Genomic DNA, 55,753 nt, shown 5'->3' on the forward strand with positions numbered 1-55,753 from the left:
TAAGAGACAGGCCCTACACGGGCCAGCCCTACTTCTGCAGCGAGTACGGCGGCATCTGGTGGAACCCGGAGGAGGCCGCGCGGCCGTGATCGCAGGAGAGTGGAGCACATGCCCGGACCTGACTTCCGCACCTCGTTCGAGCCCGGTGACCCTGCCCCGCTGCCGTCCGCGCGCCGGGCGCCACTGGTCGCCCGCGTGGGCGACGGCCCGGCGTCGGGCGCCACGCTCAAGCCGCGCGCAGGGTTCACGGGTCTGCACGCCCTGGGCTTCGCGGGCCTCAAGGACGGGCCCGGGCCCGCGACGCACGTGCTGTTCCGGGACCTGGGGATCGAGGTGGGGCCGCGCACGCGGCTGAGCTACGTCGTGCTGCCCGACCTGCGTGGCGACCTGCGGTACCCGTCCACCTACGTGGCTCTGGACCTGGCGTTCACCGACGGCACGTACCTCTCCGACCTGCCGGCCGTCGACGCCCACGGCACGGGCGCCACGGCGCGCGCCCAGGGCGAGGGCAAGATCCTCTACGCCGACCAGTGGAACTCCGTGCGGATCGACGTCGGTGCCGTCGCCGCGGGCCGCACGGTCGACGCCGTCCTGCTGCGCTGCGACCCGCCCGACGACCTGGCGGACGCCGGGTTCTCCGGCTGGCTCGACGACGTCGCCCTGGTCGCGGAGCCCACGGGCCCGCCCGGGCCCGATCTCGTCGACCTCGTCGACACCCGCCGCGGCACGATGTCGAGCGGCCAGTTCTCCCGGGGCAACAACGCGCCCGCGACCGCCGTGCCGAACGGGTTCACGCTCTGGGTGCCGATGACCGACGCCGGGTCGCGGCGCTGGCTGTACGAGTACCACCGGGCCAACGACCCGCAGAACCGTCCCGTGCTCCAGGGGTTCGGCGTCTCGCACCAGCCCAGCCCGTGGATGGGCGACCGCAACCAGCTCGTCGTGCAGCCGGCGACCGGCCCGGGCACCCCGACGGGCGACCTCGCCGCGCGCGGCCTGCCGTTCGACCACGCGGACGAGACCGCCCGCCCCGACCTGTACGCCGTGACCTTCGCGGACGGCACCACGCTCGCCGCCACGCCCACCGACCATGGCGGCCTGCTGCGGTTCGGCTTTCTGGCCGGCACACCAGGGGGCGCGGGGCACGTGCTGCTCGACACGGTGACTACGGCCGCCGGGGAGGCCCGCCTCACCGTGGACCTCGACGGCACGGTGACGGGATGGATCGACGACGGCAGCCCGCTGTCGGTGGGCCGCTCCCGCATGTTCGTGGCCGGCAGTTTCGACCGGGCGCCCGTCGCCGTCGGCGCCGCCCACGGCGACCGGCAGCACGCCCGGTTCGCGACGTTCGACACGGCGGGCGACGGGGGGAGCGCCGTCGTCGAGCTCCGCCTCGCGACGTCGTACCTGAGCCTCGACCAGGCGCGCCGCGCCCTGGACCAGGAGCTCTCGGGGCGGTCGTTCGACGACGTCCAGCAGACGGCGCGGGCGCTCTGGCACGAGCGGCTCGGCGTCGTCGAGGTGGCCGGCGCGACCGAGGACCAGCGCGTCACGCTGTACTCCAACCTCTACCGGCTCAACCTGTACCCGAGCTCGCAGACCGAGAACGCCGGCACCGCCGAGCATCCGCGGTACCGGTACGCGAGCCCGACCGCGCAGCCCGTCGGCGAGAGCACCGACACCGAGACGGGCGCGGCCGTCGTCGACGGACGCATGGTGGTCAACCACGGGTTCTGGGACACCTACCGCACGGCCTGGCCTGCCTACGCGCTGCTCTACCCCCGCCTCACCGCGGAGCTCGCGGACGGGTTCGTGCAGCAGTTCCGCGACGGCGGCTGGATCTCTCGCTGGTCGTCCCCGGGCTACGCCGACCTCATGACCGGCACCAGCTCCGACGTCGCGTTCGCCGACGCCTACCTCAAGGGCGCGCTGCCGACGGGCGTCGCACTCGACGCCTACGACGCCGCGCTGAAGAACGCGACCGTCGCACCCCCGCACGCCGCCGTCGGCCGGAAGGGGCTGGAGACGTCGGCCTTCCTCGGCTTCACGCCCGCGACCACTCATGAGTCGGTGTCCTGGGGGCTGGAGGGCTGCCTCAACGACTTCGGCATCGGCGGGATGGCGGCGGCGCTCGCGGACGACCCGGCGACTCCCGACGCACGCCGCGCCGACCTGCGCGAGGAGTCGGCCTACCTGCTGGACCGGGCCACCCAGTACGGCGGCCTCTTCGACCCGGAGGTCCGGTTCTTCCGCGCGCGGGGCGCGGACGGCGCGTTCACCCCCGCCGCCCACCGTTTCGACCCGGATGACTGGGGCGGGCCGTTCACCGAGACGAACGCCTGGAACTTCGCCTTCCACGCGCCGCACGACCCGCGAGGGCTCGCGAACCTCTACGGCGGCCCCGGCGGCCTGGAGGCGCGGCTCGACGAGTTCTTCGCCCGCCCCGAGGACGGCACCCACGTGGGCGGGTACGGCCAGGTCATCCACGAGATGACCGAGGCCCGCGACGTGCGCCTCGGCATGTGGGGCGTGAGCAACCAGCCGTCCCACCACGTGCCGTGGCTCTACACCGCGGTGGGCGCTCCGTGGAAAGCGCAGCGGATCCTTCGCGAGGCAATGCGCCGCCTCTTCGTGGGCAGCGAGATCGGCCAGGGCTACCCCGGCGACGAGGACAACGGCGAGATGTCCGCGTGGTGGCTCTTCGCCGCGCTCGGCCTCTACCCGCTGCAGGTCGGCTCGCCGCGGTACGCCGTCGGGTCGCCGCTGTTCGAGCAGGTCACCGTGCACCGGCCCGACGGAGACCTCGTGGTCCGGGCCGTCCGGAACTCCGTCGAGAACGTCTACGTGCAGGCCCTCGCCGTCGACGGCGAGCCCCGCGACGCGGCCTGGCTCGCACACGAGGACCTGGTCGGCGGCGCCACGATCGAGCTCGTCATGGGCCCCGAGCCGTCGGCCTGGGGTACCGGGCCGGGCGCCGTGCCGCCGTCGCTGACCCGCGGCGACACCCCGCCCGCCCCGCTGGTGGACGTGACCGGGGTCGGCACGGTCGTCGTCGACGACGGCGGCGTGCCCGCCGACGGGGCGGTCCTGGCCGACGACACCTCGGCGACCGTGCTGACGTTCGCCACCCGCACGCCCGTCGTCACGTGGACGGCGGACCACGGTCGGCCGGTCGTCGCGCGGTACACGCTCACCTCGGGCGACGGGGCCGCGCCGTCCGCCTGGCGCCTCGAGGGGACTGCCGACGCGGGCAGCGGCGATGGTGCGACCTGGACCGTGCTCGACGAGCGGTCGGGCGAGGCGTTCCGCTGGGCGCGGCAGACGCGGCCGTTCGGCGTCGCCCGCCCAGGTCGGTTCGCGCGCCTGCGGCTGGTCGTCACGGAGACGGCCGGCGACGGGCCGCTCACGCTCGCCCAGCTCGAGCTGCTCGCTTGAACGACGACGCCCCCGGACCGGCACGGAGCCGGCCCGGGGGCGTCGTCAGCGGGTCCCGTCAGCGGGACACCGTCACTGCGCCCTGACGGTCTCCTGCACGTACGCGAACCACTGGGACGCGAACTGATCCGCGTCGAGGTTGCCGTACTGCATCTCCTCGGACAGGCGCGCCATCTCGACCTCGATCTCGCCGTAGCCCTCGACCGGGACGGGGGCGGGCTCGGTGACGTCGTCGGCGTGGGTGTCCTCGTAGTCGAGCAGGCGGGAGTCGGGCGACCCGTCCTCGATCTTCATCGCGTCCTTCTGGGCGTCGGTGGCAGGCACCCCCTTGCTGGTGCCGAAGATCTCGCCCACCTGCGGGTCGTTCGTCATGAAGTCGATGAACGCGGCAGCCGCGTCGGGGTGGGACGAGTTGGCGGACGCCGAGAGCATCACGCCGGAGTGCCAGTACATCTTCTTGCCGTCGTCACCCGTGGGGATGGGCATGAGCTCGAGGTCCTCGCTGCCGAGCTCGGCGGTGTAGTTGGGCATCAGCGTGTCCCAGTTCGCCTCGGCCACGACCTCGGCGGAGTTCAGGCCCGTCTTCGGCTCGAGCTGGGCCGCACGCTTCGCCGGGAAGAAGGCCTGGGACTCGCGCAGGGGGGCCCACAGATCGGTCCAGGCCTGCACGTCCTCCTGGGTGAACGCGATCTGGCCGTCGTCGGTGAAGGGCGCCTTGCCCTGCTGCACCAGCCACTGCAGGAACCACGGGTTGTTCCCCGTCATGTCGCCCACGGGGTACACCTGCGGGTCGTGCTTCGCGCCCGCCTCGGCGACGTCCGCGAACCACTGGACCAGGTCGTCCCAGGTGTAGCCCTCGGCGGGGGGCTCCATGCCCAGCTCCTTGAGGAGCTTCGCGTTGTAGATGATCGACTGGGTGTTGAGGCTGACGGGGACGGCGTAGGTCTTGCCCTCGATCTGACCCGATGCGAGCGCGGTGTCGTCCACGCCGCCGGTGTCGAGGTTGACGCCCACCTGGCCGTCGAGCTCGGCGAGCTGGCCCGTGGCGCCGTACTGCCGCACGTAGCCCGCGTCCATCTGGACGACGTCGGGCAGGGCGCTGCCCGCCGCCTCGGTGGAGCGTGCCGTCCAGTAGTCGTCCCAGGACTGGAACTGCGTCTGGATGGTGATGTTCGGGTGCTTCTCCTCGAAGGCGTCGATCGCCTTCTCGTACCTCGCGGCCCGGTCGTCGTTGCCCCACCACGCGAAGGACAGCGTGATGTCCTCGTCCGTGGAGACCTTGGCGGCCGGGCCGGCGTCGGCCCCGCCGTTCCCACAGGCGGCGGTCAGGCCGACCGTGACGGCGATGGCGGCGACGGCGCCGGAGAGTCGTGCGAGCTTCATGGGGGGTTCCTCCGTCCCGCAGCACTGCGGGGGTCGGGCCTGGGCGGTCGTGCCCGCCGCGGCTGGTCGGTGTGTGATGGGTGGTGCAGGCGCGCGGGCGTCAGCCCTTGAGGCCTTGGGTGGCGACGCCGTCGACGATGTAGCGCTGGAAGAGGATGAAGAAGATCATCACGGGCAGCAGGGCCAGGACGGCCATGGCCATCTGGGCGCCGTAGTCGGACACCGAGGTCTGGTCGACGTACAGGCGTAGCGCGATGGGCAGGGGGTACAGGTCGGGCTTCTTGAGGTAGAGCAGCGGGCCGAGGAAGTCGTTCCAGGACCAGATGAACGCGAAGATCGAGCTGGTGATGATCGCGGGGCGCATCAGGGGCAGCATGATCGATCCGAAGATGCGCCCGTGGCCGGCGCCGTCGATGCGGGCGGCCTCGTCGAGCTCGCGGGGCAGGTTGCGCATGAACTGGACCATGAGGAACACGAAGAACGCTTCCCCGGCGAGGAACTTCGGCGCGAGCAGGGGGATGAACGTGTTCACCATGCCGAGCTCGTTGAACATGATGTATTGCGGGATGATCACGACGTGGAACGGCAGCAGCAGCGTGCCGATCATGATCGCGAAGAAGATGCCCCGGCCGGGGAAGTCGATCCGCGCGAACGCGTACGCGGCCACGGTCGAGGACAGGATCACCCCGACCACGGACGCGACGGCGAGGATCATGGAGTTGCCGAAGAAGGTCCAGAACCCGACCCCGCCGATCCCGGACAACGCCGTGGCGAAGTTGGACAGCGACAGGTTGTCCGACCACAGGCTGATGTTCCCGATGATCTCGTTGCTGGGCTTGAACGAGCTCATGAGCATCCACGCGGCCGGGTAGAGCACCACGATCGTGCACACGACCATGAAGGCGTGGAACCCGACCGACCGGGCACCCTTACGCCGCTTGGCCGCCTGACGCAGCGAGGTATCCACCACACGCGTCTCGCGCACGGGTGCGGGCTGGGAGAGGGTCGGGGCGCTCATCGGTTGTCTCCGGAGTAGTGGACCCAGGCGTTCGAGGTCTTGAACAAGATCGCGGTGATCACGCCGACCACGACGACCAGGACCCAGGCCATGGCCGAGGCGTACCCCATGTCGAACTGCGCGAAGCCCTTGATGTACAGGTACAGCGTGTAGAACAGGGTCGAGTCCGCCGGACCGCCCGTGCCGCCGGAGATGATGAACGCCGACCCGAACACCTGGAACGCGCCGATGGTCTCCAGCAGCAGGTTGAAGAACAGCACCGGGGACAGCATCGGGATCGTGATCCGCCAGAACTTGCGGACCGGGCCCGCACCATCCACCGCGGCCGCCTCGTACAGCTCGGCCGGGATCTGCTTCAGGCCCGCGAGGAAGATGACCATCGGGGCGCCGAACGTCCACACCGCGAGCAGCACGAACATCGGCATCGTCTTGGACGGGTCACCCACCCACCCCCCGGCCGGCAGCCCGAACAGCTGCTGGATCCGGTCCACGATGCCGTCATCGATGAACATCGCCTTCCACACGATCGCGATCGACACGCTCGCGCCGATCAGGCTCGGGGCGTAGAAGATCGACCGGTACGCGCCCTGACCCCGGTGCTTCATGTTCAGCACCATCGCCACCAACAGAGCGGCAGCGAGCTTGATCGGCGTGCCGACCAGCACATAGATCGCGGTCACCTTCGCCGACGTCCAGAACCTGGGGTCTTCGAACAACTTCACGAAGTTGTCGATCCCGACCCACGACGGCGGCCGGAACAAGTCATAGTCCGTGAACGCCAGATACAACGACGCCACCATCGGGAACGCCGTCAGCACCACGAAACCCACCAACCACGGCGACAAGAACGCGAACCCCGCACCCGCCTCACGACGGCGGGCTCGGGCGCTTCGTGGGTTGCTGGCACGGGTGGGTGCGGCGGAGGGGGCCGCCGGAGCCATCTCACCGGTCACTGTCACGTGGTCCGTCTTTCTGAGTCGTCGTCGACACAGCGTCTGCTGACACGTCATGGTCGAGCGTTGGTGCAACGTTGCGATCTAACGTTGGATCACGATGAACTACCGCGGCACCTCTCGTCAAGAGGTGGCGCGCCGTTTTCGTCGGACCCGGTCCGGGACCGACGGCGAGGAGGACGAGTGGGCGACGACGGTACGACGAGCACGGGGAGCCCGGCCGCCACGACGGCGAAGCCGCCGGGGGTCAAGGATGTTGCAGCGGCCGCCGGGGTGTCGTGGAAGACGGTCTCGAACGTCGTGAACGGCACGGGCCGGGTCGGCGCGGCGACCCGCGGACGGGTCGAACAGGTCATCGCCGACCTCGGCTACAGGCCCAACCTCGCGGGCCGCCAGCTGCGCCAGGGACGCACCGGGATCCTCGCGCTGGCGGTGCCGCAGATCGACTCGCCCTACTTCTCGACCCTCGCCCACGAGACGATCGAGGTGGCGGCGGCGCGGGGCTACCGGGTGCTGATCGACGAGACCCGCGGGGCCCCGGAGGCGGAGCGCCTCGTGGCGCGCGGCTTCGACGTGCGTCTCATCGACGGCATCGTGTTCAGCCCGCTCGACCTCAGTCTCGGCGACGTCGACGAGCTGCGCGGCAGCACGCCGATGGTGCTGCTCGGCGAGCGGCCCTGGCACCCCGGCGGAGCCCTGACCACGGACCATGTGAGCATCGACAACGTCGCCGCCGCTCGCGAGGCCACGCGCCACCTGCTCGGTACCGGGCGTCGCCGGCTCGCCTTCCTGGGCGCGGAACCCGAGGTGCCGGAGCGGTCCGGGGCTCCCCGCCAGCGCGGGTTCGTCGAGGAGCTGCGCGCGGCCGGGCTCGAGGTGCGGCCTCCCTGGCTGCTCCCGGTGGCGGACTACAGCCGGCGGTCCGGAGCGCGCGCCGTCGAGGAGGTGCTGCCCCGTGCGGGCGAGATCGACGGCCTCGTGTGCGGCAACGACCTGCTCGCGCTCGGGGCGATGCACGTGCTCCGCACGAACGGTGTCCGGGTGCCGGAGGACGTCGGCGTGGTGGGCTGGGACAACACCGAGGACGGCCGCTACGCGAACCCGGGCCTCACGACGATCGCGCCGGACGTGCGAGGGGTCGCGGAGGCCGCCGTCGGCCGCCTGGTGGCGCAGGTGGAGCGCACCGGAGGAGCGCCCGAGGACGTCGTCGTGCCTCATCGGTTGCTCGTTCGCGAGAGCTCCCGTCGGCAGGACTGAGGGCGTCCCGGCGAAGGCCGTGGTGGTACAACGTTGCGCTTTTGGACCCACGAAGGTTGAATCAGCCCCGGACCATCGACCAGCCGACCGCGACGGAGCAGCCGCCATGGCAGACCACCTCACTCACCTCGACCCGCCCTCCGCCCCCGTGGGCGCCGCCGTGCCGCGACCGGAGTACCCGCGCCCGCAGGTGGTGCGCGAGCGCTGGCTGAACCTCAACGGCACGTGGCAGTTCGAGCTGGACCGCGGCGACTCGGGGCTCGAGCGCGGTCTGCGCGACCGGGAGCTCACCGGCACCATCACCGTGCCGTTCGCCCCGGAGTCGGAGCTGTCCGGGATCGGGGACACGGACTTCCTGGAGGCGGTCTGGTACCGCCGCGAGGTGACGGTCCCGGCCGAGTGGGCGGCCGTCGCCGGCGACGACACCCACGTGCTGCTGCACTTCGGCGCCGTCGACCACGACACCACCGTGTGGGTGGACGGCACCGAGGTGGTGCGCCACCGCGGAGGGTTCTCGCCCTTCACCGCCGACCTGCACGGCGTGGCGGCGCCCGGCGACACCGTGACCGTCGTCGTGCGGGCCCGCGACCCCCGCGACGCCCGGCAGGCCCGCGGCAAGCAGGCCACCTGGTACGCGAACACCCACTGCCAGTACACGCGCACCACGGGCATCTGGCAGACGGTGTGGCTGGAGCCCGTCCCGGGCGCCCACCTGCGCCGCCCGCGCGTCACGCCGCACGTGGCGAGCAGCGCGTTCGACGTCGTCCTGCCGCTGACGGCGAACCGCCCCGGCCACACCGTCACCGCGACGCTCACCGACGCGGACGGCGTCGTGGCCACCGAGACGGCGCGCGCCGACGTCGACCTCGCGCCGGCGCTGCGTGTCGTCGTTCCCGAGGGTCGCGTGCGGCTCTGGGGCCCGGGGGACCCGCACCTGTACGGCCTGCGGGTGGAGCTGCGCGACGGTGACGGCGCGATCGTCGACGCCGTGGAGTCCTACGCCGGCCTGCGGTCCGTCGCGATCGACGGCCAGGCCGTGAAGATCAACGGCCGTGCCGTGTTCCAACGCCTCGTGCTCGACCAGGGGTACTGGCCCGAGTCGCTCATGACGGCGCCGTCCGACGCCGCGCTCGTGCGCGACATCGAGCTCGGCCTCGAGGCCGGGTTCAACGGCGCGCGCCTGCACCAGAAGGTCTTCGAGGAGCGGTTCCTGTTCCACGCCGACCGCCTCGGCTACCTCGTGTGGGGCGAGTTCGGCGACTGGGGCGTGAGCGGGCAGGGCACCGTCGGCCACAACCAGCAGCCCACGGCGTCGTTCACCACCCAGTGGCTCGAGGTGCTGGAGCGCGACCACTCGCACCCGTCGATCATCGGCTGGTGCCCGCTCAACGAGACGCACCAGGACCTGCACGACCGGATGACCGTGCTCGACGACGTCACCCGCGGCATGTTCCTCGCCACCAAGCTCGCGGACCCCTCGCGGCCCGTCATCGACGCCAGCGGGTACGCGCACCGGGTGCTCGAGACCGACGTCTGGGACTCCCACAGCTACGAGCAGGACCCGGAGCGGTTCGCGCGCCAGATGGCCGGGCTGGCGGACGGCGCGCCGTACGAGAACCGGCGCGAGGACGCGGCGATGTCCGTGCCGTACCGGGGGCAGCCCTACTTCGTCTCCGAGTACGGCGGCATCTGGTGGAACCCGGAGGCGGCGGCCGCCGCGGCGGGGAACGACACCGCCGAGTCGTGGGGCTACGGCCAGCGCGTCGCGGACGAGGAGGAGTTCCACGCCCGGTTCCGCGGCCTCACCGAGGTGCTGCTCGGCGACCCGCTGATGTTCGGTTACTGCTACACCCAGCTCACCGACGTGTTCCAGGAGCAGAACGGCGTGTACCGCTTCGACCGGTCCGAGAAGCTCGACGTCGCCCGCGTCCGCGAGGTGCAGCAGCAGGTCGCCGCCGTCGAGGAGGCGGACCGCGCGGCGGTCTGACGCACGGACCGTCCCCGACGACGGCCCGGGCTACTTGTCCCAGGCCGTCGTCGGCGGCAGGCCGCGGGCCGCGCGCTCGGCGTTGAGGAGCTCCTCGACGAGCGCCCGCTTGCCGGCGGTGTACTCCCGCCCGTCGGTGAGCTCCGCCGCCAGGCGGGTCTTGAGCTCGCCGTACCGGCGCCGCGCCGTCGCGTCGTGGAGCAGCCTGTCGCGGAACAGCCGTTGGGGGCACGTCTCCCAGACGTCGTGGGCGAAGACGTGCAGGATGTGGGTGCGCGCGCCGTCGTGCTCGCGCACGTACACGCCGTGGTTCCTCGGCCCGTGCGCGATCCGACCGTAGGCGAGCGGCGCGACGTCCGGCCCCAGTCCGAACGGGTCGACGTCGGGAGCCGCGCGCGCGGCGAGGTCGAGGATCGGCTTGGCCACCAGTCCCGGCACCGCGGTGCTGCCGATGTGCTCGACCGTCGTCACCCGGTCGTCCAGGGCCGCCCGGAGTCGCGCGGCCTCGGCACGGAACTCGTCGGCGAACTCCGGGCGGTGGGCGGCGAGGGTGATCATCGTGCCGACTCTAGAGCGGTCCAATTCGGTGGAGAAGGCGTCCAGGGTGTGCGAGGTTCCTCGTGCGACGACCGTCGCCGCAGGACATCGGCACCTCGAGGGAGAGACATGACGAGCAGGTTCACCGAGCTGACCGTCGACTGCCACGACCCGGAACGGCTCGCGGCGTTCTGGTGCGCCGTCCTGGACTTCACGGTGCTCGACCGGAGCGACGACACGGTCGAGATCGCCTCCTGGGAGCCGACCGTCGAGGACATCCAGGCCCGTCAGATGCCGCCGACGATCGTGTTCACCCGGGTGCCGGAGGGCAAGAGCGTGAAGAACCGCCTCCACCTGGACGTGAGCCCGGTCGACCGCAGCACCGCCGACGAGGTGGCCCGGCTGCTCGACCTCGGCGCCACCCGGGCGGACGTCGGCCAGGGCGCCGACCGGACCTGGGTGGTCATGGCCGACCCCGAGGGCAACGAGTTCGACGTCCTGCGCACCCTCGCGCCCTCCGACTCCTGACCGACGAGAGGACTGCCGTCGCGATGCCGCCCGTCCTGCCCGATCCCACGGTGCTCCACCCGATGCCCGAGCACCCGCGCGTCGTCCTGCTCAAGCCGCTCGTGGCCTCGCCGCTGATCGAGGTCGGGGACTTCTCCTACTACGACGACCCCGACGACCCGACGGCGTTCGAGACCCGCAACGTGCTCTACCACTACGGCCCCGAGCGGCTCGTGATCGGCCGGTACTGCGCGCTGGGCACCGGCACCCGGTTCATCATGAACGGCGCCAACCACCGCATGGACGGCCCCTCCACGTTCCCGTTCCCCACGATGGGGGGCGCGTGGGCGGAGCACTTCGACCTCATCACCGGCCTGCCCGGACGCGGGGACACGGTGGTGGGCCACGACGTCTGGTTCGGCCACAGGGCCACGGTCATGCCCGGTGTCCGCATCGGTCACGGCGCGATCGTCGCGGCCGGTGCCGTGGTCACCCGGGACGTGCCCGACTACGGGATCGTCGGCGGCAACCCCGCCCGGCTGCTGAGGACCCGGTACGACGCCGACGACGTCGCGCGGCTCCTCGCCGTGGCGTGGTGGGACTGGCCGGTGGAGCACGTCACCAGGCACGTGCGGACGATCATGTCGGGCACGGTCTCCGAGCTCGAGGCGGCGGCGCCGGCGGCCTAGCCCAGCGCCGACAGCCCGAAGGCGGTCGCGAAGCCGAGCACGGTGACGAGCCCGGTGACCGGGCCGCCGAACTCGGTGGCTTCGGGGATCATCGTGTCGACCAGCATGGTGAGCAGCGCGCCGGCGGCGAAGGCCTGCACGACGGCGATGGTCACCGGGTCGGCGGTGCCCAGCGCCGCGTAGCCGACGCCCGCGGCGACCGCGGAGACCAGGGTGGTGCCGCCCCACAGCAGCGCCAGCCGGGCGGTGGACGTGCCCGCCTGGCGCAGCCCGACGGTGGCGGACATCGCCTCGGGCAGGTTGGAGATGAACACGGCGGCGAGGACCGCGACGCTCACCCCGCCACCCCCGACCAGGGTCGAGCCCAGCACCACCGACTCGGGGATGCCGTCCAGCACGGTGCCCAGCGCGATCGCGCCGCCCGACCCCTCCGACTGCGCGCCCGTGGACCGCTTGCGGTCCCGTCCTCCGCGCCGGTCGATGAGCAGGTCGCCGACGAAGAACGTCAGCGCACCGGCGGCCAGCCCCGCGAGCAGCACCCAGCCGCTCGCCGCCCGCGAGGCGTCCTCGACCAGGTCGTACGCGACGGCGCTGATGAGCACGCCCGCGCCGAACGCCATGATGAGGCCCGTGAGCCGCCGGCTCGGCGTCCGCCACAGCACGAGGGCGGCGCCGATCAGCAGCGACGAGCTGCCCAGCAGGCCCCACCAGAACCCGGTCATGCGGACATTGGACCAGGTGGCACGGTCGGCCGCCCGTCCACCCGACCGAGCCCTCGGGTGCGTCGCGCGGCCGGTGCTGCGAGCATCGCCGGATGGACCTGAAGGAGCTCGTGCGACCGGAGCCCACGTCGATGCCTCGCCGGATCGGGAGGGTCGCGCTCGGCGTGGCGCTCGCCGGGGCCGGCATCACCCACCTCACGGTCGCCCGCGAGGAGTTCCGGGCCCAGGTCCCCGCCTGGTTCCCGGTCGACGAGGACGTCACCGTCCTCGCGTCCGGGGCCGTGGAGATCGTGCTGGGCGGGTCGCTCGTGGCGCTCGCCCGGTGGAAGGTCGCGGTGGGACTGGTCGTCGCAGCCTTCTTCGTCGTGATCTTCCCCGGGAACGTCGGCCAGTGGCTCGAACGGAAGGACGGGTTCGGCCTCGACACCGACGCCAAGCGGTTCGCCCGGCTGTTCTTCCAGCCGGCTCTCGTCGCGCTCGCGCTCTGGTCGACGGGGGCGTTCGCCGCCCTACGCCGCGCCGCCCGCCGCTGACCGGTGGCCCGTGACCACCGGGCACGTCGCGAGGTGGTCGTCCACGAGCCCGCAGGCCTGCATGGCCGCGTACGCCGTCGTCGGGCCGAAGAAGCGGAACCCCTCCTTCTTGAGGGTCTTGGCCATGGCCTTCGACTCGTCGGTCATGGCGGGCACCGTCTGCCAGGACGCGAGTCGTGCCACGCGCGGCTCCGGCGCGAACGACCAGAACAGCTCGTCGAGCGTGCGGCCGTCGTCGTGCAGGGCGAGCACGGCGCGGGCGTTGCCGATCGTGGCCTCGATCTTCTGCCGGTTGCGGATGATCCGGGCGTCGCCGAGCAGGCGCTCGACGTCGTCGGGGGTGAGGGCCGCGACCTTCTCCGGCTCGAACCCGGCGAACACCTCCCGGAACGCGGGGCGCTTGCGCAGCACGGTGATCCACGACAGGCCGGACTGGAAGCCCTCCAGCGCGATCCGCTCCAGCAGCGCGGCCTCGCCGTGCACGGGCACGCCCCACTCGGTGTCGTGGTACGCCTCGTACAGGGGGTCGCCGTCGCCGAAGCACCGGGCGGCGGGGGTGGTCGTCGTCATGCCCCCAGCCTGCCCGGTGCTCCCGACACCCGGCCGCGGTCGTCCACAGGCCCGCGTGGTCCGTTCAGCCCTTCACCGACCCGGACATCAGTCCGCCCATGAAGTACCGGCCCAGCAGCACGTACACGAGCAGCGTGGGCAGCGAGGCGAACAGCGCGCCCGCCATGGAGACGCCGTAGTCCTGCAGCAGCGCGCCGTTGGCGAGGTTGTTCAGCGCGAGGGTCACGGGCCCGTTCTGGCTGGACGAGAAGAACACGGCGAACAGGAAGTCGTTCCACGCCGACGTGAACTGCCAGATGAGCACGACGACGAAGCTCGGCACGGAGATCGGCAGCACGATCCACGCGTACGTGCGCAGCATGCCCGCGCCGTCGACGCGCGCCGCCTCGATCAGCTCCTGCGGCACGGTCATGTAGTAGTTGCGGAAGATCAGCGTCGTGATGGGGATGCCGTAGACGACGTGCAGCAGGATCAGCGCCGGGACGCCGCTCGGTACGCCCAGCCCGAGCACCAGCTGGTTCAGCGGGATCATCACCGCCTGGTACGGGATGAACATGCCGAACAGGATCAGCGTGAACACGAGGTCGGCGCCGGGGAACCGCCACCGCGACAGCACGAACCCGTTGAGCGACCCGAGGAAGGCCGAGATCAGCGCGGCCGGCACGACCATCTGCACCGTGCGCGCGATGGCGGGCGAGAGCGTGGACCACGCCGTCTCCCAGTTGGCCGTGGTCCACACCTGCGGCAGGTTCCACGCCCGGGTCGGGGCGGCGTCGCCCGGGCCCTTGAAGCTGGTCACGAGCAGCACGTACACCGGCACCAGCACCACGAGCACGAAGAGCAGCAGCACCAGGTAGCGCAGCGTGCGGCCCACGGTGAAGCGGCCCCGCGGCGCGGCACGGCGGCCGAGGTCGATGGGGCGTCCGGCCTCCTCGACGACGGCGGTCATCGCTTGTCCTGCCGGTGGGTGTGGACCAGGTACGGCACGATGACGATCGCCACGATGACCAGCAGGATCGTGCCGACGGCGGCCGCGTTGGCGTAGTCGAATGCCGACTTGAACACGTACATGTCCACGGCGGGCACCTTGGTCTGGTAGTTCGCCGGCTTGGAGATCGACATGATGAGGTCGAACGCCTTGAGCGACATGTGGCCGATGATGATGAGCGCCGACAGCGCGATGGGCGACAGCTGCGGGAACAGCACGTGCCGGTACAGCTTCCACTCGCTCGCGCCGTCCACCCGGGCGGCCTCGCGCAGCTCGACGGGGATGCCGCGGAAGCCCGCGAGGAACAGCGCCATCACGTACCCCGAGAGCTGCCAGATCGCGGGGATCGCGATGGCGACGATGCCCACGGACACGTTGTTCCACCAGTTGTTCTGCAGCGCGTCCAGCCCGATCATCTGGAACAGCCGGTTGAGGCCCGACGCCTGCTCGCCCTGGTTGGAGTTGAGCAGCCACCGCCACACCACGCCCGACGCGATGAACGAGACCGCCATGGGGAACAGGTAGATCGACCGGAAGAACCCCTCGCCCCGCAGCGGCTTGTCGAGCAGCCAGGCCCACAGGAAGCCGATGATCATCGTGCCCACCAGGAACACCACGGTGTAGAGCACGAGGTTCGTCAGCGAGTGCTGGAACTCGTCGCTGGCCAGCAGGTCGAGGTAGTTGCGCAGCCCGACGCCCGTCGTCGGCGCCTGGCCCGTCGCCTGGGCGGCGGTGTGGTTGTCGGTCGCGGACTGGCGCGCGTTCGCCACGATGAGGCCGTAGACGAACACCCCGACCAGGACGAGGGAGGGCAGCAGCAGGAGCAGGGGCGCGCCGGCGCGGCGGACCACCCGGCGCACCCCCGTCCGCCTGCGCGTGGCGGCGGGCATCGCGCCTCAGCCGGCGACCGCGGCGGCCAGCTCCGACTGGAACGTCGCCAGGTCCGACGCCCCCGAGGTGAACTTGCTCGTGGCGTCCGTGATGGCCGTCGAGATCGCCACCGGGACGGCGGCACCGTGCGCCAACGAGGACACGATGGTGTCGCTCTTGAACGCCTCCGCGGCGGACTGCTGGTACTCGCCGAAGGTCGACATGTCGATGTCGGTGCGGGCCGGGATGGAGCCCTTGGCCTTGTTGAACGCCTCCTGCCCCTCGGCCGACCCCACCGTCTCGAGCCACGCCTTGGCCCCGCCGGGGTGCGGGGCGCCCACCGGCAGCGTGAACGAGTCGGCGAGGAAGTCGAAGACGCCGTCCGTGCCCGGCACGGCGTACGCCGAGTAGTCGGTGCCGAGCTCCTGCTTCTGCTCCACGTACGACGCCTCAGCCCAGTCGCCCATCACGGTGAACCCGGCCTTGCCGTCGATGACGAGCTGCTGCGACTCCGGCCAGTCGAGGCCGTCCCGGTCGGTGTTCGTGTAGCCCATGAGCGTCTCGAAGTCCTCCAGCGCCGCCTTGACCTCGGGGCCGCTCCAGTCGGTGGAGCCGTCCCACAGGCCGGAGTAGCCTTCGGCACCCAGGTCGGACAGCAGCACCGTCTCGAGGAGCTGCACCTGCGTCCACGCCTGCGCGATCGCGAGCGGCGTGACGCCCGCGTCCTTCAGCTTGGCCAGGTCGTCCATCCACGACGAGAGGTCGGGGTAGGTGGCGTCCGGGTCGAGACCGGCGTCGGTGAGCACCTGCCGGTTGGTCCACACCACGTTGGCGCGGTGGATGTTCGACGGGATCGAGTAGATCTCGCCGTCGTCGGCCTTCAGCCGGTCCACGAGGTCGGGCGGGAAGGCGTCGGTCAGCCCGAACTCGTCGTAGAGGTCGGAGACGGGCTCGATCTGCGCGGCGTCGATGTAGTCCTGCAGCTCCGCGCCCGCGTGGGCCTGGAAGGTGTCCGGCGGGTCCTGCGCCTGCAGGCGGGTCTGCAGCAGGTCCTTCGCCTGCGACCCTGCGCCACCGGCCACGGCCCCGTTGACGAACGTCACGTCCGGGTGCTGTTCGTCGAACACCTTGACCAGCGCGTCCAGGCCGGCCTTCTCCGACCCGGCGGCCCACCAGGTGAAGACCTCCACCTCGTCCGCGCCGCCGCTGCCGCTGCCGCCGCTCTCCGGTTCACCGCCGTTGCTGCCGCACGCGGCCAACGCCAACGCCGCCACGGCCGCGACCGCGGCGACCGCCGACGTCCTGGGAGCTCCTCGCATGTGCCTCACCCCTACGCCCTCGGGCCGGTGGGGGGTCGGTGCGCGCGGCACCGGCCTGGCGCGTCCTTGCGCCCCGGTCTCGCTCTCATCGCACGACCGGCGCGGTCACGGTGTCAAGGCACCCGGGGAACCTTCGCCCGAATCGTGACCGGAAGTCACCCGTGGGACATCGTCGTCGACGTACCGAAGAAGAGGGAGGAGACCGCAGCCCCGGAACGCCGGGCTCGGGTGAACTCCGGGACGCTAGGCTCCCGGGCCGTGACCTCAGAGCTGACGATCCACACCGCCGGCGACGCCGCCGCCCCCACGGTCGTGGTGCTGCACGGCCTCACCGACGCGGGCGACAACTTCCCCGACCTGGTGCACCGCTGGCAGCAGGACTGGCGCATCGTCGCGCCGAGCATGCGCGGCCACGGCACGTCGCCACGGTTCCGCGACGACGAGCTGGGCGGCACGGCCGAGCTGATGCTCGCCGACGTGCTCGCCGTCCTCGACGACCAGCCGGAGCCCGTCGTGCTGCTGGGGCACTCGATGGGCGGCGCGCTCGCGCTGCGCGCGGCGGTCGCCCGGCCGGCGGCGGTGCGCGCGCTGGTGCTCGAGGACCCGCCGCGTGCGGACGGCGGCCCCAGCCCGGCCGAGCACGCCGCCGGGTTCCTCGCGTTCGTCGAGGGCGTGAGCGCGCGTGTCGCGCAGGGCGAGCTCGACGCGCTCGTCACGGAGAGCGCGTGGAGCCCGCCCGAGGCCCGGGCCTGGGCGCGATGCAAGCCGCAGGTCCAGCGCGACTACCTGCGCCGGGGGCTGCACCTCGGTCGCGAGAGCTGGGCCGACCTCGTGTCCCGGCTGACGGTGCCGACCCTGCTGGTCCTGCCCGACCGGGACAGCGTCGGCCCGGCGCCCGACGAGCCCGGCCCGACCAACCCGCTGCTGCGCACCGTCGTCGTCGCCGACGCCGGCCACTGCGTGCGCCGCGACCAGCCCGACGCCTACTTCGAGGCGGTCGAGGGCTTCCTGGCCTCCGCCCTCTCCTGACGGTTCCGGCGCCGGTTCCGGCGCTCATCCCCGCGACAGCACCAGCGCGGCGCTGTGCCCGCCGAAGCCGAAGGCGTCGACGAGCGCGTGCCGCGCCGTCGTCGTCCGGGGCGCTGTGACGACGTCGAGGTCGACGGCCGGGTCGGGGTCGTCGAGGTTGATGGTCGGCGGCACGACGCCGTCGCGCAGCGCCAGCAGCGCGACCAGCGCGCCCAGGGCGCCGGACGCCCCGAGCAGGTGACCCGTGGACGCCTTCGTGGCGGTCACGGCGGGCGGGCTGCCGAGCGCGGCGCGCAGGGCCGCGGCCTCGTTGACGTCGCCCATCGGCGTGGACGTCGCGTGCGCGTGCACCAGCCCGACGTCGCCCGGTTCCAGGCCGGCGTCGCGCAGCGCGAGCGTGATGGTCCGGGCCTGGTTGGCCGGGTCGCCGCCGACGATGTCGAACGCGTCGGAGGTGAGGGACGCGCCGTCCACGGCCCCCAGGACCGTCGCGCCCCGCGCGCGGGCGTGCTCCTCGGCCTCGAGCACCACGAGCACGGCTCCCTCGCCCATGACGAAGCCGTCGCGGTGGACGTCGAACGGGCGCGAGGCGCGCAGCGGCTCGTCGTTGCGCGTCGACAGGGCGCGGACCCGGCCGAACCCGGTGAGGGACAGCGGCACGATGCTGGCCTCCGCCCCGCCGCACACGACGACGTCCGCCGCCCCCGAGCGGATCAGGTCGCGGCCCTGGGCGATCGCCTCCACCCCCGCGGCGCACGCGCTCACCGGGGCGCGGGCCCCGGCCTTGGCCCGCAGGTCGAGGGAGAGGTAGGCGGCCGGGCCGTTCGCCATCGCCATCGTGATGGTGTGCGGGGACACGCGGCGGTAGCCGGCCGTCCCGAGGACGTCCTGCATGGCGACGGTCGTCGCGATGCCGCCGTGCGCGGTGCCGACGGCCACGGCGACCCGGGTGGGGTCCACGTCCGGCGACCCCGCCGACGCCCAGGCCTCCCGGCCCGCGACCAGCGTCAGCTGCTCCACCCGGTCGCGCGCGCGGCGCTCGGGCACGCTCAGCCCGGCGGCGAAGGAGTCGTCCGCCCGCGCGGCGATGCGCACCGGCAGCGTGCCGGCCCACTCCTCCGTGATCGCGCCGGCACCGTTCGCACCGGCCCGCAGGGCCGCCCACGTCTCCTCGACCGTGCCGCCGACGGGCGTGACCGCCCCCGCTCCCGTGACCACCGTTCGTCGCACCCGCATGCACCTCGTCAGTCCGGTTGCCCCCTGCACCCGCACCGTGCGAGACCTTGTTGCGCGCAACTCTGCCCTGCCCGCCCGCGCGTCGCCCATGCAGGTCAGGCCTCGGCGCGGTTCCATGAGGGGACTGAAGGACGGCCAGGCCCGCGCGACGAGGCGAGGGGCACGGACGAACCGTGCGAGAGCACGATCCACGCGAGAGCACGATCCACTGCAGGATCCAGGAGGTCGCGATGAGTCAGACGATCGACCAGGCGGGCGGCGGGGCGGGCGGCACCGCCCCCGAACCGGGCCTCAAGCGGGTGATGGGGCGCAAGCTCCTGCTGCTCTTCATCGTCGGGGACATCCTCGGCACCGGCGTCTACGCCCTCACCGGGCAGGTCGCCGGCGAGGTGGGCGGCGCGGCCTGGGCGCCGTTCCTCATCGCGTTCCTGGTGGCGACCCTCACCGCGTTCTCGTACCTGGAGCTGGTCACCAAGTACCCCCAGGCCGCCGGCGCCGCGCTATACACGCACAAGGCGTTCGGCATCCACTTCGTCACGTTCATCATCGCGTTCATGGTGATGTGCTCCGGCATCACGTCGGCGTCGACGGCGTCGAACGCGTTCGCGGGCTTCCTCAACGACGGCTTCGGGCTCGGCCTCGAGCCCGGCGGCTCCGGGCTGCTGCTCATCGCGCTCGGGTTCATGACCCTCGTCGCGCTGGTGAACTTCCGCGGCGTCGGCGAGAGCGTCAAGGCGAACGTGGTGCTCACCCTCGTGGAGCTGTCCGGCCTGCTCATGGTCATCTTCGTCGGAATGTGGGGCATGACCCAGGGGCGGGCGGACTTCTCCCGCGTGGTCGTCTTCGAGAGCGCCGACGACAAGAGCGTCTTCCTCGCCGTGACGGCGGCGACGACGCTCGCGTTCTTCGCGATGGTGGGCTTCGAGGACTCCGTGAACATGGCCGAGGAGTGCCGCGACCCCGTGAAGGACTTTCCGCGCACCATGCTCACGGGCCTGTCCATCACGGGGCTCATCTACGTGCTCGTCGCGATCACCGCGGTCGCGCTGGTGCCGGTGGGCGACCTGGCCGACGACTCGAAGGGCTCCGCCCTCACCCAGGTGGTGGCCGCCGGGGCTCCGGGCCTGCCGTTCGACACGATCTTCCCGTTCATCGGCATGTTCGCCGTCGCGAACTCCGCGCTGATCAACATGCTCATGGCGTCCCGCCTGCTGTACGGGCTGGCGCACCAGGGCGTGCTGCCGCGCAGCTTCGGCAGGGTGCACCGCACCCGCAAGACGCCGTGGGTGTCGATCATCGTCACCACGCTCATCTCGTTCGGGCTCATCATCTACGTGGTCCGTGCCAGCGCGACCGAGGCCGGCTCGGACGCGATCAGCCTGCTGGGCGGCACGACGTCGCTGCTGCTGCTCACCGTGTTCGCGGTGGTGAACGTGGCGCTGCTGGTGCTGCGCCGCAAGCCCGTGCAGCACGAGCACTTCCGCACCAAGACGTGGATCGCGCTGCTCGGCGCCGTCACCTGTGCCTTCCTCGCGGGTCCGTGGGCGCGCAACGAGGAGCAGCAGGAGCAGTACGTCATCGCCGGCGGGCTGCTCGCCGTCGGCATCGTGCTGTCGTTCGTCACCTGGCTGTACAACCGCACCGTGCGGCACGAGCCCACCGAGTTCGAGCACGTCGAGGAGCTCGACGAGGACCGGCCGCAGGCGGGCTACCCGAAGCGCTGACGGGCGCGTCCGGCGGTCGGCCGACTCAAGGAGTCACCCGGCCGTCGACGCCGTGCTCGGCCAGCAGGTCGACGAGCGCAGGGATGCCGTCGTCGACCGTCCAGCACACCGCCGCGAGACCGGCCGTGCGGGCGCCCTCGACGTTCGCCGGCCGGTCGTCGACGAACAGGATCGACGCGGGGTCCGCGCCGATCCGGCGTGCCGCCTCGACGAAGAACGCCGGGTCCGGCTTCGCGACGCCCAGGTCGTGGGAGTAGCAACTGACGTCGAACAGGTCGTCGTAGCCGAGCGTCCCGCGCAGGTAGGCCGCCCGGTGGCGGTCCTGGTTGGTGCCCAGGTGGATGCCGTAGCCGTTGCGCCGCAGGGCGTCGACGACCGCGAACGTCTGCGGCGCCGTCTCGACGCGGCACCAGACGTCGGCGAACACCTGCTCGACCGGCGCGGTCACGCCCTGCTCCGTGAGCACCTCGGCCAGCAGGAGCAGCAGGTCGCCCTCGCCTGCGAGCGTCGGCCGCTCGGCCTTCCACGCCCGGTGCACGACGTCGCGTGCACGCTCCCCGGCGTGCGGCTCCATCAGCGCGTACCACCCGCCGGGTACGACCTGCAGCACGTCGTCGGCGTCGAACAGCACGTGCCGGATCGGCGACTCCGCGACGGCGCGCAGCGACCCCGGGCTGGTGGACGCCTGCACGAGGCCGTCGGGCAGCGGCGTCGGGTCGTGACGGACGTACGGCACGACGCCGACCTGGAGCTCGTCCTCGTACACGCGCGTGCCCGGGTCGGCGCTGCGCACGACGTCGACCGCGACGCCGTGCGCAGCCAGGATCGCGCACAGCCGGTCCACGCCGTCCTGCACGGCAACCGGGAGCGGGGTGCGGAACCATGTCACCGCGCCGACCGTGTTGCCGTCGGCGTAGAAGTCCGGGTTCTGCAGGTGCTCGAGGAACCAGTCGTGGAGGTCGAGATGCTCCGCCACCTCCCCGTCGGTGAGCACGCCCGCACGACGGAGATGGTCGACGGCCACGAAGATCCCGACCTCGACACCCAGTCGGCCGCGGTAGGTCGCCTGGACACGGACGAAGGTCTCGGGGGTGCCCTCCGGGGTGCTCACGGACGGCTCGTGGCAGGTCGCGGGCGGGCGGCGCACGCGCATTGCGGCAGACGCGCGTCGCCGCGCCCGTGCACCGAACCTCAGGCGTCGCCTCAGGACCAGGGCTCTGGTGCTTCGGCCTCAGGCGGGGCGGCATCAGGGCGCACGGGTGCGCCGGGTCGGGGTGCACTGGGTCCCGGTGTCGAGGGACCGGATCCGTCGGGGCCGGTGGGTTCCGCCGGAGGGTCGTGGTGCTCCCGCCCGGTCGGCGAGGTCCAAGTGAGGGTGCCGTCCGGGCCGAGCACGCCATGCCACGTCGACTGATGCTTGATCACGTGATGGTGCCGGCACAGATGTGCCAGGTTGTTCGCGACCGTGCGCCCGCCGTCGGACCATGCGACCACGTGGTCGACGTCGCACCGCGCCGCTGCGCGGGTGCAGCCCGGGAACCGGCAGACGCCGTCGCGCGCCCGGAGGAAGTCGCACAGCGCCGCGGGGACCGTGTACGTGCGGGGGTCGATGGTGAGCACGCTGCCGTTCACCGGGTCGACGAGCAGCCGGCGCAGCGACGGCGCCCCGGCCGTGAGCGTCGAGGCGGTCGCCGCGTCCACCGGCCCGTGGCCGTCGAGGTCGCCCGCCGCGTCCGAGCCGCCCAGCAGCGAGAGCACCGGCACCGTCACTCGCACGGTCGGCGTGATGCTGCGGGCGATCTCGGCGAGGTCCGGCACGGAGCCCTGGCCCTCGGCGCCGTCGTCGGTGCCGTCGTCGGTGCCCGTGAGGAGCAGGTCGGCGACCGCGTCCGCGCGAAGCTGCGCGAGCGTGCGGGGGTCTCCGGCCTCCTGCGCCCGTCGTCCCGCGACGGTGAGGCGGTCGTGGGCGGCGTGGGCCGCGTGCGCAGGCAGGAGAGCGGTGAGCCAGGCCATGCCGTCGGCACCGGGGTCGACGTAGACGGCTCGCGACTCCACGGCCCGGCGATGCCGCTCGACGAACGGCTCGGGGTGGGCGAGGTCTCGTGCGCGACGCAGGTGCCGGCGCAGCTGCGGCACGGTGCAGGCCGTGGCGCGGGGCAGCACGGCGGCCTCGACCAGGGCGCGTGCTTCCGTGGTCGGGAGCTCTGCCAGCGTGTCCGCGATCGCGGTGGCGTGGGCCAGCGAGAGGCGGCCTTGCCGGAGCCCGTCGAGGGTGGCGTGCCCCGCCTCTCCGGCGCGCACCGCCAGGGTGTGCGCCGTGTCGACGAGGTGGGCGGCCGCCTGTTCGGTGAGGCGCAGCGCCGTCGCGAGGTCGGCCGTGAAGGCGCGCCGGGCGAGGTCGCGGCGCCGTCCTGCACCGGCGCGGCCCAGCTCCACGTCGTCGTGCACGAGCAGCGCCGACTCGGCGCGCTCTGCGGCGATCCCGGCCCGCGCCACGGCGGCGAGCCTGCGTGCCTCGAGCGCGTCGACCTGCCGCTGGAGCTCCACGACCTCGTCGATGGCCGTCGATACGATCGCGAGCGACGGCGCCGCCGGGGACGGGTCGGGGAAGCCGGGCACGGTCTCGAACACATGTTCGAACCTACCGCTCGCGAGGTGCCGCCACAAGGCTGTGGACGACCGCCTGTGGACAACCGTTCGCGCAGGTCAGGCGGTCGCGAGCGCCTGTTCGAAGGCCGCCAGCACGGGCGCGTTGAAGAGCACGAAGCGGACCTCGTCGATCGCGGCCGGGTTGGCGTCGTCCCACGCGCGGACGGCGTCGAGCGCGGCCCGCGCGACGTCGTCGGGCGACCAGCCGTACACGCCGGCGCCGACGGCGGGGAACGCGACGGTCCGGGCGCGGAGGTCGGCCGCGACGTCCAGCGACCGCGTGAAGCAGGAGGCGAGCAGCGCGGGGTCGGTCTGGCCGGCGTGCCGGTTCGGGCCGACCGTGTGGATCACCCACGCGGCGGGCAGGTCGAAGCCGGGCGTCGCGACGGCGTCGCCCACCGGCAGGCCGTCGGGCAGCGTGCTGCGGCGCAGCTCGCGGCACGCCTCCAGCAGGCGCGGGCCCGCGGCGGCGTGGATGGCGCCGTCGACCCCGCCGCCGCCCAGCAGCGACGAGTTCGCGGCGTTGACGATCGAGTCCGTGGCGACGGTCGTGAGGTCGCCGCGTTCGAGGGTGAGCTCCACGGCTCCTCCTGGTGGGTCGGGAACGGGTCCGGCGTCAGGCCGTGCGCAGGGCCTTGTCCTCGTCGGGCATGAGGATCCACAGCACGATGTAGGCGAGCACCTGCGGGCCGGGGATGAGGATCGACGCGACGGAGAGCACGCGGACGAGGCCGCGGCTCCAGCCGAGGTAGTCGGCGAGGCCGGCGCAGACGCCGCCGAGCACGCGGCCGTGCTTCGGTCGGAACAGCTTGCGCCTCGGTGCCGGGGAGGGCTGGACGTAGGGGGTCGAGGTCGGTGTGGTCATGCTTCGACGGTACGAGCGGCGGGCCGGGCTCGGTATCGGGTGGTCCCCCGGTTCGACCCTGAGCGGCCCTGAGCCTGCCTCAGATGGCGCGCGAGCCGAGCTCGCGGGCCGTCTCCGCGAGCGCGCGGATCTCCGCGTTCTCCCGCTCGCGCAACCAGACGAGCACCCACTCGGTGTCGGGGACGTCGACGAGAGGGACGTAGACGACCCCGGGGTGCGAGTAGTAGCGCGTCACGTGCGCGTTGAGCGGTGTGACGGCGTCGCCCGACGCCACCGCGGTCAGGGCCTCGTGGAACGTGCGCACGGCCGGGCCGCGGAGCACCGCCCGGCCGGCGGGCGTCCTGCGGGGGACCATGGCCTCCTCCCAGTACCCGGGCACCGCGGGGCCGAGGTCGAGCACCGTGTGGTCCCCGAGCACCTCGACCGGCACACCCTCCTCGGCCGCGAGGGGGTGGTTCGAGGCGACGGCGAGGACGCGCCCCTCGGTGAGCACCCGAGGGCCCACGACGACATCGGGCTCGCGCACGGGGGCCCATGTCACCTGGGCGTCGGACGCGCCGTCGCGCAACCCCCCGAACGGGTCGGAGAAATGGAACTCGCGCCGCTCGACCGCGCATCCCGGGTGGCGACGCGTGAACGCGTCGACCAGGGGGCGCAGCTCGTGGCCGATGATGCCCATCGAGGCGAGCCGCAGCGTCCCTTCGGGCCGCGTGTCGGCGCGGCTCGCCGCCGCGATGCCGGACTGGATGAGCTCGTAGCCCTGGCGCAGGTCGTCCCGCAGGCGGGCGCCGACCGGGGTCAGCTCGACGCGCCGGCTGGTGCGCGTGAAGAGGGTTGTGCCCATGCGCCGCTCCTGGCGGCTGATCGCCTGGCTCACGCGTGCCGGCGACACGTGCAGGCGTTCCGCGGTGCGCCCGAAGTGGAGCTCGTCGGCGAGCGTCAGGAAGATCTCGATGTCCTTCAGGTCCACGCGGCGGCCTCTCGTGTCGTCGTGCCACATCGTTCGTCTCCGGTGAACGATGGCGACAGGATGCGTCATTGATGCGGGTCCTGCGGAACTCGACGCTGGGAGGCATGAGACGACTCACCTACTTCGTGGCCATCTCGATCGACGGCTTCCTCTCGGGGCCAGATGACGAGGTCGACTTCTACCCTTCCTCCGACGCGTACAGCGCACGCATGATCGAGACCCTCCCGGACGTGCTGCCCAGCCATGTCCGTGGGCAGCTCGGGGTGGCCGACGAACCGAACCGCACCTTCGACACCATCGTCATGGGGCGGCGGACCTACCAGCCGGCCCTCGACATCGGGGTCACCAGCCCGTACGCCCACCTGCGCCAGTACGTGGTGTCGTCGACGCTGCCGGACCTCGACCCGGCGGTGACGGTCGTGCGCGACGACCCGGTGGAGCTCGTGCGCCGGCTCAAGGCCGAGGACTCGCCGCTCGACATCTATCTCGCGGGCGGCGGGCTCCTCGCGGGGGAGTTGCTCGGCGAGATCGACCGGCTCCTCGTCAAGCTGTACCCCGTGGTCGCGGGCGCGGGCAGGAGCGCGTTCGGCTCGTCGGGGTTCCGGCCCACGACCTACGACCTCACCGACGCCATCACCTTCGAGGGCGGCAACGCCGTGCTCACCTACGACCGTGCCTGAGCGCGCTCCGGCCCGGCCGGCCCAGCCCCGGAGGCGAGCGGCGCCGGTCCTCCCGGCGCGCGCGGTCCGCCCGCGCCGGCTCCTGCGGCCGCGCTGTCGACGTCGCGCGCCGCGCCGGCGCCGCGCCGATGTCACGACGTGCGCCGAGCCGACGGACGCGCGGCCTCAGTCCGTGACCGCCGCGGCGACGCGCCGCTGGGACGCCCGGGCGAACTGGGGCCAGCGGTCCCAGTAGTACGGCAGGGCGATGATGCCCTGCACCAGCACCCACCCGCGCCCGCGCTCCCAGGCGCCGTCGTCCAGGTCGCCGCCGGGACCGGCGCCGGCCGCCTCGCGGAACGCGTCACGGTCGCGGCCGGCGAACAGCCACCACGCGGGCGGCAGGTCCGCCGCCGGGTCGCCGACCCCGAGCGCGCCCCAGTCGATGACGGCGGTGAGCCGTCCGCCGTCGGCGAGCAGGTTGCCTGGCATGAGGTCGCCGTGCAGCCACGCGCCGGGCACGGGGGCGGACGCGGCCTCCAGCGCGCGGTCCCACGCCTTGAGGACGGCGGGACCGTCGACGCGGTCGCCGGCCTCGGCGGCGGCGCGGCGGACGTCGTCGTCCAGGCGGGCGAGCGGGACGCCGCGGCCGGTGCCCTCCTTGACGGGCCCGTCCGTGGGGTCGACGGCGCGCAGCGCGGTGACGAAGGCGCCGAGGTCGGCGGCGGCGCGGGCGGGGTCCAGGTTCGGGACGGCGTCCGGGTCGAGCGGGTCGGACGCGGCCGCGCCGGGCACCCACGGCACCACGGACCAGTGGAACGGGTACCCGTCGTCGGGCTCGCCGACGGCGAGCGGCGCCGGCACCGTCAGCGGGACGTGGGGGGCGATCCGCGGCAGCCACCGGGCGTCGGCGAGCGCGTGCTCCCCGGACCATCCCACCTTCGGCATCCGCGCCACGAGCTCGTCACCGAGGCGGAACAGCAGGTGGTCGGTGCCGGACTCCCGTACCGGCGTCACCGGCAGCGCGGCCCACCGCGGGTGCTGCGCCGCGACCAGGCGGCGCACGTCGTCGGCGGTGACGGGGACCTCGTCGTCGTGCAGCGGCATGGGCCGACCGTAGGCGCGCGTCACTCGCCGCAGCCAGGTGATACTCGGGGCATGCGACGGACGAGGGCGGTGCTCACACCTGTGCTGGCGGGCGCGCTGGCGCTCGCGGCGACGTCGTCCTGCACGTCCGGGCCGGCGGCCTCGTCGTCGCCCGCGACCTCCGGCACGACGCCGGAGGTCGCGCTTCCGCCGACGAGCGGCACCTTCGACTACCAGCTCGGCGGCGCGTACGACGAGGTGGAGGCCGGGGACCGGCCGACGGCGATCGACGTCGTCGTCCGTGACGCGACGGCCGACCCGCTGCCCGGGGCGTACTCCGTCTGCTACGTCAACGGCTTCCAGACGCAGCCCGGCGAGGACGACCTGTGGGCCGGCCACGAGGACCTGCTGCTGCACGACGCCGACGGCGACCTCGTCGTCGACCCGGACTGGCCGGACGAGCACGTGCTGGACCCGTCGACGGCCGAGCAGCGCGCGGGGATCCTCGAGGTGCTGGGGCCGGTGGTGACGGGGTGCGCGGAGGCCGGCTTCGACGCCGTCGAGCTCGACAACCTCGACACGTGGACGCGGTTCGACGAGATCGACGAGGCGGGGGCGCACGCGTTGGCCCGCGCGTACGTCGACCTCGCGCACGGCGCCGGGCTCGCGGTCGCGCAGAAGAACGCCGCCGAGATCACCCGGACCGCCAAGGAGGACCTCGGCTTCGACCTCGCCGTCACCGAGGAGTGCGCCGCGTGGGACGAGTGCGCCGCATACGCCGACGTCTACGGCGACCACGTGCTGCAGGTCGAGTACCCCGACGCCCTCGACGACGCGGGGCTGACGTTCGACGACGTCTGCGCGCGGGACGACCGCGCGCCGCTGACCGTGCTGCGCGACCGGGACCTCGTCGCCGCCGGCGAGGACGGCTACCTGTACGACGCCTGCTGACGTCGTCGCGCGGCCTCAGCCCTGCGCGAGGTGGGCGACGAGCTTGCGCGTGACGCGGTCGAGGTCGGCGCGGTCGCGGCTGGTGAGCGGGGCGACGGCCTCGGCCTGTCCGGCGGCGTGCTTCGTGACGGCCTCGTCCACCAGGCGCCTGCCCTCGGGGGTGAGCTCGACGTCGAGGCTGCGCCGGTCGTGGGCGCTCGGCACGCGCACGATCCAGCCGCGCTTCTCCAGCCGGTCGAGGCGGCCCGTCATCGTGCCCGTGGTCATGAGGAGCGCCCGGGCGAGGCTGGTGGGGGACAGGCGGTACGGCTCGCCCGCGCGGCGCAGGGCGAACATGACGTCCCCGTCGCCGCGGTTCACGCCGTAGCCCGCCGCGACGCTCTCGGTCCGGGCGTCCACGAGCGCGGCCGCGCGGGTCAGCCGCGCGAGGAGCGCCATCGTGTCGCGGTCGATGTCGGGGCGCTGGTCGGCCCACTGCTGGACCAGGGCGTCGATGCGGTCGTTGTCGTCCACCCGGCCACTTTAGCTTGCGCGCGAGTTACTTGGGGTCTAGCTTCGTTCCAAGTCACTCGTGCGCAAGTAACTTGAGGAGGAGCAATGACGACGACGCTGACGCTCAACGGGTCCGAGTCCCTGGTGGTGCTCGACTCCGCCGCCGACCGCTTCGAGGTCGAGGCCACCTACGAGCCCCGGGGCGAGCGACCCCCGAAGCACGTGCACCCGCACCACGACGAGGAGTTCACGGTGCTCTCCGGCAGCATCCGTGTGGGGTTCGCCGACGACGAGCGCGACTACGCCGCGGGTGAGGCGTTCGTCGTCCCGCGCGGCACCGCCCACCACATGTGGAACCCGGGGGACGAGCCGGCCGTGCTGCGCTGGCTCAGCACCCCGGCCGGCCGCGTCGAGGAGTTCTTCACCGCCATGGACCGGCTGCAGCGCGAGGGCCGGACCGGGCTTGTCCCGCTCGCCGGCGTGCTGCACGCCTATCGCGACGTCATGCGGCCCACGTCGGCCGTCACCCGCGCCGCCGTCCGCGTGCTCGGTCCGCTCTCCCGGAGCGGGCGCGCCTGATGCGCCGGCACCTGGCCACCGGCCTCACCGTGCTGCTCGCCCTCGGCATCGGCTACGTCGGCATCAGCTACCTGTTCTTCCCCGCGGCCACGGCGCCGCAGTTCGGCATGGCCGTCTGGCCCGAGGGCGACGCCGCGTCGTTCCTCGCCACCAAGGGCGCCCGCGACCTCGCGTCCGGGCTCGTCCCGCTCGCGCTCCTGCTCACGGGCCAGCGCCGCGCGCTCGGGTGGGTGCTCACCCTCTGGGCCGTGGTCCCGCTGGCCGACGCCGTCCTCATCCTGACGACCGGCGGGTCCGTCGTCACCGCGCTGGCCGTGCACGGGCTGACCGCCCTCGCGCTGGTCGTCACCGGCGTGCTGCTGCTGACGGAGAAGCCGGCACGGGCGACCCGGACCACCGCGCCGACCGCGGCTCTCCAGGACGCTTCCAGCAGCCGTTGACCTGGCGCTATGCTCCCGCTCGGCGAGCGTGCGTCTTCGCCCTCGGACGGCGCCGTCCGGGTGTTCTGCCAGGAGCGGGGAGCACGATGCAGCAGCGAGGTCTGGCGCGCGGGCGTCTGACGCGGACGGCCCGGAGGCTACGACCGTTGTGGGTCGGCGTGAGCGCCCTGGCGGTCGTGACGGCCGGGCTCGGGCCAGCGACGGCAGCGACGCCCGCAGGGTTGCCGCCTGCGCCGACGGTGCTGGCGGTGAACGGCGAGGTGTGCCGTTCCGAGCCGCTGGTCACGACGTTCGAGGGCGAGGCCGACGACACGGTCCTCCTCGAGTTCGCGTTCGCCGACGCCCAGGTGACGACCGCACGCGTCGAGGTGCTCGAGCAGGACGGCGACGTCCGGATGGACGCGACGCAGGTCGAGGTGCGCGACCGTCGGGGTCGCGTGAGTCTCGTCCGCGGTACGCACGGGATCGTGGAGGGCGAGCGGTACACGTACCGGGTGCGCGGCGTGTCGGCCGAGGGGCTCTCCGAGGAAGCGCTCGACTGCGCCTTCGAGCTGCACGGCGGCCCGCACTGGCCGGAGGTCCTCCCGGTGCTCGGCAAGCCCGGGGTGTACACCTCCGCGAACAGCGGAGGCGTCGGCGTCCCCGGGGCGTTCGTGGCGGTCCCGAAGGTGCGAGGTGACGCCGTCGCGTTCGAGTACGGCTTCACCGACGCGGACGGCACCCAGCCCACCGAGCTGACGCAGATCGAGGCGAGCGAGGACGGTACCGCCGAGATCCCCGTCGTCCCGTCGGCGCCCGGGACCCATTTCCTCGTGGTGGCGGGCATCGACGCCGACGGGCTGCGGGGGGCATGGGAGACACGGAGGTTCCAGGTCGCCGCAGGCAGCGCGGTCAGACCCGCGCCGGCTGTCACCCTCAGCGTGGGGAACGACACCACGCCGGATGACGGACGCGTCCCAGTCAACGTCAGGCTCTCCGCCGACCTCAGGCTCCGGGACGGCCAATCGCTGCCGATGGGCGACGCGGTCGTCCGCTCATCGACGGGGGCGGAGCTCGGGCGCACCACCTTCGACTCGATGTCGGAGCCGGTGCTGGTCGACGAGGCGGCCCTCGGGACGGGTTTCCGCGACCTGCAGGTGGAGTACCGGCAGTTCGCCGGGGCCGCGCCCGTCGTCACGACGGCGCGGGTGTGTGCTGGTTCGTGCCCCTTCAGCGGCGGCAAGGTCTCCGTCGGCTCGGACAGCGGCAAGGTCAGCGTGACCACCGACCTGACGGCCCGGGTGTCAGGGTTCTCGCCCGCTCCGGCGTCCTACACCTACCAGTGGCTGCGCGACGGCAAGGCGATCAAGGGCGCGACGACGAAGGACTACTTCGGTGTCCCGACCGATCAGGGCCACCGGCTCTCGGTGAGGGTGACCGCGCACGGCCCGCGCATGACGCCGCGCTCCGTGACGTCGTCGTCCGTCCTGGTGGGCGACCGCGACGAGATGCACGTCGACTACGGCGTGAAGTTCACGAGGTTCGACTGGGAGCACCGGTTCACCTACCGGACCACCCGCGACGGCGACACGGCGGGCTGGCCCGGCAGCGGGTACACCGTCGAGATGCTGTCGGCGACGCCGGGATCCCGGGCCTACGCCACGAGCTTTGGCCCCAGCGAATACTCCGCGATGTGGTTCGAGATCAGCGGCTACGTCCAGGGGCAGGGGTGGTCGGGGCAGAAGATCCAGAAGACCGACAACGTGCCCTACGTCGGGAGCATCGGTGGGAAGCGCCGGCTCGAGGCGATCCGCATCGACACGGCCGGGCCGGTCTCGCCGTACTACGACGTGTTCTACCGCGTCTACGTGCCCGGGCGCGGCTGGCTGGGCTGGGCGACGAACGGCGGCACGTCGGGCACGATCGGCTACGGCAGCCGCATCGAGGGAGTGCAGATCAAGGTGCTGCGCCACGGGACGACGCCCACGGCGTCCGGGACGGGCAACGCGCCGTACTACTCGCGGACGACGCAGAAGCAGGTGCACGTCGAGGCGTTCATGCACCCGAGCAAGGTGTGGCGCGTACCCATGGGCGGGGGCTCGACGGCGGGTCGCGCCGACAGCGTCAGCGCGCCCCAGCGGCTCAACGCCGTGCGGGTGGACCTCGACGGCCGGTACTCCGGCAGCGTGCAGGTCTCCGCCAAGGTCAAGGGCGACGGATGGCGGCCGTACGTCGGCAACGACCGCACGGCCGGGTCGACCGGCTACGGCCTGCCGACCTCGGCCTACCGCATGCGCCTCACGGGGAGCATGGCGGACCACTACCGCCTCTACTACCGCACGTACGTCCAGGGCGTCGGCTGGCTGGGCTGGGCGCACGACGGCGCGGCGTCCGGCACGTCGTCGTACATCCCGCGGCCGACGGCGGTGCAGGTGCTCCTCGTGCCGAAGGGCGAGGCCGCGCCGCGCAGCGGCTACGGGAGGGCGGCCTACCGCAGCTGACGCGGGGTCGGGGCCGGGTCACCAGCCGTTCGGGCTGAGCACCTTGCGGATGCGCTTCTCGCTGACGGCGCCGTCGGTGCCGAGCTGCTGGGCGAACAGCGAGACGCGCAGCTCCTCGATCAGCCAGCGCACGTCGGCCAGCTCCGCCGCCCGGACCGGGTCGGCGGGGCCGGCGGCGTACGCGGCACGGGCCTTGTCGTAGGCCTCCGTGACGTCGTGCACGCGCCAGGCGAGCTCGGCGTCGCGCGCCGGGTTGGTCTGCGCCTTCTCCAGCCGGTACGACGCCGCGCGCAGGTAGCGCACCAGGTGCGGCACGCGGCGCGGGGGCGTCTGGGCGATGAAGCCGTCGTGCACCAGCCCGGCCACGTGCTCGCGGATGTCCTGCAGCGTGTTGAGCAGGGCGAGCGACGACGACGAGCGCACCTCGCCCTCGACGGTCCGCCAGGCGGTGAGCGCGGCGACGACGTGCCCGACGACCCGGTGCACCTCGTCCTCCAGGTGCCGGCGCACGAACGCGCGCGCCTCGGCGTACGCGTCCGCGTCACGGACCTGCGCCGCCACGGGGCCACCGGTGGGTGTGCCGGGGGCCTTCTCCGCGTCGGGGCTGGTCAGCGCGGTGACGGCGGCGAGCCGGAGGTCGGCGACCAGCGACTCCGTGTTCCGGTACGGCGCCGCGGCCAGCGTCAGCGACTGCGACGACGACCAGCGTGACGTGACGCGCCCCGTCTGCAGGGCGGTCTCCGTCAGCAGCAGGCGCCGGACGCCGCGCGCGTGGGCGGCGTCGCGCCCCGAGGCGTCGGCGAGCACGCGCAGCGCGACGGACGGCTTGCGTCGCGCATCCTCCTCCTCGGCCAGGGCGGGGTAGCCGCGCACGACGACGCCGCCCCCGAGGTCCGTCGACACCGCGTCGGGCAGGCGCCCGTCGGGCAGGCCCTCCGGCCACGTCGTCAGGTCCGTCTGCTCGGGGACGACCGAGCTCGCGCCGGGCGCGGAGGACGACGCGGCAGGCCGGGGCGCGGGGCGTCCCGGCGTCGGCGCGGGGGTCGGCGAGGCGGGGCTGCCCGCCGAGCGCCGGGCCTCCTCGAGCGCCAGCCCGACGGCGCCCTTCACGGCCGCGCGGACGGCCGCCTCGGCCTGCGCCGCGAGGCGCTTCTGCAGCGACAGCAGGTCCTTGGACTCGTCGAGCGGAGCCGGGGCGGGACGTCGCCCCTGTCCCTTGCCGCGTCCCTTGCCCTTCGCGGCGCCCCTCGACGGCGCGGGGGCGGCGTCCTCGACCCGGAACGTCATGCGCAGGTGGGCGGGCAGTCGCTCGACGCGCTCGGCGTCCCACACCTCGTCGGGGATGACGACGTCCCGCAGCGCGCGGACGGCGCGCGAGAACGCGACGTGGAACGGCTCGGCCATGTCGCCCGCGCGGGTCATGTCCTCCCACGCCGGCGTGTTCTCCCGCAGCCAGCCGGCGACGGCGCGGCCGACGTCCGGCGCGGGCACGAGCTGCACGCGCACGGCCTTGGGCAGCGACTTGATGGTCGCGACGCACAGCTCGTCGAGCAGGCCCGGCACCATCCAGTCGAAGCCCTCGGGGGCCACCCGGTTGAGGATCGACAGCGGGATGTGCACGGTGACGCCGTCGGCCGCCGCGCCGGGCTGGAACTGGTAGGTCAGGGGCAGCGTGACCTCGCCCTGCGTCCAGGTCTCCGGGAACTCGGACGTGTCCACGGCACCCGAGTCGACGAGCTGGTCGAGCGTGAAGGTCAGCAGGTCCGGCGTCTCGCGCTGCGCCGTCCTCCACCAGCGGTCGAAGTGGGCGGCGCTGACGACGTCGTCGGGCACGCGCTCGTCGTAGAAGGCGAACAGGTCGTCCTCCGACGCGACGAGCCCGCGCTGCCGCGAGCGCGCCTCGAGCTCCTCCGCCTCGGCGAGCAGGCGCCGGTTCTCCGCGAAGAACTTGTGGTGCGTGGTCCACTGCCCCTCGACGAGCGCGTGCCGCACGAACATCTCGCGCGCCGCCTCCGGGTCCACCTTGGCGAAGAGCACGGGCCGGTCGGCGACGATCGGCACGCCGTACAGCAGCACCTTCTCCGTGGCCATGGCCGCGCCCTGCTTGGTGGACCAGTGCGGGTCGGAGTACGTGCGCTTGGCGAGCGGGCCCGCGAGCTCCTCGGCCCACTCCGGCTTGATGCGGGCGACGTCGCGCGCCCACAGGCGCGACGTCTCCACGAGCTCGCCGGCCATGATCCACTCCGGCGGCTTCTTGCTCAGCGGCGAGCCGGGGAAGATCGCGAACCGGGCGCCGCGCGCGCCGACGTACTCGTTGCGGGCGCGCTTCGCGGCCTGCCGCAGCGCGCGGGCGCGGGCCTCGCCGCGCAGGTGCGCCACCGACGACGCCTTGATCTCGCCCGTGTCCTGCATGCCGATCTGGCTGAGCAGCCCGGCCAGCAGCGACCGGTGGATGGTGTCGTCGTCCCACGTGAGGCGGTAGTCGGTCTCGGTGGTCTCGACGGGCTCGGCCGGCCCGGACGTCCGCGGCTTGAACGACATGTCGATGCCGAGCGGCTTGGCCATCTCGCGCAGCTGCGCGACGACGTCCTGCCACTCGCGGATGCGCAGGAAGTTGAGGTACTCGGCCTTGCACATCCGGCGGAACGCGGACGAGCCCATCTCGTGCTGCTGGCCGCGCACGTACTCCCACAGGTTCAGGGCCGTGAGGAAGTCGGACGTCTGGTCGGTGAACCGGGCGTGCAGCTGGTCGGCCTGCGCGCGCGACTCCGTGGGCCGCTCGCGCGGGTCCTGGATGGACAGCAGCGCCGCGACGATCGCCACCTCGCGCGCGACGCCGCGCTTCGAGCCCTCGATGATCATGCGCGCCAGGCGCGGGTCCATCGGGAGCTGCGCGAGCGTGCGGCCGACGTCGGTGAGGCGCGTCGCGCCGTCCGTCGTCTCCAGCGCGCCGAGCTCGGACAGCAGCTGCACGCCGTCGCGCACGGCCCGCGTGTCCGGGGGCTCGACGAACGGGAACTTCGCCACGTCGTCGGGCGTCGTGACGACGCCGACCGAGATCATCTGCAGCAGTACGGACGCGAGCGACGTGCGCAGGATCTCCGGCTCGGTGAACTCCGGCCGGTTCTCGAAGTCGTCCTGCGAGTAGAGGCGGATCGCGACGCCGTCGGCCACGCGGCCCGAGCGCCCGGACCGCTGGTTCGCCGACGCCTGGCTGATCGGCTCGATCGGCAGCCGCTGCACCTTGGTCGCCTTGGAGTAGCGCGAGATGCGCGCCGTGCCCGGGTCGACGACGTAGTGGATGCCCGGCACCGTCAGCGACGTCTCCGCGACGTTCGTCGACAGCACGATCCGCCGGCCGGGGTGCGACTGGAACACCCGGTGCTGCTCCGCCGCCGACAGCCGCGAGTACAGCGGCAGGATCTCGACGTGGTCCGGGCGCTTGGCGTCCCGCACGCGGTCCTTGAGGTGCCCCTCGAGCGCGTCCGCGGCGTCGTGGATCTCCCGCTCGCCGGACAGGAACACGAGGATGTCGCCGGGGCCCTCGCGCATCAGCTCGTCGCAGGCCTCGACGATGCCCGTGACCAGGTCCTTCTCCTCGCCCTTGGCCTTCTTGGGCTGGTCCGGGTCCGTGTCCGGGGACAGCGGGCGCCAGCGGATCTCGACCGGGTACGTGCGGCCGGTGACCTCGACGACGGGCGCGGCGTCCGGCAGCACGTCGACGACGGCCTCGGGGGCCCCGCCGACCTCGGCGAGGTGCGACGGGGAGAAGTGGGCGGCGAAGCGCTCCGAGTCGATCGTCGCGGACGTGATGACGAGCTTGAGGTCCGGGCGGCGCGGCAGCAGCCGCGAGAGGTAGCCGAGCAGGAAGTCGATGTTCAGCGACCGCTCGTGCGCCTCGTCGATGACGATCGTGTCGTACGCGAGCAGGTCCGGGTCCCGCTGGATCTGGGCCAGCAGGATGCCGTCGGTCATCACCTTGACCAGCGTGTCGTCGCTGGACTCGTCGGTGAACCGCACCTGGTAGCCGACGACGCCGCCCAGCGGGGTGGCCAGCTCCTCCGCGACGCGCTCGGCGACGCTGCGCGCCGCGATCCGGCGCGGCTGCGTGTGCCCGATCTGGCCCTTCCGGCCGCGGCCGAGCTCCAGCAGGATCTTCGGCAGCTGCGTCGTCTTGCCGGACCCCGTCTCGCCCGCGACGACCACGACCTGGTGGTCGCGGATCGCGGCGGCGATGTCCTCCCGCCGCGCCGAGACCGGCAGCTGCTCGGGGTAGACGATCGGCGGCACCTCGACGGCGGCGCGCAGCGCGGCGGCCTTCTCGAGCTGCTCGCGGCTCACGCGTCGCGGGCCGGTGCGCTGCGGGCCGCGCCGGTTCCCGGCGTTCCCGCGGCCCTGCCCCCGCTTCCGACCACGGCCGCGACCCCGACCGTGCTCCCGGTCCTGGGGACGACGCGCACCGCCGTCGTCCGACGACGACTGCGGTGCGGGGCTGGGCTCGGTGCTCACGACGTCCCATTCTCTCAAGCGCCGCAAGGTGATTCGTGCCCCGCTACGCGGCGGCCGCCACCCCGGCCGCCGGGCCCGTGGCCGCGCCGTCGTCGGACCGGGCCAGGTGGCGGCGCAGCGCGACGAACGCGACCGCGACGACGACCACCAGCACCACGGTGAGGTACACGCTCGCCTCCGTGCCGAACTCGCCGCCCGTGAGGGCCGCGCTCGACCCGTCCGCGGGGGCGAGCCGCACGAGGGTGTTGTCCCGGCCCTCACCGCTCACCGCGATGCCGAGCACGTTGCCCTGCACCATGTTCCAGCCCGCGTGGATCCCCATCGCCGTCCACAGGGTGCCCTGCCGCAGCACGAGCAGGCTCACGAAAATGCCGAACAGCGTGATGTTGAGCTTGGCCAGGAGGTTGCCGCCGGGGTGGATGAACGCGAACAGCGCCGCGAGGAACACGACGGCCAGCCAGGCGGGCCACGAGTACAGGTGCCGCTGCAGCAGGAAGCCGCGGAACACGATCTCCTCGCTGCTGCCCTGGATCAGCCAGATCGGCAGGGTGGCCAGCACCAGGCCGAGCGCGGCGGTGCCGTCCAGGGTGCCCGGCCCGCCCTCGGTCACGACCAGCTGCCCGGACAGGATCGACGGCAGCGCACCGAGCGTGACGAGCACCCCGCCGAGCACGAGACCCACCAGCATGCGGGCCCACCACCGGCGGTCGCGCAGGCCGAGCGACCCCGCCGGGCGCCGTTCGTAGAGCACCACCCACAGCAGCACGATGACGATGGGCCACAGGTCGGTGACGCCCTCGATCACCTGCGACGCGAAGCTGGACAGGTCGGTGCTGTGGCCGGTCGCGAGCCGGATCCCGGCGCCGATCAGCACCTGCACCACCAGCACGGCGAGCAGGATGCCGACGACGTACGTCAGCCAGATCGGTGTGCGGCGTCGCCCCTCGTCGATCGCGCGGACGAACGGCAGGTCACGGACGCGCACGGTCGGCGCCCTCCGCCTCGACGGCAGCGGGCGCGTCGGCCCCCGTGCGCTCGTCGGCGCCGCGGATCACCCACGCGACGACGGCGAGCCCGAGCAGGCCGATCAGCGGGGTGGCGAGCCCGGCGACCGGGACCGTGTCGTCGTCGACGAAGTTCACCGTGAACACCGACACGTCCCACAGCCCGTGCAGCACCATCGCCCACACCAACGAGCCGGTGACGCGACGCAGGATGTAGAACACCGTGCCGGACCCGGCCGCGATCAGGGCCTGGAGCAGCGCCTTCTCGGGCGCCAGCCCGGAGAGCGAGTTGGCCAGGTGCATCGCGCCGAACAGCAGGGTGCTCAGCAGCCACACCCCGACCTCCCGGTAGCGCGACCGCAGGGCGACCAGCAGGACGCCGCGCGCGGCCAGCTCCTCGCAGAACCCCACCCCGACGCCGAGCAGCAGCAGCGCGATCAGGAACGACGCGTCGAACGCGGACCACTCGGTCTGCGCGAAGCTCACCAGCGCGAGCAGCGCCATGAGGACGGGCACGACGATCGGCCACCGGCGCGCGCTGGGGTGCCGGTCGTGCAGGGCGGGCCGCCACCAGCCGAGGGCGGTCGTCACGGCGACGAGGTAGACCGCGCCGACCACGAACGACGGCACCGTGGAGCGGTAGATCGACTCCGCGCTCGTCCCGACCTCGTCGAACGGCACGCCGGCGATCGCGCCCACCACGACGACGATCACCAGGTACCCCAGGAGCACCGCCACACCGATCCATGCACGAGGCCGTACGCGCACGACACCACCGCCTTCCGCTCGACGTTCCCGGACCGTGCAGGGCCGCGCCGCCGCGCTCTTATCGTCGGGGTGGTCGGCGCCTCGCGCGACCGGGACCTCAGGGCATCCGGCTGACCGCGACGTCGCCCGGCGGCGGCCCGGTGAGGCGTACGGGCGAGGCGACGAAGAGCGCCGCCGCGAGCAGCGCGAGCACGGTCCCGGCGACGCACCACCGGGAAACGACCGTGGACGTCCGGGCCCGGAGCGTGCGGCGCGCGAGGACGACGACGCCGAGCCCGGCGAGGCCGCCCGCGGTGTTGACGACGACGTCGGTGACGTCCGAGCTCCCGACGGCCAGCACGTACTGCGCGACCTCGAGGAGCGCGCTCGCCCCCGCGAGCGTGGCCGCCGCCCGCCACCACGGCCACGACGGCGCGAGGAGCCCGAGGTAGACGCCGAACGGCAGGAAGATCACGAGGTTCAGGACGAGCTCGACGGGTTCGCTGGCGCCCGCGTGGGCGGTGGCCGCGAACGGCACGAGCTTGACGACGCGCTCGCCCGCCTCGCCGGTGAACGGCACGTCGAGCTTCCACAGGACGGTCCAGGCGACCAGGGCGAGGTACGCCGCGAACAGCAGGGGCAGCAGGAGCCGCGGGCGCGGCACGGGGGCGGTCATGGCCCCAGCCCACACGTCGCCATGTTGCGGGAGCGTATGCAGAACGCGAGCCCGCCGGTCACCGCCGGGAGCTCACGCTCGACGCGCGGACCGTGAGCGTCGGGTCGAGCAGCAGGCGGTGCGTCGGGCGGCGGTCGCCCTCCGTGAGCCGGGCGACCATGGTCTCCACGGCGAGCCGGCCGACGTCGTACGTCGGGGGGCGGACGGCGGTGAGGGGCGGGTCGCCCAGCTCGGCGACCTCGTCGTCGTAGGCGACGATCGCGAGGTCGTCGGGCACGCGGACCCCGTGGTCCTGGCAGTACTGCGCGAAGGTCAGCGCGAACGGGTCGGAGTGCAGCAGCAGGGCGGTGGTCCCTGTGCGGCGGAGGTCGTCGAGGGTCGACGCGAGGCGCTCCGCGCGGCCCGGACGGTCGAAGCCGTCGCTGTGCCCCACGACCTGCTCCTCCGGGTCGATCCCCAGGGAGCGCAGCGCGTCGCGCCACCCGCGGCCCACGGCGCGCGACGTCGTCGTCCCCGCGATCGACAGCAGCCCGATGCGGCGGTGCCCCTGGGCGTGCAGGTGCCACACCGCGGTCGCGGCGCCGGACGCGTGGTCGGACACCACCCACTCCAGGCGCCGGAACGGGCTGATCTCCGGCGGCCGGCGGTCGGCGAGCAGCACCGGCGTGCGCAGCCGGTCGAGCCAGCCGAGGAGCTCGCCACCCCGCGGCCCGTCCAGCGTGGGGGTCACGACGAGCCCGTCCACCCCCGCCTCCGCGAGCCGCCGGCACTGGTGGCGGTCCTCGTCGGGGTCGTAGGCCGTGGTGCGGATGACGAGCCTGACCCCGGCGCGCGCGGCGGCGGCCCGGGCCCCCGCCACCACCCGGGGGAAGTAGTAGTCGAGCTGCGGGACGACGAGCCCCACGGTCAGTCGTGACCCGCGGGCGGTGGGCTCGGGCGTGGGGGAGGGGGCGACGCCCGCGGACGGCTCGGGCAGCGCGGCGCCGCCGTGCACGCGGACCAGGAGCCCCTTCGCGGCGAGCGCGTTCACGTCGCGCCGCACCGTCATCGCGGACACGCCGAGCTGGGCGGCGAGCGCGCCGACCGCGACGGTCCCGCGGGTGCGCAGCTCGCGCATGATGTGCTCGCGCCGCGCGGTGCCGGACGCGGGCCCCGTGGTGGGTGGCAAGGGTGCCTCCTCGGCGCGGCGGAACTGCCTGTTCGAGTGTGTTCATTTCTAGCCGATGTGCGAGCTCTCCGTCCGTCGCTGTCCGAGACTCGGGCACGTCCGTGCCGACGGAGGCCGACGAACAGGAGTGGAGATGACCGTGCGAACGCACACGCAGGAACCGGTGACGGCCGAGCTCGACCGGGGCGCGCTCGACTTCACGCCCTGGCGGTTCTGGGCCGACGCCGACGGCGGGCAGCGGGAGCGTCAGCTCGCCCTGCAGGCGGAGCTGGGCCGCGGGCGCGGGTACGTCCTCGGCGAGCGGTGCTTCGTGTCGGAGCAGGCGTCCGTGACGAACGAGGTCCTCGAGCTGGGCGACCGCACCTACGTCGCCGCCGGCGCCTACGTCAGCGGCACGCTGCGGGCCGGCCGCGACTGCAGCCTCAACCCCTACACGGTGGTGCGGGGCGACGTGCGGCTCGGCGACGCCGTCCGCATCGGCTCGCACACGTCCGTGCTCGGCTTCAACCACTCGATGGAGCCGGAGCTGGAGGTGCACCGCCAGCCGCTGACCTCCGCGGGGATCACCGTCGGGGACGACGTGTGGATCGGCTCGCACGTCGTCGTGCTCGACGGCGTCACCGTGGGGGACAAGGCGGTGCTGGCGGCCGGGGCGGTCGTCACCAAGGACGTGCCCGCGGGGGCGGTCGTGGGCGGCAACCCGGCGCGGCTGATCCGCTGGCGGGTGCCGCCGGCGCCCGCGGCCCGGCCAGGCGGCGGCCTCGCGCAGGCGGTGCGCGACCTCGGCGCCACGGCCCGCGAGGAGGCCGGCGCGCTGCTCGACCGGTGCTGGGACCCCGCGGCCGGCCTGTTCGTCGACGCGCCCGGCAGGACACCGACGGTCCGGGCCCAGTGCGACGCCGTGGAGATCGCCGACCTGCTGCTCGGCGGCCCTCCGCCGCAGCTGCCGGCCGAGGAGCAGGTCGCGCGGCTGCGGTCCTGGCAGGACCCGGTCACCGGGCTCGTGGGCGAGCTGGTGGGCGGGCTGGTGGGCGAGCACGGTGACGACCTCGCGCCCGCGACCCCGCGGCCTGGCCTGTTCGACCCCGCCGCCGGCTACCACGTCCTGTCCGTCGGGTACGCGCTCGACCTGCTCGGCAGCGCGTTCCCGCACCCGGTCGCCGTCGTGGCGGACGCGACCCCGGGCGAGGTGATCGCCGGCCTGGAGCGGCAGGACTGGCGCACCGGCGCGTGGTCGGCCGGCCACTGGGTCGACATCCTCGGCACCGCGATGCACTGGAACCGCCGCGCCGGCGTCGCCGGCTCCCCGGGGGCGCAGGAGGCCCTCCTCGGGTGGCTGCTCAGCCGGGCGGACCCGCGCACGGGCATGTGGGGCCAGCCGGGCGGGGCCGACGGGCTGCTCCAGGTCGTCAACGGCTACTACCGCGCGTCGCGGGGCACGTTCGCGCAGCTCGGGCTGCCCGTCCCCGCGCCGGAGCGCGTGGTCGACACGGTGCTGGAGCACGCCCGCGACCCCCGGTTCTTCCGGCCGGAGCGCCACAACGCGTGCAACGTGCTCGACGTCGCCCACCCGCTGTGGCTCACCCGGGGCACCGGCCACCGCGGCGACGAGGTCGTCGAGCTGGCGAGAGGGCTCCTCGGGCACGCGCTGCGGCGCTGGTCGCCCGGCGAGGGGTTCGCCTTCCAGGCCGCCCACCCGTCCACCGCCGGCGCCCCCGCGACGACGCCGGGCCTCCAGGGCACGGAGATGTGGCTCGCGATCGTGTGGCTGCTCGCCGACCTCGCGGGTCTGTCCGACGAGCTCGGCTACCGGCCCCGCGGGGTGCACCGGCCGGAACCCGTCGATCGGTGATCGGTGACGGGTCCCGGCCGGTCGCGTCTCAGGGCACGCGGTACCCGGCGGCCCGGAACAGCTCGTACCACTCGGCCCGCGTGAGCGGGAGGTCCGAGCCCTGCGCCGCGCCCGCGACGCGCTCCGGCGTCGTCGTGCCGAGCACGACCTGCATCCCCGCCGGGTGGCGCGTGATCCACGCGACCGCGATCGCGATGGGCGGCACGTCGTACTTCGCCGCGAGGCGGTCGATCACCGCGTTGAGCTCGGGATAGTCGTCCGAGCCGAGGAACACGCCGGTGAAGAACCCGGCCTGGAACGGCGACCAGGCCTGCACGGTGATGTCGTGCAGGCGGCAGTAGTCGAGGATGCCGCCGCCGTCGAGGGTGAGCGACTGGTCCTCGCCGGCCATGTTGGCCGCCACGCCCTGCGCCACGATCGGCGCGTGCGTGATCGAGAGCTGGAGCTGGTTGGCGACGATCGGCTGCCGCACCGAGTGCTTGAGCAGCTCGATCTGGCCGGGCGTGTGGTTGGAGACGCCGAAGGAGCGCACCTTGCCGGACGACTCCAGCTCGTCGAACGCGCGGGCCACCTCGTCCGGCTCGACGAGCGCGTCGGGGCGGTGCAGCAGGAGCACGTCGAGGTAGTCGGTGCCGAGCGCCGTGAGGGAGCCCTCGACGGACTCGACCAGGTGCTCGTACGAGAAGTCGAAGTACGGCCCCTCGCGCACGATGCCGGCCTTGGACTGGATGGTGAGCTGCTCGCGCTCGGACGACGTCAGCTGCATGGCCTCGGCGAAGCGGCGCTCGCAGCCGTGCAGGTCGTCGCCGTAGACGTCGGCGTGGTCGACGAAGTCGATGCCGGCGTCGCGGCCGGTGCGGACCAGCTCGCGGACGGCGTCGTCGTCCAGCTGCTGGATGCGCATGAGGCCGAGCACGACGTTCGGGACCTGGCGGCCGGTGGGGCCCAGGGGGACGGTTCGCATGGATCCTCCTCGATCGGGGGAGAGGTGGGTCGGTGGGTGCGGTGGGGTCAGGAGCCGGAGAGCTCGGCGAGCTCGTCGGCGGTGAGGACCAGGTCGACGGCCCGGGCGGAGTCCTCGATGCTCGCCGGTCGTGACGCCCCCGGGATGGGGACGACGACGGGCGCGAGCGCGAGCTCCCACGCGAGGGTGACCTGCTGCGGGCTGACGCCGTGGGTCTCCGCGACGCGGCCGAACGCGGCGTGCGCGGTGCCGACGTCGCCCGCCCGGCGGATCCCGCCGAGCGGCGACCAGGGCAGGAACGCGATGCCGAGGGCGGCGCAGTGCTCCAGCTCGACGAGGCTGGAGCGGAACGCGGGCGAGAACTGGTTCTGCACGGACGCGAGGCGCCCACCCAGCACCTCGTTCGCCTCGTCGATCTGCGCGACGTTCGCGTTCGAGATGCCGGCCTGGACGATGACGCCGTCGTCGAGCAGCTCGACCAGCGCGCCGATCGACTCGGCGTAGGGCACGGCGGGGTCCGGGCGGTGGAACTGGTAGAGCCCGATCGCGTCGACGCCGAGGCGTCGCGCGGACTCCCGGGCGGCCTTCTTGAGGTGCTCGGGGCGTCCGTCCTGGCTCCACGACCCGTCGCCGGGGCGCAGGTGGCCCCCCTTGGTGGCGACCAGGACGGCGGACGCGTCGCCGCCCCAGGAGCGCAGCGCGCGGGCGATGAGCTCCTCGTTGTGGCCGACCTCGTCGGCGTGCAGGTGGTAGGCGTCGGCGGTGTCGATCAGGGTGACGCCCGCGTCGAGCGCCGCATGGATCGTGGCGACCGAGCGTGCCTCGTCGGGGCGGCCCTCGATGGACATCGGCATGCCGCCGAGCCCGATCGCGCTGACGGTCTGGGTTCCGATCGTGCGAGCTTCCACGGCTCTCCTTGTGTCGTCGGTGCCTCCGACGATAGGAAGAGGGCGGTTGATGAGTCCAACAACTGGACGTCATGGGTTTCAGCACCGGGAGTGATCAATGGAGCTGCGGCAGATGGAGTACCTCGTCGCGGTGGCGGAGGAGGGCCACTTCACGCACGCCGCGGCGCTCTGCGGCGTCACCCAGTCCGGCCTGTCCGCCGCGATCCGGAACCTCGAGCGCGAGCTCGGGGCCGACCTGTTCGCGCGCACCACGCGGCAGGTCGCGCTCACGGACGCCGGGCGGGCGCTGCTGCCGTTCGCGCGGCGGATGCTCGCCCAGGCCGCCGCGGGCCGCGACGCCGTCGTGCGGGCGAGCCACCAGCTCTCGGGCCGGCTGCGGCTCGGCGCCGAGCAGTGCCTCGGCGTGGTCGACGTCGCGCCGCTGCTCGAGCGGTTCCGCCTGCGCTACCCGCTCGTGGACGTCCAGTTCACCCAGGCCGGATCGCGCGAGCTCACCGCGCAGGTGCGGGCGGGCGACCTCGACGTCGCGTTCGTCGCGGCCACCGAGCACCTCGGCTCCCTGCGCCGGCTCGAGCTCGGCCGCCGCCCGATCGTGCTGCTCACGCACGCGACCGATCCGCTCGCCTCGGCCCCCGAGGTCGCGTGGGAGGACCTCGTCGACCGCGACTTCGTCGACTTCCGGGAGCAGTGGGCCATCCGGCGGCTCGCCGACGACGCGTTCGGCGCCCGGCACCTCGAGCGCCGGGTGCGGATGAGCGTCGACGACGTGCACACGCTGCTCGACTTCGTGCAGCGCGGCCTCGGCATCGCCGTCATCCCGCAGCACGTCGCGACCAAGCCGCAGGCCGCGGGCCTCGCGGTGCTGGAGCTGCCCGCGCGCGGGACGCCCGAGTGGGTGGTCGCCGCGATCGCGGCGCCGACGGCCGAGCCGACCGCCGCCCGCCTGCTGGAGCTCGTCGGGGAGGCGAACCTGGCGGTGGCGCAGCCGGCCTGAGCCGGCGGTGCGCACAGGTCAGGGCTTGCGGGCGGTGCAGCGGAAGCGGACCTGCGTGACGTCGACCGGGCCGGAGCCGTGCAGCTCCACGAGCCGCTCGACCTGCGTCGCGACGTCGAACCCCGGCACCGTCCACGGGGTGAGGGCGAGATAGGTGACGACCGCCTCGACGTCGGCGAAGCGGAGCCGCCCCCGCCACTCGTCGGCGGCGTCGACGGTCAGCCCCGACCGCTCCAGGTCCGGGCGCGCACGGTCGAGGCGGACGTGCGGGTAGAGGGGCTGCGCACCGAACGCGTCGCGCAGCTCGAACGCGTCGCGCCCGTCCACCTGCTGGGTGAGGAACGCGCCGCCCGGGGCCAGGACGCGCGCCACCTCGGCGGCGTCGTACGCCTCGTGCCGCGCCATGAGGACGTCGACGGAGCCGTCGGCGAACGGCATCCGCGGGTCCGCCTCGGCGTCGTACGCCAGCACCGGCACACCGTAGGGCGCGAGCCGCTCCCGGGCGACCGGCTCGTTCGGCGCCCAGCCCTCCGTCGCGACGACCGTTGCCCCGGACCCGGTCGGCAGCCGGTCCAGCAGCGCGGACAGGCGCTCGCCGCCGCCCGTCCCCAGGTCCACGACGGTGCCTCGCCCCGCGTGCTGCATCGAGGCGAGGCAGTCGGCCTCGAAGTCCCACGGCGGGTCGTCGGAGGTCGTCGCGCCCGCGAGGACGGCGAAGTCCCAGCCGACCATGGTCGTGCGGCGGTACAGGTCGACCAGCCTGGTCACGAGGCCGTCGGCACGGTCGTCGGCACGGTCGTCGGCACGGTCGTCGGTCATCCGGCGAGGTTAGCCACGCACGCCCGCGAGCGCGCCGCCATTTCCCCGGTAGCGTCGGCACCGCCCGAGAGCCGGGCCGAACGAGGAGGTCACCGTGCGCGTCGCCGTCCTGGACGACTACCAGCGGGTCGCCCACCGCTTCGCCGACTGGGCGAGCCTGGGGGCCGAGGTCGACTTCCTCGACCGCCCGCTGCCCGACGACGACGCGGTGGCCGCGGCGCTCGCGGGGTACGACGTCGTCGTCGCCCAGCGGGAGCGGACGCCGTTCACCGCGGCGCGGCTGGCGCGCCTGCCCGACCTGCGGCTCCTCGTGACCACCGGGCGGCAGAACGCGGCGATCGACCTCGCCGCGGCACGCGAGCGCGGCGTGGTCGTGTGCGGCACGGAGTCGCCGGCGAACGCGACGCCCGAGCTCACCTGGGCGCTGGTCCTCGCCGTCCTGCGACACGTGCCGGCCGAGGACCGCGCGATGCGCGAGGGCGGGTGGCAGCACACCGTCGGCGGCGACCTGGAGGGTCGACGTCTGGGCATCGTCGGGCTCGGGCGCATCGGCGCGCGCGTGGCGCGGGTCGGGCGGGCGTTCGGGATGGACGTCGTCGCCTGGAGCCAGCGCCTCGACCCGGCGAAGGCCGCGGAGGCGGGGGTGCGCGCCGTCGCGAAGGACGAGCTGTTCGCGACGTCGGATGTCGTCACCGTGCACTACAAGCTGAGCGACCGCAGCCGCGGCATCGTGGGCGCCGACGACCTGGCCCGGATGAAGCCGACCGCCGTGCTCGTCAACACCTCGCGAGGACCGCTCGTGGACACGGACGCCCTGCTCGCCGCGCTGCACGACGGTCGCCTCGGCGGGGCGGGCCTCGACGTGTACGACGTCGAGCCGCTGCCCGCTGACCACCCGCTGCGCTCCGCGCCGCGCACCGTGCTCACGCCGCACCTCGGGTACGTCACCGAGGCGACGTACCGCACCTTCTACGGCCAGGCCGTGGAGGACGTCGCCGCCTGGGCGGCGGGCGCGCCGGTACGGGTGCTGACGTAGGCGTCAGACCGACATGCCCGCGCTGTCGAGGGTCGCGGTGCCCGTGGAGAAGACGGTGAGCAGCCCGCCGAACACGAACAGCATCGCGAACACGACGTAGAGCACCGCGAGCGACGTGAAGATGATCGACAGCCACAGGCCCCACTTGCCGAGCGGGTTGTCGACGCCGGCCTTCTTCGACTCCGACAGCGCCATCGCGGACACGACGATGCCCGCGGGGGAGATGACGAAGGCGAGGATGAAGCCGACGATGCCCATCGTGCGGCCCGGCGGCTCCGGGGCGTAGGCCGGGTACGCCGGGTACGGCGCCTGGGGGTACTGGCCCTGGTACTGGCCCTGGGGGTGCTGGCCCGGTGCGGCCGGGTAGCCCTGCTGCCCGTACGCCTGCTGCGGGTAGGGCTGCTCGGCGTAGCCGGGCTGGGGCTGCTGCTGGCTCGGCTCCTGGTACGGCTGGCCGGGCTGGTACGGATCGCTCACCGGCACAGTCTGACGCAGCGCGGGGTGCAGGTCGAGGGCGCCGTCAGCCCGGGACGGCGCGGGCGTAGCGCGCCGCCAGCACGCGCAGGTGCTCGACCAGCTCGGGCGGTCCGGTGACGTGGAAGTCGAGGCCGAGCAGGCCGATCCAGACCGCGACGACCTCGGCGCTGTCGCCGCCGGTGACGAGCACGGACCGCCCGTCGGGCAGGGGCTGCACCGTGCCGACGGCGGGGTTGATCCGCGCCAGCACCTCCTGCGCCGGCGCGTCGACCACGACGCGCGCGTGGAACGCCCACCCCGTGCGCGCGACCTCCTGCACGACGAACGTGGTGAGGTCGCCGGGGAAGGGCGCCGGGGCGAACCGTCGCCCGCCGGGGGTGCGCAGCCGCAGCCAGTCGACGCGGTAGGGCGCCCAGGCACCGGTGGCCGGGTCGCGGGCGACGAGGAACCACCGCTGCTGCCACGCGACCAGGTGGTGGGGCTCGAGCTCCAGCGGCTCGCCCTGGTAGTCGCAGCGCACGCCCTGGTGGTCGCGGATCGCCGCGGCCAGCGCGGTCAGCTCCTCCGGGTCGACCTCGGGCTCGTCGGTGTACGGGCCGGTGTTCGCCGGGCCGGCCGTCGACGCCGTCCGGAGCGCCGAGACCTGCCGCCGCAGCCGGTCCGGCAGCACCTGCTCCAGCTTGGTGAGCGCGGACTGCCCGGACTCCTCGAAGCCCGCGGTGCCGGTCGCGGCGCGCAGCCCGACGGCGACGGCGACCGCCTCGCCGTCGTCGAGCAGGAGCGGGGGCAGCCGCGCGCCCGCGCCCAGCCGGTAGCGCCCGCCCGGGCCGCGCACGGCGTGGACGGGGTAGCCCAGCTCCCGCAGCCGGGCGACGTCGTTGCGCACCGTGCGGCCGGTGACGTCGAGGCGCTCGGCGAGCTCGGCGCCCGACCAGTCGGGACGCGACTGGAGCAGCCCGAGCAGGGCGAGCAGCCGTGCGGACGTGGAGCCCATCGTGACCTCCGGGAGGGTCGCCGGGGACGTGCCGAGAACTCGTCGGAACTCGTCCAGAGTAGAGGAAAGAACCCTTCCTGAACCGTTCCTATCGTGGGGTTCAGGAGCAGGGGCACGGGCCCCGCTCACGACCTCGGGAGACCCGCCATGAACGCCATCCGCCTCGAGACCAGCCCCTTCACCGTCGCCGTCCCGCAGGCCGACCTGGACGACCTGCAGCAGCGCCTCGAGCGCACCCGATTCGCGCCGGCCGCCCCCGGCGACTCGTGGGAGTACGGCACCCCCGAGTCGTACCTGCGCGACATGGTCGAGCGCTGGAAGGCGTTCGACTGGCGCGCCGTCGAGCGCCGGCTCAACGCCTTCCCGCAGTTCACCACCGAGATCGACGGCCAGCCGCTGCACTTCCTGCACGTGCGCTCGCCCCACCCGGACGCCACGCCGCTGCTGCTCGCCCACACCTACCCCGGCTCGGTGCTCGACCACCTCGACATGATCGACCCGCTCGTCGACCCGGTCGCCCACGGCGGGCGCGCCGAGGACGCGTTCGACGTCGTCGTGCCGTCCATGCCCGGCTTCGGGTTCTCGACGCCGCTGGTGGGCGAGGGCTGGACGATGGCGCGCGTCGCGCGCACCTACGACGCGCTCATGCGGGGGCTCGGCTACGACGCGTACGGCATCCACGGCAGCGACGGCGGGGCGATGGTCTCGCGCGAGCTGGCGGTCCTCGACCCCGAGGGCTTCCTCGGGGCGCACGTGCTGCAGCTCTTCTCGTTCCCGTCCGGCGCGGAGGGGGAGATGGACGGGTTCGGCGAGAAGGAGTTCGCGGCCCTCGGCCACCTCCAGTGGTTCCAGTCGGTCGGCGCGTACAACGTCATGAACGCGTCGCGCCCCCAGACGATGGCGGCCGGCCTGGCCGACTCGCCGGTCGCGACGCTGGCGTACCACGAGCTCTTCGAGAGCTTCGGCAACGGGACGTCGCTCGTGCGCCCGGAGCAGGTGCTGGCCCAGGCCACGCTGTACTGGCTGACCAACACCTATGCGACGGCCGCGCGGTACCACTACGCGGAGCAGCGCTCCGGCGCCGAGCCGGTCGTGAGCACCGGGCGGATCGGCGTCGCCGTCTTCAAGGACGACTTCCGGACGATCCGGGCCCTCGCCGAGCGCGACAACGCGCGGATCGAGCACTGGTCGGAGTTCCCCCGCGGCGGCCACTACGCCGCCCTGGAGGTGCCCGACGACGTCGTCGCCGACCTGCGGGTCTTCTTCGGCTGAGCCGGCCGGACCGTCACTTCGGCAGGCAGTGGATCTGTTCGGCAGGGGAGGGTGCCGAACAGATCCTCTCCATGCCGAACTGATCGTCGTGGTGGAATCGACAGGTGTTCACGCGACCCCGCACCCCGCTCGACCTGGTCCCCCGGCGCGTGCGCGTGCACGCCGTCACCGAGCTCACCGGCACACTGCGCCGCATCACGTTCCGCGACGTCGACGGCGCGGAGCCCGGCGCCCAGACGTCGCTCGCGGCGCTGCGGGCGCCCGGACCGGAGGACCACGTCAAGGTCTTCCTGCCCGACCCCGCCACCGGGGAGCTGCACGCGCCGGTCCTGGCCGCGGACGGCGGGCTGCAGCGCCCGACCGGCGTCGTCTCCATCTCGCGGGACCTCACCGTGCGTGCCGTGCGGACGGTCGACGGCGCGGCCGAGGTCGACGTCGACTGGGTGCTGCACGGCGACGAGGGGCCGGCGTCCGCCTGGGCGGCGCGGGCGGCGGCGGGCGACGAGGTCGTGCTCGTCGGGCCGCGCGGCAGCGTGGGCGTGCCGGACGGGATCGGCCGGCTGACCCTGGCCGGCGACGAGACCGGCCTGCCGGCCCTCGCGCGCTGGGTGGCCGCCGTCGGGGCCGACGTGCCGGTGACCGCGATCGTCGAGATCGGCGACGACGTCGAGGAGGACGTCGTCGAGGGGGAGCTGGGGCGCGCGGACGTCGAGATCCTCTACCGCGCCGACGGCCCCGGCCAGCTCGCGGAGGCCGTGCGCTCGCTCGGCGGGCTGGAGCCCGACGAGCTGTTCGTCGGGCTCGGCGAGGCGGACGACCTCGTGCCCGTGCGCCGCTACCTCCGGCGCGAGCTGGGGCTGCCCGCCGAGCAGGTGCACGTCTCCGGCTACTGGCGGCGCGGCACGGTCAACCTCGACCACCACCTGCCCCTCGACCCGAGCGACCCGGACTGAGCCGGCGAGGAGTCAGGCCGCGGCGCTCTCCGTCTCGCCGCGCAGGGCGTCGATCTGCTCCTGCAGCGTGGACAGCAGGTCGGCGACCTTCTCGGAGCCGCTCTCCCGCGCCTCGTCGGTCACGTGCTTCACCTCGGCGGACGCCGCCTCGAGCGCCACCTGCGCGTCCTCGAGCGCGACCACGGCGCCGTCCTGGGACTGCTCGGCCCGCGCGAGCGCGTCGCGCGCCTCGTCGGTCGCGGCCTGGGCGGAGGCCATCGCGTTCGTGACGTCGGTGCGGAGCTCGTCGGGGATACCGGTCACCTGCTCCTCGATGCGCTGCAGGTCGGAGTCGATGGCCTCCGCCTGGCTCTGCGCGTCGGCGATGAACTGTTCGACGTCGGCGGGCGCGGAACACGCGCCGAGCATCATCGCGAGGGCGAGGAGGCTCGCCGCGGCGAGACGGGTCGTCGTCTTGCCCTTCGTGGTGCTCGTCGTCGCTGACGTCATGGCCACGATTCTGCCCTGCCAACCTGAACATTCCCTTATAGGGCCGTGGAGATCTTGCACACAGGTGGCCCTCCCGGCTGACCAGGACGGCAGCGCCGCGCGGCGGCAGGATGACGCCATGACCGCGCTGACGACGCCCGAGCTGACGGACCTCTACAACGACCTGCACGCCCATCCGGAGCTCGGGTTCGCCGAGCACCGCACGGCCGGGATCGTGGCCGACCGGCTGCGCGGCTGGGGCTACGACGTGCACGAGGGCATCGGCGGGACCGGCGTCGCCGGGGTCCTGGCGAACGGCGCCGGGCCGCGCGTGCTGCTGCGCGCGGACATGGACGGGCTGCCGGTCACCGAGAGGACCGGCCTGCCGTACGCGTCGACCGAGGTCACGACGGCCGCCGACGGCCAGGAGACCGGCGTCATGCACGCCTGCGGCCACGACGTGCACGTCACCTGCCTGCTCGGTGCCGCGGCCGAGCTCGCCGCGCGCCGGGGCGAGTGGTCGGGCACGCTCCTGCTCGTCTTCCAGCCGGCGGAGGAGCTGGGCAACGGCGCGCGGGCCATGCTCGACGACGGCCTGTACGCGACCGTCGGCGGCGCACCCGACGTCGTGCTCGGCCAGCACGTCATGCCCACGCCCGCCGGCGTGGTGAGCGTGACCCCGGGCGTCGCGATGTCGGCCACGGACTCCCTGCGGATCACGCTGCACGGCCGCGGCGGGCACGGGTCGATGCCGGAGACCACCGTGGACCCGGTGCTCATGGCCGCGGCCACGGTGCAGCGGCTGCAGGGCGTCGTGTCCCGGGAGGTCGCGGCGGGCGACTCGGCGGTCGTGACGGTCGGCGCGATCCGCGCCGGGACCCAGCCGAACATCATCCCGGACCGGGCCGAGCTGCTGGTCAACGTGCGGACCTTCACGGAGCCGGTGCGCGAGCGCGTGCTCGGCGCGATCCGTCGCATCGTGGCGGCCGAGGCCGCCGCCTCGGGCGCCACCGAGGAGCCCGACGTCGAGACGATCACCACCTTCGCGGCCATGGTCAACGACCCCGAGGCGGCCGAGCGCACCCGGCCGGTGCTGGCCGCCGCGCTCGAGGGGCAGCGGGCGCTGATCGAGGCCGTCGGCGGCCGGCCCGTCGTCCTCACCCTGCCGCCGATGGCGGCGTCGGAGGACGTCGGCGAGCTGGCCACCGACGCCGGGGCGCCCCTCGTGTACTGGTTCCCGGGTGGCTTCGACCCGGCCCGGTTCGCGGGCGTCGACCTGGCGGCCGGCCGGCTCCCCGAGGGCGTCGCGTCCAACCACTCGCCGTTCTTCGCCCCCACGCCCGAGCCGACCCTCGACCTCGGCGTCGCGACCCTCGTCGCCGCCGCCCAGGAGTGGCTGGACTGAACCGCTCGATGCTCCTCGGGTGGGTCAGCGCGCGCCCAGGCGGCGGCTGATCTCGGCGGCGGCACGGCCGGCCGCGGCGGCGAGCTCGTCGCGCCGGGCGGCGTCGACGTCGTCGGACCAGAACGTCAGCGCGACCCCCGCCACGGGGTGGCCGGTGTGGTCGAGCGCCGCGTGGGCGACGGACGCGAGGCCGGTCGTGACCTCGCCGTCCTCGGTGGCGTGGCCGCGGCGGCGGGTGTCACGCAGCACCTCGCGCAGGTCGCGCAAGGTGCGCGGCCCGACGCCGGTGCGGTCGGCGAGCGCCGCGGCCGACGGGAACAGCGCCCGCACCTGCGGGGCGGGCAGCAGCGCCAGCACCGCGCGCCCGCTGGCCGTGAGGTGGCTGGGGAGGCGCACGTCGACGTCGGTCACGAGGCTGGGCCGGTGCGGGGCGCGCTGCTCCACGAGGTACAGCACCTCCCGCCCGTGCAGGACGGCGAGGTGCGCGCTCTCGCCCGTCGTCTCGACCAGCCGCGCGACGACGGGGCGCGCCAGCCGGGCCAGGGGCGCCTGCCGCGCGTACGCCGAGCCGAGCGACAGCGACGCCGTCCCGAGGCCGTACCGGTGCTCCTCCGGCAGGTGGGTCACGAAACCCTCGTCCACCAGTACCGACAGCAGGTGGTAGACGGTGGACCGCGGCAGGGCCAGGTGCTGCGCGACCGCCGCCGCGGGGACGGGGCCCGCCTGTGCGGCCAGGTACGTCAGCACCCGGAGCGTGCTGCGCGCCGCGGGGACGTCCGCCATCGTGCGCCCTCCTCGAACTACCTCGGCGAGAACGGAACTACCTCGGTGCGGTAGGTGTCTGGGATCTCAGACTGAACCTCGCCGGAACCCGTGTCCAACGAGGCATCGACGGTGTGTGCTGGCCGCATGACCGTCACCACCACCCGTGCCGTCGTCGAGCTGAGCGGCGACCCCCTGACCGTCGACGCCGTCGTCGCGGTCGCCCGCCACGGCGCGCAGGTCCACCTCACCGACCGCGCGCTGGCGGGGATGGCCGCGAGCCGCGCCGTCGTCGAGGACCTCGCCGACGACGCGCGCCCGCACTACGGCGTCTCCACCGGCTTCGGCGCCCTCGCGCGCCGCCACATCCCCACCGACAAGCGGGCGCAGCTGCAGCTCGGGCTGGTGCGCTCGCACGCCGCGGGCAGCGGGCCCGAGGTGGAGCGCGAGGTGGTGCGCGCGCTGCAGCTGCTGCGGCTCGCCACCCTCGCGACCGGCCGGACGGGCGCCCGCCCGGTGGTCGCGGAGACGTACGCGGCGATGCTCAACGCCGGCATCACGCCCGTCGTGCACGAGTACGGGTCGCTCGGCTGCTCCGGCGACCTCGCGCCGCTGGCGCACGTCGCCCTCGCTGCGCTCGGGGAGGGGCCGGTGCGAGGAGCGGACGGCGAGCGCGTCGACGCCGCCGAGGCGCTCGCGGCGGCGGGGATCGCGCCGCTGGAGCTGCGCGAGAAGGAGGGCCTGGCCCTCATCAACGGCACCGACGGCATGCTCGGCATGCTGTGCCTCGCGCTCGACGACCTGCACCGCCTGCTCACGACGGCGGACGTCGCCGCGGCGTCGAGCGTGGAGGCGCTGCTCGGCTCGGACGCGCCGTTCGCCGAGGACCTGGTGGGCATGCGGCCGCACCCGGGGCAGGCGGCGTCCGCCGCGAACCTGCGGGCGCTGCTCGCCGCGTCGCCCGTCGTCGCGAGCCACCGCACCTTCGACGCCGAGGGTCGGCCCGAGTGCACCCGCGTGCAGGACGCGTACTCGCTGCGCTGCGCGCCGCAGGTGCACGGCGCCGCGCGGGACACCGTCGAGCACGCGGCGTCGGTCGCGGGGCGCGAGCTCGCGTCGGCCATCGACAACCCCGTCGTCACCGTGGACGGCCGGGTCGAGTCCAACGGCAACTTCCACGGCGCGCCCGTCGCCTACGTGCTGGACTTCCTCGCGATCGCCGTGGCCGACGTCGCGAGCATGAGCGAGCGCCGCACCGACCGGTTCCTCGACGTCGCGCGCAACGAGGGACTGCCCGCGTTCCTCGCGGACGACCCGGGCGTCGACTCGGGCCTGATGATCGCCCAGTACACGGCCGCCGGGATCGTCTCGGAGCTCAAGCGGCTGGCCGCGCCGGCGAGCGTCGACTCCATCCCCTCGTCGGCGATGCAGGAGGACCACGTGTCCATGGGCTGGGCCGGGGCGCGCAAGCTGCGCCGCGCCGTCGACGGCCTGGGCCGCGTGCTGGCCGTCGAGCTCATGACCACCGCCCGCGCCCTCGACCTGCGCTGCACCCCCGAGACGGGCCTGGCGCCCGCCGCGGGCACCGGCGCCGTGCACGCGCTGCTGCGCACCGCCGTCCCCGGGCCCGGGCCGGACCGGTTCCTCGCCCCCGAGATCGAGGCCGTGACGCGGCTCGTCGCCGACGGCGAGGTCACCGCCGTCGCGAGCGCCGCCGTCGGCCCGCTCTGCTGACCGCCCCGAACGACCTCCCGAAGGAGACGACGATGTCCCACGCCATGTCCTACGACCGGGGGACCCCCGTCCCCGTCCGTGCGCCGCGCGGCACGACGCTCACCGCCCGCAGCTGGCAGACCGAGGCGCCGCTGCGGATGCTCATGAACAACCTCGACCCGGAGGTGGCGGAGCGCCCCGACGACCTGGTCGTCTACGGCGGCACCGGTCGCGCGGCGCGCGACTGGCCGAGCTTCCACGCCATCGTGCGCACGCTCACGACCCTGGCCGAGGACGAGACGCTGCTGGTGCAGTCCGGCAAGCCGGTGGGCGTGCTGCGCACGCACGAGTGGGCGCCGCGCGTGCTCATCGCGAACAGCAACCTCGTGGGCGACTGGGCCACGTGGCCGGAGTTTCGGAAGCTCGAGGCGCAGGGCCTGACGATGTACGGGCAGATGACGGCCGGGTCGTGGATCTACATCGGCGCGCAGGGCATCCTCCAGGGCACGTACGAGACGCTCGCCGCGGTGGCCGCGAAGCGGTTCGGCGGCACGCTCGCCGGGACCCTCACGCTCACCGGCGGCTGCGGCGGCATGGGCGGCGCGCAGCCGCTGGCCGTCACGCTCAACGGCGGCGTGTGCCTGGTGGTCGACGTCGACCGGTCGCGCCTGGACCGGCGGGTGCGCGAGCGCTACCTCGACGAGGTCGCGGACGACCTGGACGACGCCGTCCGGCGCGTCGAGGCCGCGAAGGCGGAGCGCCGGGCGCTGTCCGTCGGCGTCGAGGGCAACAGCGCCGAGGTCGTGCCGGAGCTGCTGCGCCGGGGCGTCGCGGTGGACGTGGTCACGGACCAGACGTCGGCCCACGACCCGCTGTCGTACCTGCCCGTCGGCGTCCCCGTCGACGAGTGGCACGACTACGCGGCCGCCAAGCCGGAGGAGTTCACCGACCGGGCGCGCGAGTCGATGGCGCGGCACGTGGAGGGCATGGTCGGCTTCCTCGACGCGGGCGCGGAGGTGTTCGACTACGGCAACTCGATCCGCGACGAGGCGCGCCGCGGCGGCTTCGACCGGGCCTTCGACTTCCCGGGCTTCGTCCCGGCGT

Annotated in this window: 50 protein-coding genes (1 of these 50 cut by a window edge); 21 read left to right on the forward strand and 29 right to left on the reverse strand. The window is 73.6% G+C overall.

From position 1 onward, the window contains the following. Nucleotides 1–108: 108 nt before the first annotated feature. Complete coding sequence (locus tag ACFQ8E_RS12205; RefSeq protein ID WP_430550824.1) at nucleotides 109–3,435, forward strand: GH92 family glycosyl hydrolase; 3,327 nt, start codon at nucleotides 109–111, stop codon at nucleotides 3,433–3,435. 72 nt (nucleotides 3,436–3,507) lie between these two features. Here the strand turns inward: ACFQ8E_RS12205 and ACFQ8E_RS12210 are convergent, their stop codons facing one another. The 3 genes from ACFQ8E_RS12210 to ACFQ8E_RS12220 all read right to left on the reverse strand — a co-directional run bounded on the left by ACFQ8E_RS12210 (nucleotide 3,508) and on the right by ACFQ8E_RS12220 (nucleotide 6,777). Next, nucleotides 3,508–4,818 (reverse strand): ABC transporter substrate-binding protein, encoded by a 1,311-nt coding sequence (locus tag ACFQ8E_RS12210; protein ID WP_430550825.1) that lies wholly within the window; start codon nucleotides 4,816–4,818, stop codon nucleotides 3,508–3,510. 100 nt (nucleotides 4,819–4,918) lie between these two features. Next, nucleotides 4,919–5,836 carry a carbohydrate ABC transporter permease gene (locus tag ACFQ8E_RS12215; RefSeq protein WP_430550826.1) on the reverse strand — a complete coding sequence of 306 codons (918 nt, stop codon included), beginning with the start codon at nucleotides 5,834–5,836 and terminating at the stop codon, nucleotides 4,919–4,921. Further along, nucleotides 5,833–6,777, reverse strand: coding sequence for a carbohydrate ABC transporter permease (locus tag ACFQ8E_RS12220; protein WP_430551037.1), 945 nt, complete (start codon nucleotides 6,775–6,777; stop codon nucleotides 5,833–5,835). Before ACFQ8E_RS12220 ends, ACFQ8E_RS12215 begins: the two co-directional genes overlap by 4 nt. A 195-nt stretch (nucleotides 6,778–6,972) precedes the next feature. On the opposite strand from ACFQ8E_RS12220, the gene ACFQ8E_RS12225 reads away from it, so the two are divergent. Together ACFQ8E_RS12225 and ACFQ8E_RS12230 are read left to right on the forward strand one after the other, a co-directional pair. Beyond that, nucleotides 6,973–8,046 carry a LacI family DNA-binding transcriptional regulator gene (locus ACFQ8E_RS12225; protein ID WP_430550827.1) on the forward strand — a complete coding sequence of 358 codons (1,074 nt, stop codon included), beginning with the start codon at nucleotides 6,973–6,975 and terminating at the stop codon, nucleotides 8,044–8,046. 106 nt (nucleotides 8,047–8,152) lie between these two features. After that, a complete protein-coding gene (locus ACFQ8E_RS12230; RefSeq protein ID WP_430550828.1) occupies nucleotides 8,153–10,033 on the forward strand; it encodes a glycoside hydrolase family 2 protein in 1,881 nt (626 codons plus the stop codon). A 30-nt stretch (nucleotides 10,034–10,063) separates the two neighbouring features. Here ACFQ8E_RS12230 and ACFQ8E_RS12235 read toward each other — a convergent pair whose 3' ends face one another. Next, a complete protein-coding gene (locus ACFQ8E_RS12235; protein WP_430550829.1) occupies nucleotides 10,064–10,591 on the reverse strand; it encodes a GrpB family protein in 528 nt (175 codons plus the stop codon). 108 nt (nucleotides 10,592–10,699) lie between these two features. Between ACFQ8E_RS12235 and ACFQ8E_RS12240 the strand changes: the two genes are divergently transcribed. Then, entirely contained in the window at nucleotides 10,700–11,098 is a 399-nt protein-coding gene (locus tag ACFQ8E_RS12240; RefSeq protein WP_430550830.1) for a VOC family protein, read from the forward strand. A gap of 62 nt (nucleotides 11,099–11,160) precedes the next feature. Further along, nucleotides 11,161–11,766 carry a CatB-related O-acetyltransferase gene (locus ACFQ8E_RS12245; RefSeq protein WP_430550831.1) on the forward strand — a complete coding sequence of 202 codons (606 nt, stop codon included), beginning with the start codon at nucleotides 11,161–11,163 and terminating at the stop codon, nucleotides 11,764–11,766. Here ACFQ8E_RS12245 and ACFQ8E_RS12250 read toward each other — a convergent pair. After that, on the reverse strand, nucleotides 11,763–12,488 hold the full coding sequence (locus tag ACFQ8E_RS12250) for a ZIP family metal transporter (protein ID WP_430550832.1): 726 nt from the start codon (nucleotides 12,486–12,488) through the stop codon (nucleotides 11,763–11,765). The genes ACFQ8E_RS12245 and ACFQ8E_RS12250 overlap by 4 nt on opposite strands. A 92-nt stretch (nucleotides 12,489–12,580) precedes the next feature. On the opposite strand from ACFQ8E_RS12250, the gene ACFQ8E_RS12255 reads away from it, so the two are divergent. Continuing rightward, on the forward strand, nucleotides 12,581–13,021 hold the full coding sequence (locus ACFQ8E_RS12255; protein WP_430550833.1) for a hypothetical protein: 441 nt from the start codon (nucleotides 12,581–12,583) through the stop codon (nucleotides 13,019–13,021). Here the strand turns inward: ACFQ8E_RS12255 and ACFQ8E_RS12260 are convergent. From ACFQ8E_RS12260 to ACFQ8E_RS12275, 4 genes are all read right to left on the reverse strand, one after another. Continuing rightward, nucleotides 12,998–13,591, reverse strand: a complete 594-nt coding sequence (locus ACFQ8E_RS12260) for a DNA-3-methyladenine glycosylase I (RefSeq protein WP_430550834.1) — start codon at nucleotides 13,589–13,591, stop codon at nucleotides 12,998–13,000. The genes ACFQ8E_RS12255 and ACFQ8E_RS12260 overlap by 24 nt on opposite strands. 64 nt (nucleotides 13,592–13,655) lie before the next feature. Next, nucleotides 13,656–14,540, reverse strand: a complete 885-nt coding sequence (locus ACFQ8E_RS12265; RefSeq protein ID WP_430550835.1) for a carbohydrate ABC transporter permease — start codon at nucleotides 14,538–14,540, stop codon at nucleotides 13,656–13,658. Further along, nucleotides 14,537–15,469, reverse strand: a complete 933-nt coding sequence (locus ACFQ8E_RS12270) for a carbohydrate ABC transporter permease (protein ID WP_430550836.1) — start codon at nucleotides 15,467–15,469, stop codon at nucleotides 14,537–14,539. The genes ACFQ8E_RS12265 and ACFQ8E_RS12270 overlap by 4 nt, the downstream gene beginning before the upstream one ends. A 6-nt stretch (nucleotides 15,470–15,475) precedes the next feature. Continuing rightward, nucleotides 15,476–16,768, reverse strand: a complete 1,293-nt coding sequence (locus tag ACFQ8E_RS12275; protein ID WP_430550837.1) for an ABC transporter substrate-binding protein — start codon at nucleotides 16,766–16,768, stop codon at nucleotides 15,476–15,478. A 258-nt stretch (nucleotides 16,769–17,026) separates the two neighbouring features. On the opposite strand from ACFQ8E_RS12275, the gene ACFQ8E_RS12280 reads away from it, so the two are divergent. After that, a complete protein-coding gene (locus ACFQ8E_RS12280; RefSeq protein WP_430550838.1) occupies nucleotides 17,027–17,797 on the forward strand; it encodes an alpha/beta fold hydrolase in 771 nt (256 codons plus the stop codon). A gap of 24 nt (nucleotides 17,798–17,821) precedes the next feature. Here the strand turns inward: ACFQ8E_RS12280 and ACFQ8E_RS12285 are convergent, their stop codons facing one another. Beyond that, complete coding sequence (locus tag ACFQ8E_RS12285; protein WP_430550839.1) at nucleotides 17,822–19,033, reverse strand: beta-ketoacyl-[acyl-carrier-protein] synthase family protein; 1,212 nt, start codon at nucleotides 19,031–19,033, stop codon at nucleotides 17,822–17,824. Nucleotides 19,034–19,263: 230 nt separating this feature from the next. On the opposite strand from ACFQ8E_RS12285, the gene ACFQ8E_RS12290 reads away from it, so the two are divergent. Beyond that, nucleotides 19,264–20,757: an APC family permease gene (locus ACFQ8E_RS12290; RefSeq protein ID WP_430550840.1), complete on the forward strand. Its 1,494-nt coding sequence runs from the start codon at nucleotides 19,264–19,266 to the stop codon at nucleotides 20,755–20,757. A gap of 25 nt (nucleotides 20,758–20,782) precedes the next feature. On the opposite strand, the gene ACFQ8E_RS12295 is transcribed toward ACFQ8E_RS12290, so the two are convergent. The 5 genes from ACFQ8E_RS12295 to ACFQ8E_RS12315 form a co-directional block, all read right to left on the reverse strand. Then, nucleotides 20,783–21,868, reverse strand: coding sequence for an HAD family hydrolase (locus ACFQ8E_RS12295; RefSeq protein WP_430550841.1), 1,086 nt, complete (start codon nucleotides 21,866–21,868; stop codon nucleotides 20,783–20,785). Nucleotides 21,869–21,960: 92 nt separating this feature from the next. Next, entirely contained in the window at nucleotides 21,961–23,388 is a 1,428-nt protein-coding gene (locus tag ACFQ8E_RS12300; protein ID WP_430550842.1) for a DUF222 domain-containing protein, read from the reverse strand. Nucleotides 23,389–23,463: 75 nt separating this feature from the next. Next, on the reverse strand, nucleotides 23,464–23,988 hold the full coding sequence (locus ACFQ8E_RS12305; RefSeq protein WP_430550843.1) for an O-acetyl-ADP-ribose deacetylase: 525 nt from the start codon (nucleotides 23,986–23,988) through the stop codon (nucleotides 23,464–23,466). A gap of 34 nt (nucleotides 23,989–24,022) precedes the next feature. Continuing rightward, nucleotides 24,023–24,271, reverse strand: a complete 249-nt coding sequence (locus ACFQ8E_RS12310; protein WP_430550844.1) for a PspC domain-containing protein — start codon at nucleotides 24,269–24,271, stop codon at nucleotides 24,023–24,025. Nucleotides 24,272–24,350: 79 nt separating this feature from the next. After that, nucleotides 24,351–25,241 (reverse strand): LysR family transcriptional regulator, encoded by an 891-nt coding sequence (locus tag ACFQ8E_RS12315; protein ID WP_430550845.1) that lies wholly within the window; start codon nucleotides 25,239–25,241, stop codon nucleotides 24,351–24,353. 104 nt (nucleotides 25,242–25,345) lie between these two features. On the opposite strand from ACFQ8E_RS12315, the gene ACFQ8E_RS12320 reads away from it, so the two are divergent. Next, nucleotides 25,346–25,921 carry a dihydrofolate reductase family protein gene (locus ACFQ8E_RS12320; RefSeq protein ID WP_430550846.1) on the forward strand — a complete coding sequence of 192 codons (576 nt, stop codon included), beginning with the start codon at nucleotides 25,346–25,348 and terminating at the stop codon, nucleotides 25,919–25,921. 165 nt (nucleotides 25,922–26,086) lie between these two features. On the opposite strand, the gene ACFQ8E_RS12325 is transcribed toward ACFQ8E_RS12320, so the two are convergent. After that, complete coding sequence (locus ACFQ8E_RS12325) at nucleotides 26,087–27,007, reverse strand: aminoglycoside phosphotransferase family protein (protein ID WP_430550847.1); 921 nt, start codon at nucleotides 27,005–27,007, stop codon at nucleotides 26,087–26,089. A gap of 51 nt (nucleotides 27,008–27,058) precedes the next feature. Between ACFQ8E_RS12325 and ACFQ8E_RS12330 the strand changes: the two genes are divergently transcribed. Beyond that, nucleotides 27,059–27,937 carry an endo alpha-1,4 polygalactosaminidase gene (locus ACFQ8E_RS12330; protein ID WP_430550848.1) on the forward strand — a complete coding sequence of 293 codons (879 nt, stop codon included), beginning with the start codon at nucleotides 27,059–27,061 and terminating at the stop codon, nucleotides 27,935–27,937. A 15-nt stretch (nucleotides 27,938–27,952) separates the two neighbouring features. On the opposite strand, the gene ACFQ8E_RS12335 is transcribed toward ACFQ8E_RS12330, so the two are convergent. Next, complete coding sequence (locus tag ACFQ8E_RS12335; RefSeq protein WP_430550849.1) at nucleotides 27,953–28,450, reverse strand: MarR family winged helix-turn-helix transcriptional regulator; 498 nt, start codon at nucleotides 28,448–28,450, stop codon at nucleotides 27,953–27,955. A gap of 84 nt (nucleotides 28,451–28,534) precedes the next feature. Between ACFQ8E_RS12335 and ACFQ8E_RS12340 the strand changes: the two genes are divergently transcribed. The 3 genes from ACFQ8E_RS12340 (at nucleotide 28,535) to ACFQ8E_RS12350 (ending at nucleotide 31,928) form a co-directional block, all read left to right on the forward strand. After that, nucleotides 28,535–29,008: a cupin domain-containing protein gene (locus tag ACFQ8E_RS12340; RefSeq protein ID WP_430550850.1), complete on the forward strand. Its 474-nt coding sequence runs from the start codon at nucleotides 28,535–28,537 to the stop codon at nucleotides 29,006–29,008. Then, complete coding sequence (locus ACFQ8E_RS12345) at nucleotides 29,008–29,448, forward strand: DUF4267 domain-containing protein (protein ID WP_430550851.1); 441 nt, start codon at nucleotides 29,008–29,010, stop codon at nucleotides 29,446–29,448. Before ACFQ8E_RS12340 ends, ACFQ8E_RS12345 begins: the two co-directional genes overlap by 1 nt. A 158-nt stretch (nucleotides 29,449–29,606) precedes the next feature. Next, a complete protein-coding gene (locus ACFQ8E_RS12350; RefSeq protein WP_430550852.1) occupies nucleotides 29,607–31,928 on the forward strand; it encodes a hypothetical protein in 2,322 nt (773 codons plus the stop codon). A gap of 18 nt (nucleotides 31,929–31,946) precedes the next feature. On the opposite strand, the gene hrpA is transcribed toward ACFQ8E_RS12350, so the two are convergent. From hrpA to ACFQ8E_RS12375, 5 genes are all read right to left on the reverse strand, one after another. Beyond that, nucleotides 31,947–36,437 (reverse strand): ATP-dependent RNA helicase HrpA, encoded by a 4,491-nt coding sequence (gene hrpA / locus ACFQ8E_RS12355; protein WP_430550853.1) that lies wholly within the window; start codon nucleotides 36,435–36,437, stop codon nucleotides 31,947–31,949. A gap of 43 nt (nucleotides 36,438–36,480) precedes the next feature. Then, a complete protein-coding gene (locus ACFQ8E_RS12360) occupies nucleotides 36,481–37,422 on the reverse strand; it encodes a CPBP family intramembrane glutamic endopeptidase (protein ID WP_430550854.1) in 942 nt (313 codons plus the stop codon). Next, nucleotides 37,409–38,179, reverse strand: coding sequence for a CPBP family intramembrane glutamic endopeptidase (locus tag ACFQ8E_RS12365; protein ID WP_430550855.1), 771 nt, complete (start codon nucleotides 38,177–38,179; stop codon nucleotides 37,409–37,411). The genes ACFQ8E_RS12360 and ACFQ8E_RS12365 overlap by 14 nt, the downstream gene beginning before the upstream one ends. A 127-nt stretch (nucleotides 38,180–38,306) precedes the next feature. After that, nucleotides 38,307–38,864: a VanZ family protein gene (locus ACFQ8E_RS12370; RefSeq protein ID WP_430550856.1), complete on the reverse strand. Its 558-nt coding sequence runs from the start codon at nucleotides 38,862–38,864 to the stop codon at nucleotides 38,307–38,309. Between the two features lie 58 nt (nucleotides 38,865–38,922). Further along, on the reverse strand, nucleotides 38,923–40,032 hold the full coding sequence (locus ACFQ8E_RS12375; RefSeq protein ID WP_430550857.1) for a substrate-binding domain-containing protein: 1,110 nt from the start codon (nucleotides 40,030–40,032) through the stop codon (nucleotides 38,923–38,925). Nucleotides 40,033–40,165: 133 nt separating this feature from the next. Here ACFQ8E_RS12375 and ACFQ8E_RS12380 point away from each other — a divergent pair, with 133 nt between their 5' ends. Beyond that, nucleotides 40,166–41,884 carry an acyltransferase gene (locus ACFQ8E_RS12380; protein WP_430550858.1) on the forward strand — a complete coding sequence of 573 codons (1,719 nt, stop codon included), beginning with the start codon at nucleotides 40,166–40,168 and terminating at the stop codon, nucleotides 41,882–41,884. Nucleotides 41,885–41,912: 28 nt separating this feature from the next. On the opposite strand, the gene ACFQ8E_RS12385 is transcribed toward ACFQ8E_RS12380, so the two are convergent. Next, nucleotides 41,913–42,848, reverse strand: coding sequence for an aldo/keto reductase family oxidoreductase (locus ACFQ8E_RS12385; RefSeq protein ID WP_430550859.1), 936 nt, complete (start codon nucleotides 42,846–42,848; stop codon nucleotides 41,913–41,915). A 47-nt stretch (nucleotides 42,849–42,895) separates the two neighbouring features. Continuing rightward, a complete protein-coding gene (locus ACFQ8E_RS12390) occupies nucleotides 42,896–43,756 on the reverse strand; it encodes an aldo/keto reductase (RefSeq protein ID WP_430550860.1) in 861 nt (286 codons plus the stop codon). Nucleotides 43,757–43,853: 97 nt separating this feature from the next. On the opposite strand from ACFQ8E_RS12390, the gene ACFQ8E_RS12395 reads away from it, so the two are divergent. Then, nucleotides 43,854–44,750, forward strand: a complete 897-nt coding sequence (locus ACFQ8E_RS12395; protein WP_430550861.1) for a LysR family transcriptional regulator — start codon at nucleotides 43,854–43,856, stop codon at nucleotides 44,748–44,750. Between the two features lie 18 nt (nucleotides 44,751–44,768). Here ACFQ8E_RS12395 and ACFQ8E_RS12400 read toward each other — a convergent pair whose 3' ends face one another. Next, entirely contained in the window at nucleotides 44,769–45,569 is an 801-nt protein-coding gene (locus ACFQ8E_RS12400; RefSeq protein ID WP_430550862.1) for a class I SAM-dependent methyltransferase, read from the reverse strand. Nucleotides 45,570–45,663: 94 nt separating this feature from the next. Between ACFQ8E_RS12400 and ACFQ8E_RS12405 the strand changes: the two genes are divergently transcribed. Continuing rightward, entirely contained in the window at nucleotides 45,664–46,605 is a 942-nt protein-coding gene (locus tag ACFQ8E_RS12405) for a D-2-hydroxyacid dehydrogenase family protein (protein ID WP_430550863.1), read from the forward strand. A gap of 3 nt (nucleotides 46,606–46,608) precedes the next feature. Here the strand turns inward: ACFQ8E_RS12405 and ACFQ8E_RS12410 are convergent, their stop codons facing one another. After that, nucleotides 46,609–47,082 carry a hypothetical protein gene (locus ACFQ8E_RS12410; protein ID WP_430550864.1) on the reverse strand — a complete coding sequence of 158 codons (474 nt, stop codon included), beginning with the start codon at nucleotides 47,080–47,082 and terminating at the stop codon, nucleotides 46,609–46,611. Between the two features lie 43 nt (nucleotides 47,083–47,125). Next, on the reverse strand, nucleotides 47,126–48,076 hold the full coding sequence (locus tag ACFQ8E_RS12415; RefSeq protein WP_430550865.1) for a helix-turn-helix transcriptional regulator: 951 nt from the start codon (nucleotides 48,074–48,076) through the stop codon (nucleotides 47,126–47,128). Nucleotides 48,077–48,223: 147 nt separating this feature from the next. Here ACFQ8E_RS12415 and ACFQ8E_RS12420 point away from each other — a divergent pair, with 147 nt between their 5' ends. Together ACFQ8E_RS12420 and ACFQ8E_RS12425 are read left to right on the forward strand one after the other, a co-directional pair. After that, nucleotides 48,224–49,348 (forward strand): epoxide hydrolase family protein, encoded by a 1,125-nt coding sequence (locus ACFQ8E_RS12420; protein ID WP_430550866.1) that lies wholly within the window; start codon nucleotides 48,224–48,226, stop codon nucleotides 49,346–49,348. 104 nt (nucleotides 49,349–49,452) lie between these two features. Beyond that, nucleotides 49,453–50,301: a siderophore-interacting protein gene (locus ACFQ8E_RS12425; protein ID WP_430550867.1), complete on the forward strand. Its 849-nt coding sequence runs from the start codon at nucleotides 49,453–49,455 to the stop codon at nucleotides 50,299–50,301. A 12-nt stretch (nucleotides 50,302–50,313) separates the two neighbouring features. Here ACFQ8E_RS12425 and ACFQ8E_RS12430 read toward each other — a convergent pair whose 3' ends face one another. After that, nucleotides 50,314–50,790 (reverse strand): hypothetical protein, encoded by a 477-nt coding sequence (locus ACFQ8E_RS12430; RefSeq protein ID WP_430550868.1) that lies wholly within the window; start codon nucleotides 50,788–50,790, stop codon nucleotides 50,314–50,316. Between the two features lie 118 nt (nucleotides 50,791–50,908). On the opposite strand from ACFQ8E_RS12430, the gene ACFQ8E_RS12435 reads away from it, so the two are divergent. Then, nucleotides 50,909–52,174: an amidohydrolase gene (locus ACFQ8E_RS12435; protein WP_430550869.1), complete on the forward strand. Its 1,266-nt coding sequence runs from the start codon at nucleotides 50,909–50,911 to the stop codon at nucleotides 52,172–52,174. A gap of 24 nt (nucleotides 52,175–52,198) precedes the next feature. On the opposite strand, the gene ACFQ8E_RS12440 is transcribed toward ACFQ8E_RS12435, so the two are convergent. After that, nucleotides 52,199–52,957, reverse strand: coding sequence for an IclR family transcriptional regulator (locus ACFQ8E_RS12440; protein WP_430550870.1), 759 nt, complete (start codon nucleotides 52,955–52,957; stop codon nucleotides 52,199–52,201). Nucleotides 52,958–53,083: 126 nt separating this feature from the next. Between ACFQ8E_RS12440 and hutH the strand changes: the two genes are divergently transcribed. Together hutH and hutU are read left to right on the forward strand one after the other, a co-directional pair. After that, nucleotides 53,084–54,670 carry a histidine ammonia-lyase gene (hutH, locus tag ACFQ8E_RS12445; protein WP_430550871.1) on the forward strand — a complete coding sequence of 529 codons (1,587 nt, stop codon included), beginning with the start codon at nucleotides 53,084–53,086 and terminating at the stop codon, nucleotides 54,668–54,670. Between the two features lie 32 nt (nucleotides 54,671–54,702). Continuing rightward, nucleotides 54,703–55,753: the 5' portion of a urocanate hydratase gene (gene hutU / locus ACFQ8E_RS12450; RefSeq protein WP_430550872.1), read on the forward strand. It continues 629 nt past the right edge of the window; the window shows 1,051 of its 1,680 coding nt (coding positions 1–1,051); it begins with the start codon at nucleotides 54,703–54,705; its stop codon lies beyond the right edge, outside the window.

The organism is Isoptericola sp. NPDC056573 (genome assembly GCF_042793335.1).
Classification (GTDB): Bacteria; Actinomycetota; Actinomycetes; order Actinomycetales; family Cellulomonadaceae; genus Isoptericola.

What these genes read in the sequence shown, in the direction of transcription:
- ACFQ8E_RS12275 (WP_430550837.1), bottom strand. Translation starts at nt 16,768, where the DNA reads ATGCGAGGAGCTCCCAGGACGTCGGCGGTCGCCGCGGTCGCGGCCGTG.
- ACFQ8E_RS12330 (WP_430550848.1), top strand. Translation starts at nt 27,059, where the DNA reads ATGCGACGGACGAGGGCGGTGCTCACACCTGTGCTGGCGGGCGCGCTG.
- ACFQ8E_RS12265 (WP_430550835.1), bottom strand. Translation starts at nt 14,540, where the DNA reads ATGACCGCCGTCGTCGAGGAGGCCGGACGCCCCATCGACCTCGGCCGC.
- ACFQ8E_RS12255 (WP_430550833.1), top strand. Translation starts at nt 12,581, where the DNA reads ATGGACCTGAAGGAGCTCGTGCGACCGGAGCCCACGTCGATGCCTCGC.
- ACFQ8E_RS12385 (WP_430550859.1), bottom strand. Translation starts at nt 42,848, where the DNA reads ATGCGAACCGTCCCCCTGGGCCCCACCGGCCGCCAGGTCCCGAACGTC.
- ACFQ8E_RS12290 (WP_430550840.1), top strand. Translation starts at nt 19,264, where the DNA reads ATGAGTCAGACGATCGACCAGGCGGGCGGCGGGGCGGGCGGCACCGCC.
- ACFQ8E_RS12400 (WP_430550862.1), bottom strand. Translation starts at nt 45,569, where the DNA reads ATGACCGACGACCGTGCCGACGACCGTGCCGACGACCGTGCCGACGGC.
- ACFQ8E_RS12440 (WP_430550870.1), bottom strand. Translation starts at nt 52,957, where the DNA reads ATGGCGGACGTCCCCGCGGCGCGCAGCACGCTCCGGGTGCTGACGTAC.
- ACFQ8E_RS12380 (WP_430550858.1), top strand. Translation starts at nt 40,166, where the DNA reads ATGACCGTGCGAACGCACACGCAGGAACCGGTGACGGCCGAGCTCGAC.
- ACFQ8E_RS12210 (WP_430550825.1), bottom strand. Translation starts at nt 4,818, where the DNA reads ATGAAGCTCGCACGACTCTCCGGCGCCGTCGCCGCCATCGCCGTCACG.
- ACFQ8E_RS12240 (WP_430550830.1), top strand. Translation starts at nt 10,700, where the DNA reads ATGACGAGCAGGTTCACCGAGCTGACCGTCGACTGCCACGACCCGGAA.
- ACFQ8E_RS12260 (WP_430550834.1), bottom strand. Translation starts at nt 13,591, where the DNA reads ATGACGACGACCACCCCCGCCGCCCGGTGCTTCGGCGACGGCGACCCC.
- ACFQ8E_RS12235 (WP_430550829.1), bottom strand. Translation starts at nt 10,591, where the DNA reads ATGATCACCCTCGCCGCCCACCGCCCGGAGTTCGCCGACGAGTTCCGT.
- ACFQ8E_RS12270 (WP_430550836.1), bottom strand. Translation starts at nt 15,469, where the DNA reads ATGCCCGCCGCCACGCGCAGGCGGACGGGGGTGCGCCGGGTGGTCCGC.
- ACFQ8E_RS12220 (WP_430551037.1), bottom strand. Translation starts at nt 6,777, where the DNA reads ATGGCTCCGGCGGCCCCCTCCGCCGCACCCACCCGTGCCAGCAACCCA.
- ACFQ8E_RS12430 (WP_430550868.1), bottom strand. Translation starts at nt 50,790, where the DNA reads ATGACGTCAGCGACGACGAGCACCACGAAGGGCAAGACGACGACCCGT.
- ACFQ8E_RS12250 (WP_430550832.1), bottom strand. Translation starts at nt 12,488, where the DNA reads ATGACCGGGTTCTGGTGGGGCCTGCTGGGCAGCTCGTCGCTGCTGATC.
- ACFQ8E_RS12230 (WP_430550828.1), top strand. Translation starts at nt 8,153, where the DNA reads ATGGCAGACCACCTCACTCACCTCGACCCGCCCTCCGCCCCCGTGGGC.
- ACFQ8E_RS12345 (WP_430550851.1), top strand. Translation starts at nt 29,008, where the DNA reads ATGCGCCGGCACCTGGCCACCGGCCTCACCGTGCTGCTCGCCCTCGGC.
- ACFQ8E_RS12340 (WP_430550850.1), top strand. Translation starts at nt 28,535, where the DNA reads ATGACGACGACGCTGACGCTCAACGGGTCCGAGTCCCTGGTGGTGCTC.
- hutH (WP_430550871.1), top strand. Translation starts at nt 53,084, where the DNA reads ATGACCGTCACCACCACCCGTGCCGTCGTCGAGCTGAGCGGCGACCCC.
- ACFQ8E_RS12285 (WP_430550839.1), bottom strand. Translation starts at nt 19,033, where the DNA reads ATGCGGGTGCGACGAACGGTGGTCACGGGAGCGGGGGCGGTCACGCCC.
- ACFQ8E_RS12435 (WP_430550869.1), top strand. Translation starts at nt 50,909, where the DNA reads ATGACCGCGCTGACGACGCCCGAGCTGACGGACCTCTACAACGACCTG.
- ACFQ8E_RS12370 (WP_430550856.1), bottom strand. Translation starts at nt 38,864, where the DNA reads ATGACCGCCCCCGTGCCGCGCCCGCGGCTCCTGCTGCCCCTGCTGTTC.
- ACFQ8E_RS12395 (WP_430550861.1), top strand. Translation starts at nt 43,854, where the DNA reads ATGGAGCTGCGGCAGATGGAGTACCTCGTCGCGGTGGCGGAGGAGGGC.
- ACFQ8E_RS12415 (WP_430550865.1), bottom strand. Translation starts at nt 48,076, where the DNA reads ATGGGCTCCACGTCCGCACGGCTGCTCGCCCTGCTCGGGCTGCTCCAG.
- ACFQ8E_RS12420 (WP_430550866.1), top strand. Translation starts at nt 48,224, where the DNA reads ATGAACGCCATCCGCCTCGAGACCAGCCCCTTCACCGTCGCCGTCCCG.
- ACFQ8E_RS12245 (WP_430550831.1), top strand. Translation starts at nt 11,161, where the DNA reads ATGCCCGAGCACCCGCGCGTCGTCCTGCTCAAGCCGCTCGTGGCCTCG.
- ACFQ8E_RS12320 (WP_430550846.1), top strand. Translation starts at nt 25,346, where the DNA reads ATGAGACGACTCACCTACTTCGTGGCCATCTCGATCGACGGCTTCCTC.
- ACFQ8E_RS12215 (WP_430550826.1), bottom strand. Translation starts at nt 5,836, where the DNA reads ATGAGCGCCCCGACCCTCTCCCAGCCCGCACCCGTGCGCGAGACGCGT.
- ACFQ8E_RS12325 (WP_430550847.1), bottom strand. Translation starts at nt 27,007, where the DNA reads ATGCCGCTGCACGACGACGAGGTCCCCGTCACCGCCGACGACGTGCGC.
- ACFQ8E_RS12205 (WP_430550824.1), top strand. Translation starts at nt 109, where the DNA reads ATGCCCGGACCTGACTTCCGCACCTCGTTCGAGCCCGGTGACCCTGCC.
- ACFQ8E_RS12310 (WP_430550844.1), bottom strand. Translation starts at nt 24,271, where the DNA reads ATGACCACACCGACCTCGACCCCCTACGTCCAGCCCTCCCCGGCACCG.